This is a genomic window from Terrabacter sp. 2TAF16 (assembly GCF_052115065.1).
Lineage (GTDB): Bacteria > Actinomycetota > Actinomycetes > Actinomycetales > Dermatophilaceae > Terrabacter.
The window spans coordinates 56,929-114,599 of the sequence record NZ_JBFRFZ010000007.1; the positions used below are offsets into that span (position 1 = coordinate 56,929).

Here is a 57,671-nt window from a genome sequence, read left to right on the forward strand (position 1 = left end):
GGCTCGCTCGGCCAGCGCCACGGCACCGGCGTCGTCGGCGCACGTGACGAGCAGGCCCCCGGGGCGGATCGTGCCGACGAACGCGTCGTAGGCCGCCTGGACAACCTTGAAGTTCGAGTAGAAGTCGAGGTGGTCGGGCTGGACGTTGGTGACGATCGCGACCTCGGGACGGTAGACGACGAACGAGCCGTCGCTCTCGTCGGCCTCGACGACGAAGATGTCGTCGGAGCCGTCGTGCGCGTTGGTGCCGTGCTTCGCGAGCTCGCCGCCGACGGCGAACGACGGGTCGAGACCGCAGCCCTGCAGGGCCACGGTGAGCATCGAGGTCGTCGTCGTCTTGCCGTTGGCACCGGCCACGGCGACCGGCCGGCGTCCGTGCATGAGCGCGGCAAGTCCCTGCGCGCGGTGCAGCACGCGCACGCCACGCTGGCGCGCGGCGACGAGCTCGACGTTGTCGTCGCGGATCGAGGAGCTCATGACGATGGCGTCGGCACGCTCCTGGTGCGCCTCGTGGAAGCCGACCCACACGCCGGCGCCCTCGCTCTCGAGGGCCTTGAGGACCGGCACGTCCTTGGCGTCGCTGCCCGTGACGCGGATGCCACGCGCGAGCATGATGCGGGCGACGCCCGACATGCCGGCGCCGCCGATGGCGAGGAAGTGCACACGACCGAGCTCGTCGGCGCCGGGCACGACGGCCCGGAAGTCGAAGCGCGCCGCCGCGAACGGGTCGTCGACGGTGGGGGTGCGCGGGTTCTGGGTCACGTGCGGTTCCTGCCTTCGGCGGCCCGGTCGACCAGGTCGGCGAGCTTCTCGTCGGCGGCGGGTTCGCCCAGGGCCCGGGCGGCCGCAGCCATCCGTGAGATCCTCTCGCGGTCGGTCGCGAGCCCGAGCAGCACGGCGTCGACCCACTCGGGGGTGAGGTCGGCGTCGTCGACGAGCAGGCCACCACCGGCGGACACGACGTCGGCGGCGTTGACGCGCTGCTCGCCGTTGCCGACGGGCAGCGGGACGTAGACGGCCGGCAGGCCGACGGCCGTCAGCTCGCACACCGTGTTGGCACCCGAGCGTGCGACGACGAGGTCGGCGGCGGCATACGCCAGCTCCATCCGGTCGGCGTACGGCACGACGACGTACGGGGCCCCCTCGGCCGGCGGTTCGGGGACGAACTCCTTGCCCAGCCCGGTCACGTGCAGCACCTGCACTCCCCCGCGGCTCAGCTCGGCCACGCGCGCCCGGAAGGCGTCGTTGAGGCGCTGGGCGCCGAGCGACCCGCCGGTGACGAGGACGGTGGGCCACTGTGGCTGGAGCCCGAAGTGCTCGAGGGCCTCGGCACGCACGGCTTCGCGGTCGAGCGTGGCGACCTCACGGCGCAGCGGCATGCCGATCCGCTGGGCGTGCGGAAGGGACGTGACCGAGAAGGTCGTCGCCACGGCACTCGCCCAGCGGGCGCCGAGACGATTGGCCAGGCCCGCACGGGCGTTCTGCTCATGGACGACGATGGGGACGTGACGGCGCCGCGCGGCGAGGTAGGCCGGGGTGCTGACGTAGCCCCCGAAGCCGACGACGACCTCGGCACCGGTCTCGTCGATGGCCGCGCCGGCGGCGTCGACGGCCGCCTTGAGACGGCCCGGGAGCCGGAGCAGGTCGGCGCTCGGGCGACGCGGCAACGGCACCTTGGGCACCACCCTCAGGTCGTAGCCCCGGGCCGGCACGAGGCGCGCCTCGAGACCCTCCTGCGTGCCGAGCGCCGTCACCCGCAGGTCGGGGTGGCGCCGACGGAGGGCGTCCGCGAGGGCGAGCAGCGGCGACACGTGGCCGGCACTGCCTCCCCCGGCGAGCAGGACGGAGGTGGGCGAGGACAGGGGGATCACCGGCTTCTGCGACGTTGCGGGACGGACCGGACGCGGGACGGGAGCACCGCGAGCGACCGACGGACGAGACTCGGGCGCGCGTCGAGCAGGGCCTTGCAGCCCGGTTCGTGGCGCGCGAAGGACAGCAGGATGCCGAGGGCCAGGAGGGTCGTCACGAGTGAGGACCCTCCGGCCGAGACGAGCGGCAGCGGGACACCGATGACCGGGAAGAGCCCGATGACGGCGCCGATGTTGATGATCGCCTGGCCGAGGAGCCACGCCATGATGCCGAAGCCGGCGATGCGCACGAAGCGGTCCTGTGTGCGGCTGACGAGCCGGAAGCAGGCCCAGGCGAGGATGCCGAAGAGGAGCAGCACCATGAGGGTGCCCGGCAGCCCGAGCTCCTCGCCGATGATCGCGAAGATGAAGTCGTTGTGCGCCTCGGACAGCCACTCCCACTTCTCCTTGGAGGCCCCGAGGCCGACGCCCCACCACCCACCGTCGGCGAGGGCGTAGAGCCCGTGGACCGACTGGCCGCACCAGCCGTCGGGGTCGGCGTTGCAGGCCGGGCTCAGCCAGTTCGCGATGCGGCTCGTGCGGTTGTTGCTGCCGGTCACCATGAGGGCGACCCCGAGGACGGCGAAGCCTCCCGCGATGGCGAACACGCGCTTCGGGGCACCTGCGACCAGCAGGACCGCGGCGACGATGACGAGCACGACCATCGCCGTGCCGAGGTCGTGCCCGGCGAGGATCAGGCCGATGACGACGGTGGCGATGGGCACGAGGTAGGGCAGCACGACGTGGAGCATGCTCGCCATCCGCGACGACTTGTTGGCGAAGATGACGGCACCGACGAGCACGAGGCCCACCTTGGCGAACTCGGCGGGCTGGAACTGGATCGGCCCGACGGCGAGCCAGTTGCGGTTGCCGTTGACGCTCCGGCCGAACGGGATGACGGCTGCGAGCAGCAGCACGGACACGATGATCGTCGGGAAGGCGAGGCGCTTCCACGTGCCCACGGCGACGCGGCTCGCGACACCCGCCGCGACGGCGCCGATGACGGCGAAGAGCAGCTGGCGCAGGAACACGGTGTACGAGGCCTCGTCGGCGAGCAGCTGCTCGACGCTGGAGGCCGAGAAGACCATGATCAGGCCGAAGACGACGAGCGTCGAGGTGGCGCCGAGGATGAGGTAGTACGTCGTCAGCGGCGACTCGAGCTTGCCGATGACGGGCAGCGACCGGTGCGTGGTCGCGGTGTCAGCCGCGCCCGCGGTCCCCGCGGCCGTCTTGTCGCCGGCGGTGGTCGGGCTCACTCCAGCCCCCCGTGTGCCTCGAGGTGCCGCCGGACCGCCTCCTCGAAGGCGTCGCCGCGGGCTCCGTAGTTGGTGAACATGTCCATCGACGCGGCGGCGGGGGCGAGCAGCACGACGTCGCCCGGCTGGGCGAGTCGGGCAGCCTCCCTGACGACACGGTCCATGACTCCAGTGTCGGTGTCGGACACGTCGACGACCGGGACATCCGGCGCGTGTCGGGAAAGGGCCTGGGCGATCTGGTCGCGGTCGGCGCCGATGAGCACGACACCCCGCAGGCGCGACGCCATCTCCTCGACGAGGCTGTCGACGTCGGCTCCCTTGAGCAGGCCTCCCGCGACCCACACGACGGAGTCGAACGACCGGATGGCCGCAGCGGCCGCGTGCGGGTTGGTGGCCTTGGAGTCGTTGACGAAGCGCACGCCCTGGACCGTCGCGAGCTCGGCGATCCGGTGCCGGTCGGGCCGGAAGGCCCGGAGGCCGTCACGCACGGCGATGGGACCCACGCCGTAGGCACGGGCCAGCGCGGCGGCCGCGAGGGCGTTGGCGACGTAGTGCGGCGCCACCGACGGAGCGTCACCCCGTAGGTCGGCGATGGTGCACAGCTCGGCGGCCGAACGCTGGCGCTGCTCGACGAAGGCGCGGTCGGCGAGGACGTCCTCGACGACGCCGACCATCGAGGGCGCCGGGATGCCTGTCGTGAACCCGATCGCACGGCACCCCTCGACGACGTTGGCCTCCATGACGAGCTGCTCGGTCTGGATGTCCGCGACATTGTAGATGCACGCCAGGTGGGTGTTCTCGTAGATCTTGCCCTTGGCCCGGAGGTACTCGGCGTAGCTGCCGTGCCAGTCGATGTGGTCGGGAGCGACGTTGAGCACGGCGGACGCGACGGCCGAGACCGAGCGCTGCCAGTGCAGCTGGAAGCTCGAGAGCTCGACGGCCAGCACGTCGTAGGGCTCGGGGTGGAGCACCGCCTCCAGCAGGGGCGTCCCGACGTTGCCGGCCGACGTGGCGCGCAGGCCCGCGGCCCGCAGGATCGAGGCGAGCATGTTGACGGTCGTCGTCTTGCCGTTGGTGCCCGTGACCGTGAGCCACGGGGCGGCGCCCTCCCGGGCGCGCATGCGCCAGGCGAGCTCGACCTCTCCCCACACGGGTATGCCGGCCGTGGCCGCCGCGAGCATGAGCGGGTCGTGCGGGGGGACGCCGGGCGACGTGACGACGAGCTCGGTGCCCGGCGGCGGCTCGACGACGTGCTCGGGGCCGAGGCGGACGTCGACGTCGAGGATCTCGAGGATCGTCGCGCGCTCGCGGATCGCCTCGGTCTCGTCGCGCGAGACGGCCGTGACGCGGGCGCCGCGGTCGGCGAGCGCGTCGGCGGCGGCGAAGCCGGACACGCCGAGCCCGACGACGAGGACGTTGATCCCCGACCAGTCCGCGTCACGGTGGGTCAGTCCCTCGCGGGGCTCGTAGAGCGGGTCGAAGCTCACTGGGACCCCACCACCCACTCGGCGTAGAAGACGCCGAGGCCGAAGGCGACGAAGAGTCCGGCGATGATCCAGAAGCGGACCACGACCGTCACCTCGTTCCAGCCGACCATCTCGAAGTGGTGGTGCAGCGGCGCCATCCTCAGCACCCGTTTACCGGTGGTCTTGAACGATGCGACCTGGGCGACCACCGACAGCGTCTCGAGGACGAACATGCCGCCGAGGATGATGAGGAGCAGCTCCGTGTGGGTCGTGATGGCGAGGCCGGCGAGCGCGCCGCCGAGGGCGAGCGAGCCGGTGTCACCCATGAAGATCTTTGCGGGGGTCGCGTTCCACCAGAGGAAGCCGAAGCACGCGCCCATGCCCGCAGCAGCCACGAGGGCGAGGTCGTGCGAGTCGCGCACCTCGTAGCACTTGATGCCCGGGTTGGTCTGGCAGTTCTGGTTGAAGGTCCAGATGCTGATGAGGACGTAGGCGCCGAAGACCATCGTCGAGACGCCCGTCGCGAGACCGTCGAGACCGTCGGTGAGGTTCACGCCGTTGGACGCGCCCGCGATCATGACGTTGGCGAACACGACGAAGAGGATGACCCCGACGACGGTGCTGCCACCGAGCGCGAGGCTGATGTTCGTGTCGCGCACGAACGACACGAGCAGCGAGGCGGGATTGCGGTACTGCTCGTTGGGGAACTGGAGCGCCAGTCCGGCGAAGGTGATGCCGACGAGGGCCTGCCCGAGGAGCTTCTGCTTCGAGCGGAGGCCGAGGCTGCGCTGCTTGCTGATCTTGATGAAGTCGTCGAGGAAGCCGACGAAGCCGAGACCTGCGGCGAGGAAGAGCACGAGCAACCCACTGGCCGTCGGCGGGTTGAGGGTCAGCAGGTGCGCGAGGAAGTAGGCGCCGAGCATCGCCGCGAGGATGACCGCTCCGCCCATCGTCGGCGTGCCGCGCTTCGTGTGGTGCGACGTGGGCCCGTCGTCGCGGATGAACTGGCCGTAGCCGCGCTTGACGAGGTACTTGATGAACAGCGGGGTGCCGAACAACGAGATGAGCAGCGAGATCGATGCTGCGAGAAGGACACCCTTCACCGCGAGACCGCCTCTCCGGAGGTCGTGGGGACGGGTGTGGTGGTGCTCGCGCCACCCTCGGAGGCGAGACGGTCGCCGAGCCAACGCAGTCCGCTGTCGCGGCTGGACTTGAGCAGGACGACGTCGCCGGCGCGGACGCGCGTGGCGAGCAGGTCGTGGGCAGCGTCGGTGTCGGGCACCCACTCCGAACCGGGGACGGCCGCGGCGAGCGGACGGGCGCCCTCGCCGACGGCCAGGACGTGCTCGAAACCGCGGGACGCGGCATACGCCCCGACTGCTGCGTGCTCGGCGTCGCTGTCGGGCCCGAGCTCGAGCATGCCCCCGAGGACGGCCCAGCGCTCCCCCGTCACGTGCATGGCGGCGACGGCGTCGAGGGCGGCACGCATGGAGTCAGGGTTCGCGTTGTAGGCGTCGTTGACGACGACCACGCCGTCGGGCCGGTCGGTGATCTCCATCCGCCAGCGGCTCACGGCCTCGGCAGCGCCGAGCCCGGCCACGACCTGGTCGAGCGACAGCCCGAGCTCGAGCGCCGCCGCCGCGACGGCGAGGGAGTTGCCGACGTGGTGGGCACCGCTCTGGCGCAGGGAGACCCGGGCCGAGCCCTGCGGGCTCACGAGGTTGTATGCCGCCCTCCCCCGCTCGTCGAGGGTGACCTCCTCGGCACGCACGTCCGCCTCGGGCGCGAGCCCGACGAGCTGGACCCGGGACGCGACGCCGGAGGCCATGGCGGCCACGACGGGGTCGTCGGCGTTGAGGATCGACAGCCCCTCGGCAGGGACCGCCAGGGGCAGCTCCGCCTTGGCGCGGGCGATGTTCTCGCGCGATCCGAACTCGCCGATGTGGGCGGTGCCGACGTTGAGGACGATCGCGACCTGCGGCGGTGCGATGCGCGTGAGGTAGGCGATGTGGCCGATGCCCCGGGCGCCCATCTCGGCGACGAGGAAGCGCGTCGTCGGCGTGACACGGCACACCGTGAGCGGCACGCCGATCTCGCCGTTGAGCGAGTTGACGGGTGCGACCGTCTCGGCAACCGACGACAGCACGGACGCGAGGAGGTCCTTGACGCTGGTCTTGCCGGACGAGCCGGTGATGCCCACGACCCGCAGCTCGGGAGCGCGGTCGACGACCCCGCGGGCGATCCGGCCGAAGGCAGTCTGGACGTCGTCGTCGACGACGACGCACGGCACGCCGTCGACCGGACGCGCGGTGAGGGCTGCGGCCGCTCCCGCCGAGACGGCGGCAGCGACGAAGTCGTGCCCGTCTGCGGTCTCGCCGACCCGCGCGACGTAGAGGCTGCCCGGCCCGCACTCGCGGGAGTCGGTGGTCACCGGACCGTCGACGACGACGGCCTCAGGCGTGTCGGTGCCATGGACGGCACCTCCGGTGAGGTCGCGGATCTCGCTGAGGGACAAGGCGATCACGACGTCACCCCCGACGAGCTGACGGCTGCGAGGGCGGCGCGCACGGCGTCGCGGTCGTCGAACGGGTGCTTCACTCCGTGGATCTCCTGACCCTTCTCGTGTCCCTTGCCGAGCACCACGACGGTGTCGACAGGGCGGTCCTGCCCCGTGCCGACCACCGCGAGGGCGATGGCCTCGGCGATCGCGCTCGAGCGCGTGCCGCCGTCGATGATCTCGGACGCCCGTGCCGACCCGGCACCGACCTCCTCGCGAGCCCCGGCGATGACGGCCGAACGGATCTCGGCCGGGTCCTCGGAGCGGGGGTTGTCGTCGGTGACGACGACGACGTCGGCGCGGCGCGCAGCGGCGGCCCCCATGGCCGGTCGCTTGCCCCGGTCTCGGTCTCCCCCGGCACCGAGGACGGCGATGAGGCGACCGCCGGTCGAGGCACGGAGGGCTGCGAGGGCGGCATCGACGGCGTCGGGCGTGTGCGCGAAGTCGACGACGCAGCGCGGACCCTCGGGCCCACCGGGCGCGACGACCTCCATACGGCCCGGCACGTCCGGGGCCACGGACATGGCGGCCTCTACCTCGCTCGGCTCGAGGCCGATGCACAGGAGCGCGAGGGCGGCCAGCGCGGTGTTGGCGACGTTGAAGTGACCGGGCAGGTGCGAGACGAGGCTCAGGGCGCGGCCCGTGGACCGCTCCCGCAGGGTGAACGCGCCGTCGTCGCCCTCCTCGACGCCCCAGTCGGCGTCACGGGCGCCCTCGGTCGTCGTGGCGAGGGTCGTCGTCGGCACGGTGGCCTCGGACGCGAGGCGCCGACCCCAGGCGTCGTCGACGCAGACGACCGCGGCGCGAGAGCGCTGCGGCGTGAAGAGGGAGGCCTTGGCCCCGAAGTAGTCGTCCATCGAGGGGTGGAAGTCGAGGTGGTCCTGGGAGAGGTTCGTGAAGAGCGCGACGTCGTAGACGACGCCGTCGACCCGGTGCAGCTCGAGGGCGTGGCTCGAAACCTCCATGATGCAGGCGTCGATGCCCCGCTCCCGCATGAGCCCGAGGAGGGCGTGCAGGTCGGTCGCCTCGGGCGTCGTGCGCACCGACTCGACGCGCTCGTCACCGATGCGCGTCTCGACGGTGCCGATGAGCCCCGTCCGCTGACCGTGCGCCCGCAGCGCCGACTCGACGAGGTAGGCCGTCGTGGTCTTGCCGTTGGTGCCGGTGACCCCGAGCATCGTCAGCGAGTCGGAGGGCCGGCCGTAGACCTGCGCCGCGACCTCGCCGAGCACGCTCCGGGGGTCCTGCGTCACGACGACGGGCACCGTGAGGTCGGCCAGCTCGGCGAGGCCGGCCGTGTCGGTGAGAACCGCGACGGCTCCGTCGGCCACGGCGTCGGCGACGAAGCGCGCGCCGTGCACGTTGAAGCCCGGGAGGGCCGCGTACAGGTCGCCCGGGCGCACGGCTCGACTGTCGAGCGTGACCCCTGTCACGACGGCGTCGACGCCGGCTCCAGAGGCCACCTCGGCCCGGATCCGGGTCGTCAGGTCGCGGAGGCGCACACCCGACGTGGCGGGTCGAAGGGGGGAAGGTGACACGTCATCCCAACTTACAGGCCATCCCGCTTCGCCCGCGCATTGCTGATGACCTCGGGGTCGTCGGACGACAGGGGCTTGTCGGCCCAGACGTGGTAGTCGAGGGTCGACGTGGGGCTGGGCGGGGCACCGGTGCGCTCGAGCAGGTAGGACATGACCTGGTTGAAGACCGGTCCGGCCAGCGCGCCACCGAACATGCCGGCGCTGGGCTTCTGGATGAAGACGGCCACGACGTACTTCGGCGCCTCGGCCGGCGCGAACCCGATGAACGAGGCGGTGAAGCCGTTGTAGCGGCCCAGCTTCTCGTCGTAGCGGTCGGCCGTGCCGGTCTTGCCGGCCACGCGGTAGCCCTTGATGCGGGCCGCGCTCGCGGTGCCGTTCTCGCCGGTGACCTCCTCCATCATCCGCGACAGCTTCACCGCGGTGTCCTCGGTCACGACGCGGCTCGGCGGCGTCGGTGTCGACGGGATGAGGGTGCCGCTGTCGTTGACGGTGCCCTCGACGAGCGACGGCGGCACTCGGACACCCTTGTTGGCGATCGTCTGGAAGACGCCGGCCTGCTGGATCGCCGTGACGGCGTAGCCCTGGCCGAAGAGGATCGTGTAGCGCCGCGTCGAGACCCAGTCCTTGGCGCCGGCGAGCAGGCCCGCCGACTCCCCGGGGAAGCCGACGGGGGTCTTCGAGCCGATGCCGAACTTGCGGTAGTACGCCTCCATGATGGTCGGCGAGACGCGCTCGCCGATGAGCATGGTGCCCATGTTGGACGACTTCGCGAGCACGCCCGTGGCCGTCATGTTCTCGACGCCGTGCGGCTCGTTGTCCTTGAAGGAGGTGCCGGCCCGGGGCAGGCGCGGGGGCACGATGACCCCGGTGTCGGGCGTGATGACGCCCTGCTCGAGGGCGGCAGCCATCGTCATGAGCTTGCCGGTCGATCCGGGCTCGAACGCGTCGTTGAAGGCGTAGTTGCCGAGCGAGGACTTCGAGGCGTCGCCGAGGTCGTTGGGGTCGAACGTCGGGTAGCTCGCGGCGGCGCGCACCTTGCCCGTGGCCACCTCGAGGACGACCGCGGTGCCGGACTCGGCCCCGACGGCGGTCACCTGCTTGGCGAGGGCGTTCTGGGCGTACCACTGGAGGTCGGCGTCGATCGTCAGCTTGACGTCACGCCCGTTGGCGACGGGGGTGTCGACCCGCTGCGATCCCGGGATGATGTAGCCGTCCCGGGCCCGCTCGGCGACGCTGACACCGGGAGTACCCTTGAGCGCCGTGTCGAGCATCTGCTCGATGCCGCCCGCACCGCTCTGGTCGGAGGGGCGCACGAAGCCGACGAGCTGGCCGAGCGCCATGGAGGTCGGGTAGATCCGCTGGGCCGTGCGCTCACCCGTGATGCCGGGGATGCCCAGCGCCCGGATCTCACGGTAGATCGCGGGGTTGACCTCCTTCTTCACCACGACGTAGCGGGTGTTCGAGCGCGTGAAGAGCTTCGTCAGAGCCGACGGCGTCATGCCGAGCAGCGGCGCGAGGTCGGCAGCGGCGCGGGTGACCCCGACCTCCTGCCGCACGCCGTCGATCTTCACCGTGTAGAGGGGGATGATCTTGGGGTCCGCGGCGATGGTGAAGCGCTCGACGGAGTCCGCGAGGACCTGTCCGTTCGTGTCGAGGATCTGGCCACGCATGGCCGGCGTCGTCGTCTTGACCGACCTCTTGAACAGCGCGGCCTCCTGGGTGGCCGACGCGTCGAAGGCCTGGATGCGCAGCAGCTGCCCGGCGAAGATCGTGAAGACGAAGAGGATGGCGACGAACATGACGCGCGCCCGACGGCGCGGGTTGGCGCGCGAGATCTTGAGCGGGCGACGGGGCCCGCGCGGTCCGCGGGGGCCCCGGGGTCCCCGAAGAGCCGCCGCACGCTGAGCTGCGGGCCCACGACCCCGGCTCGAGGCCGTCTGGGTCCGGGGAGCGCTCGTCCGCGTGGTGGCTCGGGCGCTGCCGGACGGGCTGCCGCTGCGGCTGCGAGGCGGCGCCGCGCCCCGCCCCGCCGGGGCCGCGCGCACCGACGTGCTCGCGCGCGCTCCGGCGGACGAGCCCGGCTTCTGGCCCGGCTTCTGGCCCGGGGGGCTGGCTGGACCGCTCTTCCGGACGGAGCCCGGCTGGGCCGCGCGCCCCTGGCCGAACCGACCCTGGGCGGGCCGGCCCTGGCTCGCGCGCGCCTGGCCGACGCGGGCCGTGCCCGTCGCGGAGGAGGCGCGACGGGTGTCCCCTGCGGGCGCAGCACCGCGACCGGTCCGTCGTGGATCGGTCGCTCGGTTCTGCGTCACGGGATCACCTCACCGTCGTCTGCTGGGCCTGCCCTGCCTGGCCCGCCCCGGTCGCGCCCGTGGCCTGACCGGACGCTCCGGGCGTCGTGCCCAGTGTGGGTGCTGCGGGGGTCTCCAGCTTGGCACCCGGCGTCGTCGGCGTGGCGGCCTGGGACGGCGTGGCCGGCGTGGCCGAGGCCGCCTTGCTGGCCTTCGTCGCGGAGGACAGGACCTTCTTGACCTTGGCCGTCACGGCGGGCGGAGTCGGGCTCGTGACGATCGGGAAGGCGTTGTTCTTCGTCGCCGGCTCAGGCTCGCCCGACACGGTGCCCGTGGAGAGGTCGATGTAGCCGCGGGTGTTCATCCGCACCATGCCGATCTCGGCGGCGCTGCGGGCGAGCGCGCCCGTGGCAGAGGCCCGGTCGATGTCCTCCTGGAGGTTGCCGGCCGTGTCGCTGAGGCGTGCCGACTCGCGTTGCAGGTCGCCGACCGCCAGCGAGCCCTGGGCGAGTGCCGTGTTGAGGAGGAGCAGGGCGATGAGCCCGGCCGTGAGCAGCCCGATGCAGATCGTCACGAACGCGCCGTTGCCGGTGTGCGTGATGCTGCTCGGGATGACCCGGAGCGGCGTGGGGGCTGGGCCGCGCCGCGGCGCGCGGAGCGGTCGGGCCGTGGCGGTCATCTGGCTCATCGGGTGGGTCCCTTCCTGGTCCTGCTGGCTGAGGTGTGCGTGGAGGTGTCGCGCACGCGCTCGGCGACGCGAAGTCGGGCCGATGCGGCCCGCGGGTTCGTGGTGACCTCGTCATCGCCGGGCGCCTCCGCGCCTCGAGTGACGAGGGAGAGGTATGCCGCGTGCTCGGCGAGCTCGACCGGCAGACCTGCGGGGGTGCTGGACGTGGCGCCGGCGGCGAAGGCCCGCTTCGTCGCCCGGTCCTCGAGCGAGTGGTAGGACAGGACCGCGATCCGGCCGCCGACGGCGAGGACGTCGATGGCCTCGTCGATGGCGCGTCGCCAGACCTCGAGCTCGTCGTTGACCTCGATCCGCAGGGCCTGGAAGGTGCGCTTGGCCGGGTGGCCGCTCTGTCGCTGCGAGGCGGCGGGGATGACGCGACGCAGCATGTCGACGAGGCGACCGGACGAGGTGTACGGCTCGATCGCGCGGTCCTGCACCACGGCCTTGGCGATCTTGCGCGCGTAGCGCTCCTCGCCGTAGTCGCGCAGGATGCGGGTGAGGTCCTCGACGGAGTAGGTGTTGAGCACGTCGGCGGCGGTCTGCCCCGTGGACTGGTCCATCCGCATGTCGAGTGGCGCGTCGACCCGGTAGGCGAAGCCCCGGTCGGCCTCGTCGAGCTGGAGCGAGCTGACGCCGAGGTCGAAGAGGATGCCGTCGACCGCGGACACGTCGAGGTCGCCGACGACGTCCTTGATGTCGTCGTAGACGGCGTGGACCGGGCGGAAGCGGTCGCCGAACCGGGCGAGTCGCTCGCCCGCGAGAGCCAGCGCCTCACGGTCGCGGTCGATGCCGACCACGGTGCAGTCGGGGAAGCGCTCGAGGACTCCCTCGGCGTGGCCACCCATGCCGAGGGTGCCGTCGATGTGCACCGCCCCTGGCCGCTGCAGCGCGGGGGCGAGCAGCTCGAGGATCCGGTCGCGCATGACGGGGACGTGACGCTCCTGCGCCGGTCCTCGATCGCTCATGGTGCGTCCCTCTCACGCTCGTGCTGCTGGGCCCTGTGGTGCGTCTGTGATGCACGGGGCTGGTGTGACTGGTGTGACCTCACTGCGGATAGGGATCCGCCGTGGGGTGATGTGGTGGTGGTGGCCGGTCGGCCGGAGTGGCAGCGAACAGGTGGAGGGAGCTGGTCGCGTGCCGGTCGGGAGGTGGTGCTGTCGGTGCTGCTCTGCGGGTGCCCGTCGACCTGGGGGCTGGTCCCCATCCGCTGCCTCGCCCGGGACGGGGGAAGTCGTCCCGGGTGTGGAGCGGCTGGAGGCCGGCGCTCAGGTGCTGGTCGGTGGCGTGGGTGATGTCGTGGCGGTCGTCGTCGGAGGTGGTCGTCCGGACTCAGAAGAGTCCGGGGATCACCTCCTGCGCCGTGTCGGCGAAGCTCTGCTCGGTCTGCTCGAGGTAGGCGTTCCAGACCGCGCTGTCCCAGACCTCGAGGCGCGCGCCGGCACCGATGACCGTGACCTCGCGGTCGAGGCCGGCGTACTGGCGCAGGTTGGCCGGGATCGTGAACCGGCCCTGCTTGTCGGGGATCTCGTCGGACGCGCCGGAGAGGAAGACGCGCATGTAGTCGCGGGCGACCTTGCTCGTCGTGGGGGCCTGGCGCATCTGGTCGGCGACCTTGACGAACTCGTCCATCGGGTAGATGAACAGGCTGCGTTCCTGGCCGCGCGTGACGACGAGCCCGCCGGCCATCCGCTCGCGGTACTTCGCGGGCAGGAAGAGCCGACCCTTCTCGTCGAGCCGGGGCGTGTGCGTCCCGAGAAACATGGTCCGCCACCTCCCCTTTGTCGACCCGAAGGCGTCCCCATTCCTAACCTTGAAGCCCCACGATACTCCACTTTGCTCCACCGTCAACGAACTTTGACCCTTTTTGGCCCGGCGAGTCCCGCGTTTTCGCAGGTCAGACGGCGTGGAGTGAAGTGGAGCAGTTGGGGCACCACCACTCGCCCGAAGACCCCCCGGCGGTGACGGCGACGCCCGCCCGGGCAACCGGCCCATGCCCGCGCCCTGCGGATCGTGCTCAGCAGTGGGTTCGGCCCCACCAGCACCCGCACCAAACCGAACCGAACGGCCACACCGGACGTTCGAGGTGGAGGAAAGTGGAGGTGGTCCCGGGCGCGCTCCCGGGGGCGTCGACCACGTGCCCACGACCTAGGTCTCCATCCGGTCACGACCGGGGCAGCCCTACCGGTGTCGAGGGTCCATGGGAGAAGATCACCTGACGGGTTGCGCAGCCCGCCACGAGCAGCGCTGCGCCACGACATGGGGACGACGACGGAGGACAGTGTGACGACGACGGACACGGGGCTCGGGACCACGGCATCACCGGGCGCGGGCGCAGGCGCGACCGCGACCACGGGCGCGGCCGACCTCGACCTCATCCACGACGTGGCGGAGCGGCTCATGGGCGCCATGACGAGCGTCATCGAGGGCAAGCCTGACGTCGTCCGCACGACCGTGACGGTCCTCTTCGCCGGTGGTCACCTGCTCATCGAGGACGTGCCCGGCGTCGGCAAGACGATGCTCGCCAAGACGCTGGCCCGGTCGATCGACGCGACGGTGCGCCGCATCCAGTTCACCCCCGACCTGCTGCCCAGCGACGTCACGGGCGTCAGCATCTTCAACCAGGACGCCCGCCGCTTCGAGTTCCGGCCGGGCGCCATCTTCGCCAACGTCGTCGTCGGCGACGAGATCAACCGCGCGTCCCCGAAGACGCAGTCGGCCCTGCTCGAGTCGATGGAGGAGCGCCAGGTCACGGTCGACGGGACGACCTACACCCTGCAGGCCCCGTTCATCGTCATGGCGACCCAGAACCCCATCGAGATGGAGGGCACCTACCCCCTCCCCGAGGCCCAGCGCGACCGCTTCATGGCCCGGATCTCGATGGGCTACCCGGCACCCAGCGCCGAGCTCGACCTGCTCGAGACGCACGGCTCGAGCTCACCGCTCGACGCCCTGACCCCCGTGACCGACGCCGAGACGATCAACCGCGTCGTGCACGCCGTCAGCCAGGTCCACGCGAGTCCCGCCATCCGCCAGTACATCGTCGACCTCGTGACCCGGTCCCGGTCGACGACCGCGCTGCGGCTCGGAGCGTCACCGCGTGCCGCCCTGCACCTGCTGCGCGCGTCCCGCGCCTTTGCCGCGCTCGAGGGTCGCGACCACGTGATCCCCGACGACGTCCAGGTGCTCGCGGGGCCGGTCCTCGCCCACCGGCTCATGCCGTCGAGCGAGACCCAGCTCGCCCGCCGGACCACCGCCGAGGTGGTCACCGACCTGCTGCGCCAGGTGCCGGTGCCGCCCGCAGCGCGCTGAGCGGGGGCACGCGCCCATGCGCTCGCTGCGCAGCGTCCTGACGACGAGGGGCCGGGCCTTCATGGGCTCGGGCGCGGTCCTCGTCCTGGCCGGGGTCATCTTCGGCTTCCGCGACCTGACCCGCTTCGGGGTGCTCCTCGTCGCGCTCCCCCTCATCTCCGCCGTGCTCGTGCGCACCCGCAAGACGCGGATGCGCATCGAGCGGCACAGCCACCCCGAGCGCATCAGCGTCGGTCAGGACGCACACGTCACGCTGTCCTTCGAGAACGTCTCGACGAACACGACGCCGATCTTCCTCGCCGAGGAGCGGCTCGACTACGTCCTCGGCGACCGGCCGCGCTTCGTCGTCGGCCGGATCCCGCCGGGCCGCGTCCGTGCCATCGACTACGCCGTGCGCTCCCACCTGCGTGGACGCCACCACCTCGGGCCCCTTGGGGTCCAGGTGCAGGACCCGTTCGGCCTCGCCAACCGCAACGCGGTGCTCGAGGGCACCGCCGACCTCGTCGTGCTGCCGGCCGTGCACCCGCTGTCGTCGAACCGCCAGCCGAGCGCGGGCGTCGGCTCCGAGGGCGAGCAGGCCCACCTCATCGCTCTGCACGGCGAGGACGACGTCACGATCCGCGAGTACCGCGACGGCGACGACCTGCGCCGCATCCACTGGCCCGCGACCGCCCGCACCGGCGACCTCATGGTGCGACAGGAGGACCGCCCCGCGCAGCGCCGCGCCGTCGTGCTCATCGACCCGCGGCCCTCCGCGCACGGGGGCACGGGAGTGAGCAGCTCGTTCGAGTGGGCCATCACCGCGGCCGCGTCCATCGCCGTGCACCTGTGCGACTCGGGGTATGCCGTCCACCTCGTCTGCGCCGAGACGGTCGAGACCTCCCGCGCGGCCGAGACCATGATGCCCGAGGAGATCCTCGACGTGCTCGCCGTGGCGACGCCGCGCGACGACGCGGGCGAGGACGAGATCCTGCGCGCCGGGCAGGCCCTCGCCGCTGCCGGCGGCTTCCTCGTGGCCCTCGTCGGACCGCAGGGGCGCGACATCACCTCCCGGGTGGCGAGCCTGCGCCAGCCGGGCACCACCGGCCTGGCGCTCGTCCTCGACGCCCGCAGCTTCGGCACGACCGATGCCGAGGAGGCCGAGCCGCACGTCGACACGTTGCGTCTCGGCGGGTGGCGTGCCGTCTCGGTCCAGCGCGACGAGGACGTCGCGCACGTCTGGGCCGTCCTGACGGCCGCCACCGTGGGAGGCAGCCGATGACCCGCCGTCGCTGGAGGATCACCATCCTGGCCGCCCTCGCCACCCTGGCCGCGGTCTACCCCATCACGAGCCTCTTCGTCGAGACCACGTGGCTGCCGCAGGCGGCCTTCGTCATCGCCCTCGTCGCCGGCCTCGGCCTCGTCGCCCGTGGCCTCACCCGCTCGCGCGGACTCGTCGTCCTCCTCCAGGTGGTCGTGACGGCCTACGTCATCCTCGCCCGCTACACGGGTGAGTCCTTCGCCCTGTTCGTGCCGACACCCGCCACCCTCGAGGCGGCCAACTCCCTGGGGCTGCAGGCCCTCGAGACGATCAACCGCTACTCGGCCCCCGCGCCGCTCAACGACGGGCTGACGTTCTGCCTCGTCGTCGCCGTCGCGCTCGTCGCCATCGCGGTCGACGCCATGGCCGCCACGTGGCGCAGCCCGGCCGCCGCCGGACTGCCACTGCTGACGGCATACCTCATCACGGCGGCCAACGGCGACGCCGCCCTCGCGCTGCGCTTCTTCGTCGTGCCCGTCGTGCTCTGGCTCGTCATGCTGCACACGACCGCCCGGGCCCAGTTCGGGCGCTGGGGCACGGCCAGCGCGGCCGACGAGAGCGAGATCGACGAGGCAGCCCACGACCGCGACGCCCTGCGCTCGTTCACGGCGGGGGCGCTCAAGCTCGGCGCCGTCGGGGTCGTCGTCGCCCTCCTCGTGCCGGCCGTCATCCCGCACTTCCCACCGCGCTACCTCACCGAGGGGCTCGGCCGGTCGGGCGGCGGCGCCGGTGAGGGCTCCGTCGGGTTCAACGACACGCTCGACCTCTCGCGCAGCCTCAACAACCAGGACCAGTCGCCCGTCCTGACCTACACGACGACGGCCTTCACGCGGTCTCCCCTGCGGGTGCTCGCGACCTCGTACTACTCCCGCGGGCAGTGGAGCGTCGCCGGCACCACCGGCGATCGTCCCGACAACCCGTCTCCCCTGCCGCCACCGGACAAACGACGCGACTACGTCATCACCGTGACGGACAACACCCTCGCCGCGCCCCGCATCGCAGCGCCCTACCCCGTCGTCGCGGTCGCGATGGAGGGCACGCCGTGGAGGTTCGACCCCATCACGCGCGACGTCCGCGTCGACCGTGCGGTGAGCAGCTACCGGGTGACGTATGCCGACCTCGCGCCCTCACCGCCGGAGCTGCGCCAGTCGGGAGCCCCGGACTCGCCGGACATCACCGACGACGACCTCACCATCCCGGACCGCTCGCGTGACCTGATCCAGCAGTGGTCCGACCAGGTCACCCGCGGCGCGGACAACCCGCTCGACAAGGCGATCGCGATCCAGGACCACCTGCGCGACCCGAGCCGCTACACCTACTCCCTCGACCTCGGCGAGCAGCTCCGCGACAGCCAGGGGCGCCTGCTCGAACCGATCCAGAACTTCTACCAGACCCGACGCGGCTACTGCGTGCAGTTCGCGACGGCCATGATCATGCTCGCCCGGGCCCAGGGGATCCCGGCCCGCATGGCGATCGGCTTCCTCCCGGGCCAGCTCTCGGGCGAGCGCTACATCGTTCGCGCGAGCGACGCCCACGCGTGGCCCGAGCTCTACTTCCAGGGCTACGGCTGGCTGCGTTTCGAGCCGACCCCGGGTGCCCGTGCCGGCTCGCCGCCACCGTACGCCGTCCTCGGCGCAGGCTCCGGCCCGACGGGTGGTGGGCGCGAGGTCAGCGAGACGAACACCGCGAGCGGCACGGCCTCGGCCACCAGCTCGACCACCCCGGCAACGGCGGCCCCCGTGCAGAAGGAGGAGACGTTCCTCGACTCCGTCGGGCACGTCTTCACCGTGCGCAACGTCGTGCTCGCCCTCGCGCTGGTGCTCGGCCTGCTCGCGGCGTTCGCGATGCCGATCACGGCCTGGCTGCTCCGGCTGCGTCGCCGACGAGCCGCCGTGACCCAGCAGGACCTCATCGAGGCCGAGTGGGACGACCTCACCTCGCACTTCGGCGACCTGGGGCTCAGTGCGCCCGAGGGCGTCACCCTGCGCCAGCTGCGCGAACGCTACGTCACCGACGGGCACCTCGACGAGGAGAACGCCACCGCCATGCGACGGGTCACGGCGACCCTCGAGAAGTCCCGCTACGACCGGCCCGAGCGCACGACACCGCAGGAGGCCTTCCGGCTGCACCACGACATCCGGTCGATCCGGCGTCAGGTCGGCCGCACCCGGGCCTGGCAGACCCGGGCACGGTCCTTCTTCTGGCCCGAGGCTGGTGTGTCGTTCTGGCGCTCCCTCCCGGACCGCCTGCTCCCCCGGCGCCGCTGAGCCCAGACCCGGCACACGCAGACAACGAGACACCGCAGACGCGAAGGAGCCCACGACGACGTGTCGTGGGCTCCTTCGGTGTCCGGGCGGCCCGGCGCGGCGCGTCATCAGTCGAGGTAGTCGCGCAGCACCTGGCTGCGGCTCGGGTGACGCAGCTTGCTCATCGTCTTGGACTCGATCTGGCGGATGCGCTCGCGCGTGACGCCGTAGACCTTGCCGATCTCGTCGAGCGTCTTCGGCTGGCCGTCGGTCAGGCCGAAGCGCATCGAGACGACGCCGGCTTCCCGCTCGGACAGCGTGTCGAGCACCGAGTGCAGCTGCTCCTGCAGGAGCGTGAAGCTGACCGCATCGGCCGGGACGACGGCCTCGGAGTCCTCGATGAGGTCACCGAACTCGCTGTCGCCGTCCTCACCCAGGGGCGTGTGCAGGGAGATGGGCTCGCGGCCGTACTTCTGGACCTCGACGACCTTCTCGGGCGTCATGTCGAGCTCCTTGGCGAGCTCCTCCGGGGTGGGCTCGCGGCCCAGGTCCTGGAGCATCTGACGCTGCACGCGGGCGAGCTTGTTGATGACCTCGACCATGTGCACCGGGATGCGGATGGTGCGCGCCTGGTCGGCCATGGCGCGGGTGATCGCCTGGCGGATCCACCACGTCGCGTAGGTCGAGAACTTGTAGCCCTTGGTGTAGTCGAACTTCTCGACCGCACGGATGAGGCCGAGGTTGCCCTCCTGGATGAGGTCGAGGAAGAGCATGCCGCGGCCGGTGTAGCGCTTGGCGAGCGAGACGACGAGTCGCAGGTTGGCCTCGAGCAGGTGGTTCTTGGCCTTCTTCCCGTCCTGGGCGATCCACCACAGCTCACGCTTGAGCTTCATGTCGATCTTGTCGCCGGAGTTGAGCTTCTCCTCGGCGAACAGTCCGGCCTCGATGCGCTTCGCGAGCTCGACCTCCTGCTCGGCGTTGAGGAGGGCGACCTTGCCGATCTGCTTGAGGTAGTCCTTGACCGGGTCGGCCGTGGCGCCGGCGGTGACGACCTGCTGGGCCGGTGCGTCGTCCTCGTCGTCATCACGGATGACGAAGCCGGACTCCTCGGTCTCCTCGGTCTTCGCGGCGGCTGCGGGGGTGGCTTCGTCACCGTCATCGGCGTCGTCGTCCACGTCGACGGGCTCGACGACGACCTCCTCCAGCTCGCCGACCGGCGCATCCTCGGGCTCGGCGTCGTCACCGGCGACGACGGTGCCGTCGGCCGACGTCGTGGCCTTCTTCGCGGCGGTCTTGCGGGTGGCGGTCTTCTTGGCAGCGGGCTTCGCGGCCGCCTTGGCGACACCGGCGTTCGTGGCAGCCTTCTTGGCCGTGCGGGCCGCGGCCGCCTTGGGGGCGGTGGCCGCCTCGTCGTCGGTGGTTGCGGCGGCACGGGTCGGCGCCGCCTTGGCCGTCGCCTTCTTGGCGGCGGTCTTCGTCGTCGCGGTCGTCGTCCGCGTCGCGGACTTCGTCGCCGCGGCGGTGGTGCTGCGTGCGGTGGCCACAGTGCCTCCCTTGGTCCCTGTACGGGTCTTCTTCGTCGTGCTGGAGTGCGGCGCGTCGACGACGATCTCGATGTCGTGGGCCTCGAGGGTCGTGAGGACCGGCTTCATCTGCTTGAGGTCGAGTCCTGCATCGACCTGGGCGCGCGCGATCTCCGTCCCGGTGATGGTGCCGCTGCTGCTGCCCTTGACCAGGAGCTGCATGATCGCCTCGTGCTGGAACACCTTCGGCAGGGTTTTGGGAGCTCCAGCGGTTGTTGCCTTAGGCACGGATGCAGTCGCCTTTCGTCGCAGGTCTCGTCGGATGGTCGACCCGAATCCGGGCATGCACCATCACAACGAACGAGAATGGGGGTTGGTGCCGGAAGAGCTTGGCCTGTCGGAGTCGATCCCTGTTTCGAGCTCTCGGTGCGCCTCGTGCGATCCGGTACTCGGACATTATAAAACGGCGTACGCCCTCCGAGCGAACGCGCGTCCAACCCGCGTGCCGCGAACGGGCGTCCGGCCCGCACGAACCGGGCCGGACGACGTGCCGGAGAGGGCTCAGTCGCCCTTGACCGCGAGCACCGGGCAGCTCGCGTCGAGCAGGATGCGCTGCGCGTTGGACCCGAGGATCAGCTTGCCGACCGGGCTGCGGCGACGCAGGCCGATGACGATGAAGTCGGCCTTCTCCTCCTCGGCGACGGAGATGAGGTCCTCGGCGGGGTCGTTGCCCCGGACGAGCTGGCGCACCTCGTGCTCCAGGCCCTTCTCCTCGAGGAGCGTCTGCACCCGGGCGAGCTCGCTCTCGAACTGGCTGGCCTCGTTCGCGTCGAAGTCCTTGCCGCCCCGGTGGGAGCTGATGACGACGAGCTTCGCTCCACGCAGGACGCACTCCTCGGCGGCTCGCTTGAGCGCCGCGCGACCTTCCTTGGTGGCGACATAACCAACGACGATGGCCACTTTCCCGGACCTCCTTGGGACGGAAACAACCAGTGCTCGCACCGTACCCGATTACGAGGCGTCCGGCGCGTCCCGGGCGAAGTCTCACCGCGGCGTCGGCGACGCGGACGACGAGCGTGCCACAGCGCCGGCTGTCGGCGAACCGGCCCGGCGCGCAGATGGGTTCAGTCGCGCGGCCGTTCGAGCGCGTCTCGGACGATGCGACCCACTTGGTCCTCCTCGATGAGGAAGCCGTCGTGCCCGAACTCCGAGGTGATGTGTGCGCGACGGGACCCCGGCAGGGCGGCGTGCAGCTCGTCGGAGAGCCGGGGCGGGTAGAGGCGGTCGGTGTCGACCGAGACGATGGTGCACTCGGCGCGGACGCGCTCGAGGGCGGCCTCGAGCCCCCCGCGGTCGCGCCCGACGTCGTGCGAGTTCATCGCCTCGGTCAGCACGACGTAGGAGTTGGCGTCGAAGCGCCGGGCCAGCTTGCCCGCGTGGTGGTCGAGGTAGGACTCGACGGCGAAGCGACCGCGGTCGCCGGCGCGCAACGGGTCCTCGCCGAGCTGGGGCTCGCGCCCGAAGCGGGTGCCGAGCTCGGTCTCGGTGCGGTACGTGATGTGGGCGATGCGGCGGGCCAGGCCCAGGCCGGTGTCGGGACGCGTGTGGCCCTCGTAGTAGTCGCCGCCCGCGAAGTCGGGGTCGTTGCGGATCGCCAACAGCTGCGGCTGGCACCAGGCGATCTGGTCGGCGGTCGCGTACGCCGTCGACGCGAGCACGATGCAGCGGTCGACGTCGTCGGGGTGCGTCGCGGCCCACTCCACCGCACGCATCCCGCCCATCGAGCCGCCGACGACGGCCGCCAGGCGGCGGATGCCGAGCCCGTCGAGGAGGCGTCGCTCGACGGCGACCTGGTCGCGGACCGTGACGTAGGGGAAACGGCTGCCCCAGGGACGACCGTCGGGCGCAGGGCTCGCGGGGCCGGTGCTGCCCTGGCACCCGCCGAGGACGTTGGACGCGATGACGAACCACCGCTCGGGGTCAACGGGTCCGTCGGGCCCGATGAGGGCGTTCCACCAGCCGGGCGAGGCGTGTCCGTCGCCGGCCTCACCGATGACGTGGCTGTCGCCGGTCAGTGCGTGCTCGACGAGGATGACGTTGTCGCCAGCCTCGTTGAGCCGGCCCCACGTCTCGTAGGCGATGCGAACGTCGGGCAGCACTCCCCCGCGCTCGAGCTCGATGTCACCGACGTGGGCGAACTGCCGCCGGCCGACCGGGTCGCCGTCACGCCAGGCGCCGTCGGGCCGGCGGGGCTCCGGTGCCGTCGGGTCGACGTGGCTCGTCGCCGCACGGTCCCTCGTCGCCGAGTCGCCGGTCTGGCCGGTGCCAGCGGTCCCGGGCCGCGCCCGGCGGCGGGTGCTCTGCGTCCGGTGGGTGACGGTCATCGGGGTACTCCTCGGTCCTCGCGCTTGCACGCACCCGGGGACGGGGCGGCCAGGTCTTCACCCGGGGCACCCCACCGCGAAGGAGGGTTGCCGACCAGCGAGCCGGGGCTTGTCGCTGGTACTCATGACCTGCTCCAACCATACGCGAGGCCTCACGGAGAGGCCGCGCGCCGTTCCACGACATGGACGGACGGCGCCGCCGCCGGAGACGCTCAGGCGCACTCCCGGGGCCGGAGTCCGACGTCGAGGGCGTGTCGCAACAGCCGCCCCAGCCCGTCATCGGGCTCCAGCTCGAGCGCACGGTCGACCGCGACCCCGGCCCGCGCACCGTCGCCGCACCACCACGCCATCGAGGCGAAGAGCGACAGGACGGGAACCGCATGATCCGCCGGCGTCAGTCGGCAGACCTGCTCGAGGCGGGACAGGACGAGTCGTGGCGTCGCAGCCTCGTCCCACTCCTCCCAGCCGCTCGGGTCGTTGCCGTCTCCGAGCCACGACTCGGGAGGCGCGTCGGGCGCTGCGGCGAGGCCGGCCCGAAGGTCGCGCGAGCGCGGTGCGTCCCGGTCAACCGACGCCTCGAGCGCCGCCAGGGTCCCCACGGCGTCCAGCTCGTCCAGCACCCGTCGTGCCTCGAAGACGTCGCGCGGCGGCTCGCCATCGTCCTCGTAGTCGTCCTCGTGGTCGTCCTCGTGGTCGTCTTCGACGTCGGTGTGCTCCTCGTCCGTGTCGTCGTCGTGCCGGTCCGACGACGGCGGCCCCGCAGCCAGCAGCTGCAACAGCGCTCGGAGCGCATCGGAGTCGCCCTCCTCGAGGCGCTCCTGCACGGCCGTCCCCGACCCCTCCGAAGTGTCGGGGTCGCCCGGGTCCGCGCGCGATCCCGGGGAGCGACCGGGCTCGGCGCCGTCGGGTGTCGGGACGGCGGCCGTCTCGTGATCGCCCGCGGCCGGGGCGAGCCGGAGGTCAGGACCGAGCAGCACCCCGAGGAGGGCTGCGAGGTCGTCGGACAGGAAGTCGGCCGAGGCCATCCCGGGGCAGAGCCAGGCCAGCAGGGCGTCATGGAAGCGCGGGTCACGCAGCGGACCGACGAGGGACGGGAGCCAGTGCTCGACGCCGTACCCCTCGATCTCGCCGTGCAGCACCCCTCCCCAGGCCACGAGGGAGTCGTGGACGAGGAACTGGCGGGCCGTCGGGTCGCCGCCGTCGAGGACCCCGAGCGCCGCGCCGGGTCGGCGCCCCCGTCCCGCCGGTCGACGGCGCCGACCCCGGTCGGGCTTCCGGTCCGTCCGGCTCGCCCGGGCCGGCGTCCTGCTGAGGGAGCCACCGGCTGCGACATAGCGGCGCTGCCAGTCGTCGATCGCGGCGGCAGCGAGGTCGTGCCGGGGCTCCGTGGGGGCGAGCGGCTCGACGAGCCTCGCCAGCCCCTCTCGGTCCGCCAGGACGGAGTGCCCGAGCGCCACGTAGCTCGCCACGGCCGGCACGTCCGCCTGCTCCGGGAGGAGCCAGCCCTCCGAGGGGCAGCAGTCGCACCCGACCGAGCGCCAGCGCCCCTCGAGGACCGCGAGTCGCTCCCGGACGACGACCCTGTGGTCCTCGACGCCCGTGGCGAGCGCCTCGAGCAGGGCCAGCGATTCGTCGCGCACCTGCTCGAAACCCACGAGGGCCACCGACGACGGGGAACCCTGGAGCAGGGTCGGCACCGTCTGGGCGGCGGCCTCGGCGGCCAGGGTCTCGTCGACGAGATCGAGCCGCGCGACGAGCCCGAGCCGCTTGCCGTGGAAGCACACCACGACGACGCTGCGCTCCGGCTGGAAGCCCAGGTGGAAGGGGATGATGGTCAGCAGCTCGGCCGGCCCGGACAGTGAGATCTTCGGCATGTCCCGAGCCTCGCGGCACGCACCGTTGACCGGCAGACCCCGATCGGCTCCTGTGGACCGAGGGCCTTTCGTGTCAGGGGGTGTGGATCGCGGACCCAGCGGCAGGGTTCACGTCACGCAGCACGCCGCAGCAGTACGCCGTGTCGCCGAGTGGGCTGGGCTCAGCGCTCGAGGCGCTTGCGCACCGACTCGAGGACGTAGTCGGTCGCGGCCTGGCGTGTCCCTTCCGGAAGTCGCGCCCGGTCGTCCCGACCCCGCCCGGGGTCACCGCTGGCGGACCTGCCCCTGACACGCGTGACGCGGCTGACGATGCGGCGGGGTGCAGCAGCCCCGGTGCTGTCACGGTCGCGGCGCAGTCCGTCCTCGGCACCTCCGGCCCACGCCTCGGTCGCCGGATCGCCCGGCACCGCGATCGGCTCACCCTGCACCGTCGTGCGCGACGCCTCGGTCGCCCGCTCGCCACCCGGCTCCCAGCTCGCAGAGCCACGCCGGGGCCGCTGCCGGTGCAGACCCTGACCGACCTCCCACGCGATGAAGCGCTCGGTCTCCTCGAAGAAGGCCTTGACCGCCCAGGAGATGACGACGGCGTCGTCGGCCGCGCCGATGACCGGTAGGACCGCCTCGGGCAGCAGGTCCACGGGCGAGGCGACGTAGGCGACCGCCCCTGCGACGAGCCCGAGCCGCTTGAGGGTCGTGCCGGCATACGTCCCGTCCACGGTGGCGCGTACGAGGCGCGGCACGGCCTGCAGCCGCTCCGGCAGGCTGGGCGCGCCGGGTCGCGTCGAGGCGCGCACGACCGACGCGACGGTCGCGGCCATCTTGAGCCGGGATGCGGGCTTCATGCCCGGCCCAACGAACGGGTGACGCGTGCGATTCCCCGGCCCGGACGGCGATGCGCAACGGTGATCTGCGTGTCCCTCACGGTGAGGCCTGCCCAGCCGGTCGCTCAGCGACCGAAGGTCTCGACGGGAGGGAACTCCTTGGCCGCCTGCTTGCCGATGCGGCCCAGCATGTAGACGTCGATCGCGGCGCCGATGAGGCCTCCGACGACGGGCACGAGGCGCCCGAGCCGGGCGAAGGTCCCCTGCCCGATGCGCCCGAGCAGGCGGAAACCGACCGCCTTGTTGAGGACCATGAGCGCCGGGGCGGGCAGCCGGTCGAACGCGACGGACGACAGCTTCCCACCGCCGGCCTGCAGACCGGCCTTCTTGAGGAGGTCGTCGCTGTCGGCGCCCGCGAGGGTCAGCAGGATCGCGGAGCGGATCTCGGGCTGGTCGATGTCGTAGCCGCGCACCTTGGCCGTCGCCGCCGTCATGCGGGTGGCCAGCAGGTAGAACTCGAGCACGTTGGCCGGCAGCGAGAGCGGCATCGTGAAGAAGCCGCCCAGACCGGTGGCGAAGCCGCCGATCGCGCCGAGCTGCCGGTGGTCGCGCACGATGATCCGCAGGGCCTGGTCGCGGTCTCCCCGGGCGTGCTTGAGCGCGTTGGCGGCGACCTCGTGGGCCGGGTCGAACGGTCCCTTGCCGTCGATCCCGACGTCGAGGAGACGCTCGACGAGTCGGGTCGCGGCTCCCGAGAGACCTCCCTCGGCCGGCAGGGCAGCCCGCTCCAGCGCGCCGGCGTCCTTCGCCGTGCGCAGCTTCACCGCGGTCGCGTCCGATGCCTCGACGGTCTCGTCCCTGCCGTAACCCAAGATGCCCACCGGCTCCACCCCTTCGTCCGTCGTCCCTGTGTGGCGGCTGTCGATTCGCCGCCGACGCCACCGTATGCCGCCCGGGTCGCTCGTGGCACCCTCGTACCCAGTCGAGCCGACCGGGGACCGCGGGAGACGACGACGCCCCGCTCTCGTAGGGTCGCTCCCATGGGTGAGAGGCACGCAGACGGCGCGACGATCCTCGGCGTCCCGCTGGCCGACCTCCGGCGCGACCGCACGTCGGTCAAGTGGGGACGCTACGGGCCCGACGTCATCCCGATGTGGATCGCCGAGATGGACTGCGCGCCGTGCCCCGCGGTCGTGGACGCCGTGAGCGCCGCCGTGGCCCGGGGCGACACGGGCTACGCCCTGACGCAGGAGTATGCCGCCGAGATCGCCGCGTTCGCCGCCGACGAGTGGGGCTGGGGCTTCGACCACGACAGCACGACACGCGTCGCCGACGTGCTGACCGGCGTGACCCACCTGCTCGGGCTCCTCACCGACCCCGGTGGCCCGGTGGTCGTCAGCCCGCCCGTCTACAACGCCTTCTACGAGGTCATCGAGGCGTGCGGGCGACGGGTCGTCGAGGCCCCGCTCGGTCCGGACCACCGGCTCGACCTCGACCGCCTCGCCGACGTCTTCGCCGAGGTGACCGCTCACGGCGACCGCGCGGCATACCTGCTCTCCAACCCGCACAACCCGACCGGCTCGGTGCACACCCCCGACGAGCTGGCGGCCCTCGCCCGGGTCGCCGACGAGCGCGGCGTCCGGGTCGTCTCCGACGAGATCCACGGTCCGCTCGTGCTGCCGACGAGCACCTTCACGCCCTACCTCGCCGTCGCGGGTGCCGAGCGCGGCATCACCGTGACGTCGGCCTCCAAGGCGTGGAACCTCGCAGGGCTCAAGGCCGCGATCATCGTCCCCGGGGCCGACGCCGCCGACGACGTGCGCCGGCTCCACCCCTGGGTCACGTTCGGCGCGAGCCACCTGGGTGTCATCGCGCAGACCGCTGCCTTCCGCGAGGGGCGCGAGTGGGTGCACCGCCTCGTCCGCGAGCTCGACTCCAACCGGCGGCTGCTCGCCGAGCTCGTCGCAGCGCAGCTGCCCGGCGCCCGTCTCGTCGTGCCGGAGGCGACCTATCTCGCATGGCTCGACCTCTCCGGGCTGGGCCTCGGCGACGACCCGACCGGGGAGGTGCTGCGCCGCGCCCGCGTCGCGCTCTCCCCCGGTCCGATCTTCGGCTCCGGCGGCGCGGGGCACGCGAGGCTCAACTACGCGACCTCCCCCGACATCCTCCGCGAGGCCATCGAGCGGATCGCGGGTTGCCTTGACTGACAAGGCTTCCGGTCCACCGCTCGTCGCGCTCGTGGTCGGCCCCCGAGGGGCGTATGCCGTCGGGCCGGATGTCGACGAGGCGTGGCCGCTCGGCGACGTGGTGCGCCGGTTCGTCGACACGACGACGCGGCTCGGTCCGCGCTGGGTCGTGTGGTCGGCCGCCTCGACCCTGCGGCCCGTCGTCGGCGCCGGTGTCGACGTCTCCCGCACGTGGGACCTCGCCGAGGCCCACCGCATCGTCCACGGCGGCTGGTGGGCGACGCCCGGTCATGTCGTGGCCGGGTGCCGCGGGCTCGACGAGGCCGACGTGCCCGCGCCACGCGCGCCGCGGCTGAGCGGCTTCGACGGCGACCTCTTCGACGTCGCTGCCGGCGAGGACGTGTCCCTGCTGACCGCCGCCGGCCACCTCCGCGCCGATGCTCTGGCGTGGGCGACCGACGACGCCCGCCTGCGCGAGCTGGCCGTCCTGGCGCTCGACTGCTGCACCGCGCAGCGCGAGGCCCTCGCCCGCCTCGGCGGCGACCACGTCGGCCGGCTCGAACGCACCGTGTGGTCCGAGTCCGCCGCGGCCGTGCTCTGCCTCGAGCTCGAGCGCGACGGGCTCCCCGTCGACCGGCCCGCCGCCGAGGACCTCATCGCGGCGTCCGCCGGGGCGCGACCCGACGACGACGCCGACGCGGCACGCATCAGGGCAGAGCGCGACGCGGTCGTGCTCCGTCACGCGCCCGGCCGGGAGCGCACCGACCTGCGCAACCCGGGCCAGGTGCGCGACCTGCTCCTCTCGGTCGGTGTCGACGTGCCCAACACGCGCGCCTGGGTGCTCGAGCCGTACCGGCACACCCATCCCCTCGTCGACGCGCTGCTCCGATGGCGCAAGGACGAGCGGATCGCGACGACCTACGGCTACCGCTGGCTCGACGACCACGTCGGCGCCGACGACCGGCTCCGCGGCGGCTGGACCGCCTGCGACGGGGCGGCCGGGCGCATGACCGCGCAGAATGGTCTGCACAACCTCCCCGCACCCCTGCGTCCAGCGATCTGCGCGGCACCGGGCCACGTCTTCGTCCGCGCCGACCTCGGCCAGATCGAGCCGCGCGTCCTCGCCGTCGTCAGCGCCGACCGGGCGTTCGCCGAGGCCACCCGCGCCGACGACCTCTACGCACCTGTCGCCGCCAAGCTCGGCGCCGACCGGCCCCGGGCCAAGGTGGCCGTGCTCGCAGCGATGTACGGACAGCGCTCGGGTGCGGCGGGCGTGGCCCTCAAGGACCTCGAGCGCGCCTACCCCGTGGCCATGAGCCTGCTCGACCGGGCCTACGCCGACGGGGTCGCCCGCCGTCCGGTGCGCACGTGGGGTGGACGGCTCATCCGCTTCGGCGGGGTGCCGGTGCCCGCGCTCGAGCCGGGCGCGCCCGAGCCGTCCGGCAGCGCCGAGTTCTCGGCGACGGGCGCGGACGGGGCGCGGGGCCGCTACGCGCGCAACGCGATCATCCAGGGCTCGGCGGCCGAGCTCTTCAAGGCGTGGGCGGCGACGGTGCGCCGCGCGGTGCGCCCGCTCGGCGGGCAGATCGTGCTGTGCCTGCACGACGAGCTGCTCGTCCACGTGCCCGAGCAGCACGCCGCGGCCGCGGCGGCCTCCGTCGAAGGCACGCTGACGAGCGCGGCGCGCACGTGGGCCGGCACCGACGAGGTCCGGTTCGTCGCCGACACCTCGATCGTCCGCCGCTGGAGCGAAGCCAAGGCCTGACCCGAGGCAGCCGAGCCGAACACGAGCGAGCGGGGCGCGGGGGGAGCGGCATCGGCGGCGGCCGACGGCATACGGGAGCAGGGGACACGAAGGCGGGTCCGACCAGGTGGTCGGACCCGCCTTTCGTCAGAAGGCCTCAGGTGCGGTCGTCGCCCTGGTCCTCGTCGGTGACGTCCTTGAGGAACGCCTCGAACTCGGCGCCGATCTCGTCGGCCGTCGGGAGGTCCGAGAGGTCGGTGGCTAGCAGGTTGCGCTGCTGGCGACCCTCGAGGAACGTGTCGTACTGCTGCTCGAGCGCGTGCACCACAGCGGAGATCTCGTCGGACTCCTCCATCTGCCGGGTGATCTCGGCCCGGTTGAGCCCGGCGGTCGCGGCGAGCTCGCGCAGGTCGAGGTCGAGCCCCGTCGCAGCGCGCACCCGCTCGAGGCCGAGCACGGCCGCGTCGGCGAACTCGCTCTGACCGAGGTAGTGCGGCACGTGGACGGCGAAACCGATGGCGTCGAGCCCTGCCTCGCCGAGCCGCAGCTCGAGCAGCGACGAGAAGCTCGCCGGCACCTGGACCGTGCCGAACGCCGGGTCGTTGCCGGTCACGAGGCGCGGGTTGGTGCCGTGCGCGGTCACGCCGAGCGGTCGGGTGTGCGGGACGGCCATGGGGATGCCGTGGACGCTCACGGTGAGGTCGACGCCGAACGCCTTGACGAGCATCGTGGTCGCCTCGACCATGCGGTTCCACTGGTAGTCGGGCTCGGGGCCGACGAGGAGCAGGAAGGGCACACCCTCCTTGTCGACGACGCGGTGCAGCAGCAGGCTCGGGTCGTCATAGCTGCTCCAGTGGTCGCGGTCGAAGACCATGACGGGCCGACGGCCGCGGTAGTCCAGCAGCTGGTCGACGTCGAAGGAGGCGATGACGCGCGACTCGTGCGTCTCGAGGATGTGGTCGGCCATGAGTCGCTGGGTGTGGCCGGCGTCGATGAATCCGCCGAGGGCGACCACGAGCACCGACGCCTGCAGCTGCTGGAGCTGGCTCGGTGAGGTGTCGCTCTCGAACTGGAAGAGCTCGGTCGGGTCCTGCACGGGTCTGGCCTTTCGTCGTACGGGGTCTTTCGTGCAACGCTCCCCTGCATCCCATGATTCCCCATGTCCGGGCGCGGCAGCGGTCAGGCGTCCACCTTGGCGATCGCCTTGAGGATGCGCTGCGGCGAGACGCTGTATGCCGTCCCGACCGTCTGCGCGAAGAGCGAGACCCGCAGCTCCTCGATCATCCAGCCGATGTCGACGACGTCGGCGGCGCCGCGCTGGGCGGGCCGCAGGGTGTCGAGCAGGTCGGCGTACCGGCCCTCGACGAGGTCGACCTGCTCGAGCGCCTGGGCGTCGCGGGCCAGGTTGGCCGGCGCCTTGTCGAGGCGGTGCGTGATCCCCCGAAGGTAGCGATCGAGGTCGGGCAGACGGCGCAGCCCGGTGTCGGCGACGAAGCCGGGGCGCACCAGCTCTCCCAGCTGGGCCCGGACGTCGGCGAGCATCGGTCGGATGGCCGGGCTGCTCGACCGGTCGAGCTCGGCGAGCCGGTTCGTCAGGGCGAGGTGCTTGGCGAGGATCGGCTCGACGAGCCCGACGACCTGCACGACCTTGGCGGTCGTGTGGGTGCGCACGGCCGACAGGGCCCATTCGAAGTCCTCGCGGGTGCGCACCGTGTGGTCCGACCTGTCGGTGACGGCGTCGTCGCGGATCGCGTCGATGGCCGCGGCGAGGCAGTCGTCGAGCAGGGCCGGGACACTGCCGTGCGGGTTGTGGCCGAGCGCGAGCTTCTGGGTGTTCGTCAGGCGGGCGAGGATCTGCTTCCACGGCGGCGAGATGCCGAGCAGGAGGAGTCGCCGGACCCCGAGGCGGTGCTCGGCGTCGGCCTCAGCACGCGTCGGGAGCACCCGGAGGTCGACGGCCGAGCCGGTGTCGACGAGGGCCGGGTAGCCGTGGACGCCCTGCGCGCTCTCGAACGACTCGGCCACGCCTGCGTCGGGGAACGACGTGAGGTCCGCGCGCTCGAGTCCGGAGCCGGCGCGGCTGACCTGCCGGCGCAGCTGCGGCGCAGCGATGTCACGGACCGCCTCGAGGTCCTTGCCGGTGGCGACGGGTCGGCCGTCGGCGCCGTCGACGCTGAAGGTGACCTGCAGATGCGGCGGGATGCGCTCGACGTCGAAGTCCGCGGGGGTGACGGCGACGCCCGCCCGGCGCCGAAGCACGGTCGCGAGCGTGACGAGGAGCGGTCCCGACATCGGGTCGAGCTCGGGCAGGACGGCGCGGGCGTGGTCGGGCGCCGGAACGAGGTTGCGGCGGATCCCCTTGGGAAGGCTGCGGATCAGCGCGGTGACGAGCTCCTCGCGGAAGCCCGGGACCTGCCAGTCGAAGCCGTCGGGTGTCACCTGGTTGAGGCGCTCGACCGGGATGTGCACGGTCACGCCGTCCTGTGCCGATCCCGGCTCGAACTGGTAGGTCACCGACAGGACGTTCTCGCCCTGGGTCCAGGTCGTCGGGTGGTCCTCGTCGGCGATGCTGCCCGCACTCTCGCGCAGGAGCAGCTCCTCGGTGAAGGTCAGCAGGTCCGGCGTCTGACGCCGTGCCTTCTTCCACCACGTGTCGAAGTGACGTCCCGAGACGACGTCGGCGGGAATCCGCTTGTCGTAGAACGCGATCAACGTGCTGTCGTCGACGACGATGTCGCGGCGCCGGGTGCGGGCCTCGAGCTCGCCGAGGCGTTCGACGAGGGCGGCGTTCTCGCGCAGGAAGGCGTGCTCGGTGTGCCAGTCGCCCTCGACGAGGGCGTGCCGGATGAAGAGGTCGCGCGCGAGCTCGGGGTCGATGCGGCCGAGGCCGGCGACGCGGCCGACGACGAGCGGCACGCCGTAGAGCGTGACGCGCTCGGTCGCGACGGCGGAGCCACGCTTGCCCGACCACCGTGGCTCGGAGTACTGCCGCTTCACGAGGTGCTCGCCGAGCTGCTCGGCCCACACGGGGTCGATGCGGGCATTGACGCGCGCCCACAGGCGGCTCGTCTCGACGAGCTCCTCGGCCATGACGAACTGGGGTTGCTTGCGGAAGAGCGCCGAACCGGGACTGATGCCGAAGCGCGTGCCGCGCGCCCCGGCATACTCCCGCTTCTGCTCGTCCCGGACACCGACGTGCGAGAGGAGTCCGGCGAGCAGCGACTGGTGGATCGCGTCGACGTCGAGCTCGCCCTGGGCCACGTGGGTGCTCCCGCGGCCCAGGTCGAGACCGGCCTGCTTGGCGGCCTGCTTGACCTGGCTGTGGAGGTCCTGCCACTCGCGGATGCGCAGGTAGTGGAGGAACTCTGCCTTGCACATCCGCCGGAAGGCGCTGCTGCTCAGCTCGTGCTGCTGCTCCTTGAGGTAGGCCCAGAGGTTGAGCCACGTGACGAAGTCGCTCGTCTCGTCGGCGAAGCGCTTGTGCGACGCGTTGGCGAGCTCCTGCTTGTCCTGCGGTCGCTCGCGCGGGTCCTGGATCGACAGGGCCGCGACGATGACGAGCACCTCGCGCAGGACACCGCGCTTGTCGGCCTCGATGACCATGCGCGCGTGACGCGGGTCGATCGGCAGCGTGGCGATGGTGCGGCCGTATGCCGTCAGGCGTCGTCCCGGACGTCGCCTCCCCCGCGCCGGGGCGGGCTCGTCGTCCTCGGGGGCGAAGGCCTGGAGCTCCTCGAGGAGCCGGACGCCGTCGGTGATCTGGCGGCTGTCCGGCGGGTCGACGAAGGGGAAGCGTGCGATGTCGCCGAGCCCGAGGCTCGTCATCTGGAGGATGACCGAGGCGAGGTTGGTGCGCAGGATCTCGGGGTCGGTGAACTCGGGGCGGCTGTCGTAGTCGTCCTCGGAGTAGAGGCGGATCGCGATGCCGTCGGAGACGCGTCCGCAGCGACCCGACCGCTGGTTGGCCGACGCCTGGCTGACCGGTTCGATGGGCAGGCGCTGGACCTTGGTGCGCTGGCTGTAGCGGCTGATGCGCGCCGTGCCGGTGTCGATGACGTAGCGGATGCCCGGGACGGTGAGCGAGGTCTCGGCGACGTTGGTGGCCAGCACGATCCGGCGGCCGGTGTGCGGCGCGAAGACGCGGTGCTGCTCGGCGGCCGAGAGCCGTCCGTAGAGCGGGACGATCTCGGTGACGGGCAGCTTCATGCCGTTGAGCGCGTCGGCGGCGTCGCGGATCTCTCGCTCGCCGGAGAAGAAGACGAGGATGTCGCTGCTCGTGCCTGCGTGCCGCTCGGTCCACAGCTCCTCGACCGCCTCGCAGACGCCGGTCACCATGTCGCGCTCCTCCGCCTCGGGGCGGTCGGGGTCGACGAGCGGGCGGTAGCGGATCTCGACGGGGAAGGTGCGGCCCGAGACCTCGATGATCGGGGCAGGCTCGCCCGTGGCCGGATCGGCGAAGTGCTCGGCGAAGCGCTGGGGGTCGATGGTCGCCGAGGTGATGATCACCTTGAGGTCGGGGCGCCGGGGCAGCAGCTGCCGGAGGTAGCCGAGGATGAAGTCGATGTTGAGGCTGCGCTCGTGGGCCTCGTCGATGATGATCGTGTCGTAGCGGCGCAGCTCGCGGTCCCGCTGCATCTCGGCGAGCAGGATGCCGTCGGTCATGACCTTGACGAGGGTGTCTCGGCTGCTCTGGTCGGTGAAGCGCACCTGGTAGCCGATGGCGGTGCCGAGGTCGACGGCGAGCTCCTCGGAGAGCCGCTCGGCGACGGCGCGCGCCGCGATACGACGCGGTTGGGTGTGCCCGATGACGCCGTCGAGGCCGCGACCGAGCTCGAGGCAGATCTTCGGGATCTGGGTCGTCTTGCCCGACCCCGTCTCACCGGCGATGACGACGACCTGGTGGTCCCGGATCGCCGCCGCGATGTCGTCGCGACGCTCGACGACGGGCAGGTGCTCGGGATAGGTGATGGGCGGAACCGTCGCCGCCCGGGCGGCGCGGCGGGCCTCCCGCTGCTCGGGCGTCAGGGTGCGACCGCCCTGACGTCGCGCAGTCGCGGTGCGGCCGTGGTCGCGCCGGTCACGCTCCGTGGCCCCGGCGCGCTGGGCCGGCCGGTCCGAGCGGCCCCGGGCGGCCGCGGGCGTCGAGGGAGCCGAGGAGGCCGGTGGCTCGGTGGAGGCCGGGGAGGCCGAGGAAGCCGAGGAGGCGGGGGCCGAGGGTGTCTGGGCCGGAGGCTGCTGGGCGCCCGCCGGACGTCGACGCCCGCGTCGACGGGGTGGCCGCGAGCGCGCGGGTGCGTTCGCAGGCTCGTCGGACATGCTCGACAGGATAGGCGGGCGGCGGCGGTGGCTCCGAACGGATATCGCTCCCGCGCTGTGTGCTGGGGGTGAAGACCTCGTCGAGGACTCGTCGGGCTCCGGTCGACGGCGCCGTGAACTCGCCTAGCGTGGAGCCATGAGGGTGACGGGCGTGCACGGGGAGGCAGGCAGGACGTCGGCCGGATCCGTCGTGTCCGCCGCAGCGCTCGCCTTGACCTCCCTTCTCGTCGCCGCTTGCGCCAGCCCGCCACCCGACACCTCCCTCGACGCGTCCAGCCCGCCGGCCACCACGGCCCAGACCGAGCAGACGCCGACGGCCCTGCCCACCGAGCCTCCGCTCGTGCTGCCGCCCAGCCGGAGCGCCGGTGCGTCGACGGGTCCGGTCGACCCGGCGGCGCCGCTCTTCCCTGACGGACCGTGCCAGCCGAGCCAGCTCGACGTCTCGGCGAGCCCGGTCGACCCCGCACTGGGCTATCGGCAGATGCGCGTGCGGGTCACCAACTCCAGCCGGGTGCCGTGCGTGCTCACCGGGTATGCCGTGGTGTCCGCTCGAGGCCCCTCCGGGACCGTGTTCGCCAACCCTCGCGGTCGCCTTCACGACGCGGAGACCTCGAGTGCACAGACGGTGCCCCTCGACCCCGGTGACGTCGCCCACCTCGACCTCGGATGGCGGGGCGACCTCGCCGCCGCCGGCGTCGAGCAGACCGCGTCGATGACGATCGTCGTGAGCGACGGGTCGTCACCGGTGGCCGTGCCGCTGGACCCCAGCTCACCCGTCGACATCGTCGACGGCACCGAGATCCGGGTCGGTGGCTGGAGGCCCGGCGCCGACTGACCGCCACCGAGCTGGGGTGACCCCGTCCGTCGACTGCGCGGTGACCGACCGGACGCGGAGCCGCGTCCGCTGAGCCCTCGCCGGCAGCCTCCCGGCTCGGGACCCGACAGCCGCACGGAACGCGCCGAGGCCGGGGACGGTCAGAGGTGCGACGACTGCGGCACCCGAGGACCTACCGTGGTCCCACCCGTCTGAAGCGAGGCATCGTTGTCCGACCCCGAGCCCGACCACCCCCGCCCGGCCCTCCCGGACCCCCAGCGGGACCGGCACGTCTCCTTCCCGGACGACGTGTCGAGCGCCGACCCCGCCACGTCGGGCCAGTCCCTTCCCCCGGAGGCGTGGGCGCCTCGGTCGTCCGCCCCCGCTCCGGGGTCAGCGACCCCGTCCTCGTGGCAGGCCCCGGTGCCGCCGGTACTCACCACCCCGCCGGTCCGGCAACCGCCCCGGCGACGCCTGCCGGGATGGGCCGCCTTCCTCCTCATCCCGCTCCTGCTCCTCGGTCTCTCGAACCACGACGACGCGACCGAGAGCTACGAGTGCTGGACCTCCGACATCGGAGCGGAACCCGGCATCCCCGACTGCGACAGCACGATGGACGGGACGCTCGACGGCACGACCGACGGGAGCCGTGACGCCCCGGGATCCGTGATCGGCGTCCGTGCCCGTGACGTCACGGCCTCGACGGCCTTTGCGCCGTTGCTCGGCGGGACCCCGGACGTGTCCCCGGTGCCGGCGGACGCCACCTCGCTGACCGTCGAGGTGGTGTCGACGCCGAGCTCGCCCAGCGCGGGGCTCGTCGCCGGCGTCGACATCACCTCGGGCGGCGTCGTCCTGGACGGGCACCAGGGGCTCGGCCCGTACGCCGCCAAGATCACGCTCGACAGCCGGCCGTCCGAGCTGCAGGTCACGGCGACGGTCCTGACCGGGCCGGGCACGATCCAGTGCCGTGTCTACGCCGGCCGACAACTCGTGGCCGTCGACACGTCGGACCACCAAGTCGTCTGCAGCCCCTCCCTGTGACCGAGGTCAGGGATGGTCGGCCGCACTAGATTGGGCAGCCGCACGCACGAGACGAGGGGACCCCGTGTCTGAGAATTCGCCGTTCGAGCCCGACCCGACCCGCGACACGACGGGAGATGTCGGCCCCGACCCGACCGACCCGCGTGACGGGTCGACGAGTGCCCGCGGTCTCGACCCGGCCGGTTCGGCTGACCCGGCCGATCTGCCCACGGCGACCGGGACGCCTGAGGACGTGACGGCATACGACACGACCTTCGGCCTCGAGCGGCCGCCGGCGACGGGCTGGGTGCCGCAGAAGTTCGGGGCGGACCCCGCACCGATGCCACCGCCTCCTCCCGCACCCGCCTCCCCGCCGATGACCGAGCGGCTGCGCACCGTCACCCTTCCCGGCGCCGCGGGACGCTCGCTCGGCGGGCGTCTCCAGGCCTGGCACGTCGTGGCGATCCTCGTCGGGCTGCTCGTCCCGCTCGGCTTCTGGGCGGCCATGAGCTCCGTCGACGATTTCGACCCGGTCGCCCGACCCGCCGTCAGCGTCACCCGCAACCGTCCCGTCGTGACCCGGACGTTCCCGGTTCCGACGATCACGCCCCTGGTTCCCGGCGCCAGCCCGAGCCGGTCGGCCCCCGGCGCGACCGCGAAGGCGACCACCCCGACCCGAGGCGTCATGACCTCTCCCCCCACCCTCATCCCCGTGCCGGCCGTTCCCGTGACGCCCGTTCCCGCGGACGCGAGGACGATCCGCTTCGAGGCGTATGCCGAGACGGGCGCCCGCATCGAGGTGTCCCTCTCGGACGCGACGCACCAGCGCTACGACTACCCCGCGCAGACCGCGCCCCTCGCCCTCGAGGTGCCGGTCAGACCGGGCGCGACGAGCAACGACTACTTCAGCCTCCGGGTGCGCACGAGCGACCCGACGGGGTCAGGCGTCCGCGGCGCCGTGTCGTGCCGGGCGCTCGTGGACGGGATCGTCGTCACGGCGCAGCAGGGGCAGGGCTATGCCACCTGCTACATCAGCCCGTACTTCGACATCCAGCGACGCTGACCCGAGGTGGGCGCGCCACCCACCGCGTCGATCGGTCAGATGTCGGCGGCGTCGGCCGAGGCGCGGGCCGCCTTGCGGCGCTTGTTGATCGCGATCCGGGCAGCCATGGCCTTCTCGAAGGCGAGGTGCCAGAACCTGCTGATGACGAGCTCGCGCTCTCCCACCATCTCGACGACGTCGGCGCCGGCGCCGAGCTTGAAGAGGAGCAGGCCGGTGAGGGGGCTCGTGGCACCGAGGGAGGTGTTGAACCCCCTGAAGTCGTAGGACTCGCACCCGGCCGCGGCGGCGTCACGCATCGCCTGCCACTGCAGGGCGTTGGAGGCTCGTGCGTCGCGGTTGCGCTCGGTCGACCCGCCGTAGAGGTAGGAGAACGTGCGACCGAAGCGGATCATCAATGCCGAGGCGAGCACGTCGCCGTCGACGTGGGCCTCGTAGAAGCGCGCCGACACGGGACCGTCACCGTCCGTGCCGTCCGACGCGAACGAGCGCGCCATGACGTCGAAGTACGCCTTGGGCCGGGGCAGGAAGTTGTCCCGGTCGGCCGACTCGACGTAGAGGGCGTGGAAGGTGTCGAGCCCCTCGGGCCCGACCGCGCGCACCTGGACGCCGGCCTTCTCGGCCTTCTTGACGTTGCGGCGCCACTGCTGGTTCATGCCCTTGAGCAGCTCGGCGTCGGGGCGGCCACGCAGGTCGACGATGCAGAGCAGGCGGGGCTGACCCACCGCGACACCGTCGGCGCCGAGCGGGAGCCAGTGGTTGCGGTCGAGCCAGGCCTCGAGGGTGCGGGCCGTCGGGTTGTCGACCGCCGCGGGCAGGCTGGTGAAGCTGAGCAGGCCGTTGTCGACGACCTGCTTCTTGACCGGCTCGCGGTCCCAGACGCGGGAGACGACGGGGTAGCCGAGCCGGAGTGCGAACGCCTTGTTGGCCTTGGCCCAGGCGACGAGCGGGTCGAGCCACGCCGCCGGGTCGGTCGCCACGACGTCCCACGGCAACCCCGGACCCTCGGGCAGGTAGGCGTAGGACCGGGAGAGGCGCGGGATGGTGCGCGAGAGGACGAGGCCAGCCCCGACGCGGGCCCCCGAGGCGTCGAACCAGCCCAGGTGCGTGCGCCGCCAGCCTGCCTTCGCCCGTCCCCAGGCAGGCGTCTGGAGGAAGCTGCCCCCGACCTCGAGGAGCGTCTCGACGGCCTCGTCGGCGCTGATCTCGCGCACCGTCAGCGGGCCGGCGACAAGGGTCGCCTGCGTCGTCGGCGCAGGGGCAGGGGTCTGCTCGGTCATGGCCGCAACCCTATCGGCGGCGCGTCAGTCCGCCGACCGCGCCACCTCGGCATCGGAGGCGGCGGTCGCCCGGGCCGTGCGACGGATCCACCAGAGGCCGACGAGCGGCAGCACGAGAGGGACGTAGCCGTAGCCTGCGCCGAAGTGTGACCAGACGGTCTTCTCGGGGAAGGCCTCGGGCCGCGCGACGCTCCAGGTCCCGACCACGAGCACGCCCACGAGCTCGACCGTGAGGGCGATGGTCGCGAGGCGCACTGACGCACGGTCGCCGCGGGCCAGACCGATGGTCGCGACGAGGTAGATGAGCGCCGCGAGCGCCGACAGCAGGAACGGGACGGGTGCCCGGTCGAAGTACTCGGTGATCTGCAGGATCGAGCGCCCGGTCGCTGCGAGAGCGAGCAGGCCGTAGACGGCGACGAGCACGCGGCCGAAGCCGTGCCCGGTGTGCGGCCGCTCCGTGACCGGCTGCTCCGACGAGGCCTCGGGGGTGGGCGCCGGCTCAGACATTGAGGCTCCAGACCTGTTGCAGGCGGGCGACGAGGATCGCCACGACGAGAGCGCCACCGAGGACGACGGCCATGGCCCACTGCGTCTTCTCCTTGACGGCGATGACGATCGTGGCCGGGATGACGAGCAGGACGGTGAAGAGGTAGGCGATGAAGGTGGCCCGCTCGGCGCCGTCGCCGATCGCGGACGCCTTCGTGAGCCCCACGACGAGCTGCACGACGAGCGCGAGCTCGATGGCGGCGCCGACGATGATGAGCGGGTCGTCGACGAGACGGCCCCGGAGCAGGTGGTGGGCGGCCAGCAGGCCGAGCAGGCCGCTCGCGACGAGCAGCACGACGGTCAGGGGTTGGAGCACGCGAGAAGCCTACGGCGTCGGTCCGTGCTCCCCGACGCGGCATCGACGGTTGGACCGGACCGTCGGCCGGGCCGGCGCGGACGGTAGTTTCGTCCCGAAGCACCACCCACGTCCCCGGGCGCCCGAGCGTCCACACCGTCCAGGAGGAGCCGTCGTGTCGATCCGCCCCATCGCCGTCGACCGCGCGGCGGGGGTGCTGCTCGGCGAGGCCTGCGGCGACGCCCTCGGCGTGCCGTACGAGATGGCGGCCCCCCCGGTCGGCGAGGCGGTCATGAAGGGTGGTGGCCTCGGGCCGTACGAGCCCGGCGAATGGAGCGATGACACCCAGATGACGCTCTGCGTGGCGCGCATCGCCGCGCAGGGCATCGAGCTCACCTCGCCCGAGGGCCTCGACGGCGTGGCCGATGCGTTCACGGCCTGGCTCGACGGCGGCGGGACGGACGTCGGCATCCAGACGCGCTCGGTGCTGACCGAGGCGAAGGAGCTGACCGGACGCTCGCACGAACGCCTGACCCGGGCGAGCGAGGCGCTGCACGCCCGCACCGGGCTGACCGCCGGCAACGGCGCGCTGATGCGGACCCCCATCGTCGGCCTGTCGGCCCTCGACGACCGCGACGCGACGGCCCGCGCCGCCCGCGCCATCGCCCTGCTCACCCACGCCGACCCGCTCGCCGGTGACTCGGCGGTGCTGTGGTCGGAGGCGATCCGGGTCGCCGTCACCGAGGGGCGACTCGACCTCGCGGCCGGTCTCGACCTCGTGAGCGCGGCGCACGTCGGGCGCTGGGGCGACTGGATCGAGGCGGCGACCGGCGCGGAGCCGGGGCAGTTCGGCAACAACGGCTTCACGGTGACGGCGCTGCAGGACGCCTGGGCCGCGATCACGACGACCGACCGCGGCGACGGCTCGGCGATGCACCTCCAGCGGGGGCTGCAGGCCGCCGTCCGGGCCGGCCACGACACCGACACCGTCGCCGCCATCGCGGGCTCGCTGCTCGGCGCCCGCTACGGCGCGTCGGCGGTGCCGACCCAGTGGCGGCGCATGGTGCACGGGTGGCCGGGGCTGCGCGCCCACGACCTCGTCGAGCTCGCCGTGTCGACCTCGGAAGGCGGACGTCGTGTCGGCGAGTGGCCGTCGGTCGCCTCGATGGGCGATGCGCGGATCCCGACGCTGGGCATCCCGCACCCCATCGACCCCGACATCGTGCTGGGCACCATCACTGACCTCGGACGCGTGCCCGAGCTCGACGTGCAGGCGATCGTCTCCCTCTGCGCGCTCGGCCTGGACGACATCCCCGCCGCCGGCATGACGGCCCGCGACCACATCGAGTTCTGGATCAACGACGAGGAGCAGGAGGAGAGCAACCCCCACCTCGACTTCGTCCTCGACGACGCCTCGTCGGCACTGCGACAGTTCCGCGCCGAGGGCAAGCGGGTGCTCGTGCACTGCCGTCAGGGCGTCCAGCGCACCCCGGCGGTAGCGCTGCGGTATGCCGTCGACCTCGGTGTCGCTCCCGAGCTCGCCGAGCGGTCGATCCGGGAGGCCCTGCCGGGCATCCGCGGGGAGGGACGGCTCTGGGACGTCGCCGCCCACGGCGCCTGAGCCCGAACCGGGCTGCGGTCTACAGTGCCGCCATGAGCGAGATCGACCACCGCCGCCTCGCGGTGGACCTCTACAACGCGACGTGGGAGCTGCTCGAGCAGACGGACCGGTCGCCGGAGGACGACGACGAGATGCTGGCCCGCGCCAATGCCTCGATGTACCACTGGGGCAGGTTCGAGGGGGTGCGGCCGGAGAACAGAGGTCGGGGTCACTGGCTCGTCTCCCGCGTGCATGCCGTGCTCGGGCAGCCTGATGCCGCTGCGTACCACGCGGGCCGGTACGTCACCATCGCGCGCCGTGGGGCCGGCGAGCGTTGGGACCTCGCGGCCGCCCTCGAGGCGTCCGCGAGGGCGGCGGCGGTCGGCGGGGACTTCGATGCCGCCGAGCGCTTCGAGGCCGAGGCCCGCGAGGTGCTCGCCACGATGGACGACCGGGAGGACCGCGAGGTCGTCGAGAAGGACCTCGCCTCGCTCCCCCGCCGCGCCTGACGCGCCGACCGACGCGGGCCGCTGCGATCGACGCAGCCCCACACCGAGCGGCGCGGCGCCGCCGGGTCCCGGCTCAGACGGTCTTGGCCTCGTCGACGTAGCGGCACAGCGCGTTGACGGCGCGCAGCTCCTCCGGTGTGTGGACCTCGGCGTCGGTGAGCAGGGGGCTGCCCACGATGACCGCCATCGCCTTGGCGCGGGAGATCGCGACGTTGAGCCGGTGCAGGTCGTAGAGGAACGAGACGCCGCGGGGCGCGAGGGCCGCCGTGGTGCTCGCCATGGAGTAGATGACGAGGGCGCCCTGCTGGCCCTGGAACTTGTCGACCGTGCCGACCCGGGCGCCCTCGGGCAGCTCGGCCGCAAGGGTGGCGACGTGCGCGTTGTAGGGCGCGACGACGAGGACGTCGGCAAGACCGATCGGACGCGAGTCGCCGTCTGCCGTGGTCCAGCGGCCGCGGAGCAGCTCGTCGACGAGGGCACGGACGACCCGGGCCTCCTGGCGGCTCGACTGTTCGCACAGCGTGTCGTGCTCGACGGGGACCCAGCGCAGCCCGTCGCCCGACAGGGCGCCGGGCGCCTCGACGCGGAGCTGCTCGCGCCCCGGCGCCGACTCGAGCCGGCCCTCGTAGGCGAGCTGCGACACGAACGCCGTCAGACTCGGGTGCATCCGGTGCGTGCGGTCGAGGAAGACACCGCGCTCGGCAGGAATGACGTCGTGGACGAGCCCGTCGTCACCGGCGCGGAGGTGGTCGAGCGCAGAGACACCGGAGCCGTAGGGGTGGACCGCCTTGGTCGGCTGGGTCAGCTGTTGCGGGTCTCCGAGCAGGACGAGCGAGCACGCGGCCGGGGCCACGGCCACGGCGTTGGCGAGCGAGAACTGGCCGGCCTCGTCGATGACGAGCACGTCGACGGCATCGACCATGTCGTCGCGCGACCACAGCCAGGCGGTGCCCCCGACGAGGGTCCCCTCTCCGCTCGCGAGCGCAGCCGCGATGGCGGCATTGTCGGACGTGTGGCGGATGAGGGTGTTCGGGTCGTCCGGCTCGTCGCCTTCCTCGACGTTGGTGCCGTCCTTGTGCCAGGCAGGACGGGCAACCTCGTCGAGGAGGTTGAGCACGACCGCATGGGACTGCGCGGTGACGCCGACGCGCAGGCCGGCGTCGAGCAGCTCGCGGATCAGCGCCGACCCGGCATACGTCTTGCCGGTGCCGGGGGGCCCCTGGACGGCCAGGATCTCGCCGCGCAAGCCGCGACCGACGCGGACGACGACGTCCTTGGGCGACTCTCCGGCACGGGCCGCGAGCAGGTCGGCGGCCGGCACGACCCGCTCGACGAGCCGCGTCGCGAGGTTGGACCCCCCGGCCAGCGCGAGCTCGCCGGTGCGGGCGATGCTCGCCCGGAGCGCCTGGTCCATGACCGGTCCGGGTCCCCCGAGGCCGCGCGGACGTGGCGGCTCCAGCGACTTCTTCATCGACAGCTCGACCCAGCCCTCGACCGGGTCGAGGTCGACGACCTTGCCGACCGGTGCGTGGGTGTCGACGTCGGGGACGTACTTGCCGACCGACACCTTGCAGTCCTGAGGCGGGAAGGGGTAGCGCCAGACCTTGGAGAGCTTGACGATCCGCATCTCCTCGGGCTCACCGAGGTCGCCGATGGCGGTGCCGTCCTCGACGAGCTCGGCCGTCTCGAGCTCCTTGTAGCGGAAGAAGTCCCACCACTCCGGGCGCTTCTCGCGCCGGTGCCACCCGACGAGGCCCGCGAGCAGCAGGTGGCCGCCGGCGACCAGGCGCTCGGAGAGCGCGATCTCGGCACGCTCCTCGTCGCTGATCTCGCGCAGCTCCTCGGGCACCGGCCGGCTCAGCGTGTGCCCCGCGCGGGCAAGCTCGGCGCGTCGCTCCTCGAGCCACTCGTGCAGCGCCAGCGTCGAGCGGACGTCCTCCTCGTTGTAGCGCCGGATGTCGTCGAGGATCGCCTGGTCGGCCGACCCGTCGTCGCGACCGGCGAGCCAGCGTTCGTACTCGACGACGGACGAGAGACCGTCGGCGACACCCGCGCCGTCGGCGGATCGCGTGTGGCCCCAGTAGAACTCCTCGAGCTTCTTGATGGAGTAGGAGCCCTTGCTGATGCGCACGCCCTGGCGCACGACGGCATAGAGGTCGACGAAGACCTCGTGGCGCAACAGCTGGTCGAGCTCGGCCTCGCGCGTCGCGTGCTGGCCGACGAGCCTCTTGAGAGCCGTCGTCTCGTAGGGCGCGTAGTGGTAGACGTGGAGATCGGGGAAGCGCTGCCACCGCTCCGTCAGCCAGTCGACGAGGTCGGTCGCCAGGCGTCCCTCCTCGACGAAGTCGTGCGCCCAGAACTCGACGAACTCCCCCTGCCGCGTCCAGATGCCCGCGAGGTACTCGCGCCCCGCACCGCCCTCGGCCCACGGGTCGCCCTCGAAGTCGAGGTAGACGTCGCCCTCGTCGGGCTCGGGCAGCATCTGCAGCCCCCGGGCCGGCTCGGGGTCGAGCAGCTCGTACTGCGCCTGGCCTGTCTCGCGCTCGGCGAGCTGGAGCCTGGCCTGCTGGAGCAACCGACGCCGGCTCGCGATGGACAGGGCCGGGGCCAGCCGCTCCTCGCTGGACTCGGCCAACGAACGAAGCGTCGGGATGCCGAGGTCGATGAGCGCGGCGCGGTGGTCGGCGCGCATGCCCGCGACCTGGATGAGGTCGTCGCGGTCGAGCCACTCCTGCGCACACCGCTCCTTCCACCGGCACTGACCGCAGTGCTGGACGCGCGCGGACTCCGTCTCGCGCGGGTTGGCGATGGCGTCGAGCAGCTCGGCGCGGCGACGGCGGGCGTAGGGGGCCACGTCGACGAGCCGCCACGGGTGCGACTCGGTGTCGCCGGTGACGACGGTCAGCCACTGCGGCGGGACGCCCTGGAGCAGCTCGAGCCGGGCGGCATACGTCGCCATCTGGAGCAGCGCTGGGACCTTGAGCCGCCGCGCCAGCTTGGTGTCGGCGATGTCGTAGCGCCACGGGCCGAGGTCGCTCGGCTCGTCGACGCGCAGGAGGAAGTCGGCCAGCCCCACCCAGTTCCCGTCGAAGAACGTCGCCTGGTAGATGACGTCGACACCCCTGCGCATGGCGTCGAGCGTCGCCGCCTCGGCCTCGACACCCCGCACCCCCAGGGCCGCGATGTCCTCGACGACGCGCCCCTCGGCGACGAGACGCTCGAGGTAGGCGCGCTCGTGCTCGAGCCCCTTGGCGAAGACGAGGTTGAGCGAGTCGTCGGCGCCGCTCGCCCTGCTGCTCGTCCCGGCACTCGTCCCAAGACCGGCGTCGAGGGCCTCGAGGTCGAGCGTCGTGATGTGCGCACAGGCCACGTGCTTCGTCAGGTCCGTGGGACTCAGGACGAGGTGACCGTCGATGCGCTGCATGGCGCCGAGTATGCCGTCCGGCACCGACACCCTCGACAACCCGCGAATCAGTTTGCCCGGAACGCGCACCAGCGGCTCGAACGGGGATAGGTTGCATCCGGCGTGGCAGGCAAGTTCGGGGGCGAGCGTCCCTGCGCCCGCGGTGCGCAGGTGCATCGCGGGCGAATGGAGCCACGCAAGGAGGATCTGTTGTCCGACAACACTCGGGGACCATGGCGCTCGCGCCGTGGCGTGATGAGCTCGGTGAGCGCAGGAGCCATCGCGGCCCTGGCCGCCACCACCCTCGGGGCCACGCCGGTGTCGGCGAGCCCTGACCCGTCCGTCAAGCACCGCAGCAACGCCTCGGTTCCCGACGGCCTCACGAGCGCCGGCTCCCTCGGCCTCGGCACCCAGCGCGTGGCCGCTGGCGACAAGGTGGACGCCGGCCTGCGCAAGGCCACCGGCCCCGTCGACGTCATGATCGAGCTCGACGCCGCACCCGCGACGACGGCGTTCGGTCAGGCCCGCGGGCGCGGGCTCGCCGCCGCCAAGAGCGCGGCGCGCACCCAGACCTCGGCGGTCAAGGCAGCCCAGAAGGGCGTCGAGTCCCGTTTCGCCGCCACGGCGACGAAGGCACGGACGCTCTACAAGGTGCACGCCGCATACGCCGGCATCGCGGTCCGCACGGACGCCGCGAAGCTCACCGCCCTCGCGGGCATCCCCGGCGTCAAGGCGATCCACCGATTGACGCCCAAGGCACCGACCAACTCCTCCTCCGTGCCGCTCATCGGCGCGCCGAAGGTGTGGAAGGCGCTGTCGCAGACGGGCAAGGGCGTCCGCGTCGGCATCATCGACACCGGCATCGACTACACCCACGCCGACTTCGGCGGCCCGGGCACGGTCGACGCGTTCACCGCGGCGGGCGCCTCCAACACCTTCACGCCGACCGCCAAGGTCGTCGGCGGCTACGACTTCGCGGGCGACGCCTACAACGCCGACCCGACCTCGGACACCTACGACCCGAACCCGCAGCCCGACCCCAACCCGCTCGACTGCAACGGCCACGGCTCGCACGTCGCGGGCACGACCGCCGGTTTCGGCGTCGCGTCCGACGGCACGACGTGGTCCGGTGGCTACAGCTCGGACATCGACCCGGCCAGCCTCGACATCGGCCCCGGCGTCGCCCCCGAGGCGAGCCTCTACGCCCTCAAGGTCTTCGGCTGCGACGGCTCGACGAACGTCGTCGGGGAGGCGCTCGACTGGGCGGCTGACCCCAACGGCGACGGCGACCTGTCCGACCGTCTCGACGTCGTCAACATGTCGCTCGGCAGCTCCTACGGCTCGCCCGAGGACCCCGACGCCGTCGCCGCGAACAACCTCGCCGCGCTCGGCACCGTCGTCGTCGCCTCCATGGGCAACTCCGGCGACGTCTACGAGGTCGGCGGCTCCCCGGGCAACGCGCCGCGCGTGCTCGCGGTCGCCGCGTCCGACGACGGCAACGACGTCGTCGACGGCCTCAAGGTCGACTCCCCCGCCGGCATCGAGCCGGCCGACACCGTCGACGGCGTCCAGGACAACGTCTTCGCCGCTCTCAAGTCGGTCGCCTACGACTGGGCCGCCGAGCCCGGCGTCACGAACGTCCCGGTCGTCACCGTCGGTGACTGGTCGCAGGACCCCAACGCCGGCAACAACACCGACGGCTGCTCGCCCTACTCCTTGGCAGACCAGGCCAAGGTGACCGGCAAGGTCGTCCTGCAGATGTGGCTCGACGGCACCGGTCGTCGCTGCGGCTCGGCCGCGCGCGCCCAGCTCGCGCAGGACGCGGGCGCCGTCGGCGTCATCTACGGCAGCGACGTCAACGCCTTCTCGGCCGGTGTCACCGGCGACGCCGACATCCCCGCGATGCTCACCGTCAACCAGGCGACCGTGGCCATCAAGGCGCAGCTCGACGCGTCCAACGAGGTCCGCGTCACGATGACGAACGACCTCCGCAACGGCGTCTCCATCCGCAACCCCAAGGCGATCGACCAGCTCGCCGGCTTCTCGTCGCGTGGCGTCGGGGTGGCCGGTGGCGTCAAGCCCGACGTCGCGGCTCCCGGTGTCACGACCTTCTCCGCGGCCGTCGGCACGGGCAATGAGGGCATCGCCGAGAGCGGCACCTCGATGGCGTCGCCGCACGTGGCCGGTGAGGCCGCGCTCGTGCGCGGCTCGCACCCGACGTGGACGGTCGAGGAGGTCAAGGCCTCGATCATGAACACCGCGACCCAGGACGTCTTCGTCGGTCCCGACCACACGGGCGACGTCTACGGTCCCGAGCGCGTGGGCGCCGGTCGCGTCGTCGCCGACGCGGCCGTCGGCACGAGCACGCTCGCGTACGTCACCGACGACAAGGGCGCCGTGAGCGTCTCGTTCGGTCCCGTCGCGGTGACCGCCCCGACGCAGACCCTGACGAAGACCGTGCGCATCGTCAACAAGCGCCCGGTCACGTCGGCGGCCTACGCCCTGTCCTACGACGCCGCCCACCCGACGCCGGGCGTGACGTACTCCTTCAGCCCGTCGCAGGTCCGCGTCCCGGGCAACGGCTCGGTCGACGTCTTGGTCACGGCGACCTTCACGCGTTCGGCGCTGCGGGCCGTCGCCGACCCGACGACCGTGGCCGACCCGCTCGAGATCGGCATCCAGCGCAGCTACCGCGCCGACGCGAGCGGCCGCATGCTGCTCGAGCCGGTCCAGGGCACGTCCGGTGGCACGCTGCGTGTGCCGGTCTGGTCCGCTCCGCGGGCGGCGTCGACGATGTCGTCGCCCTCGAGCACGACGGTGACCAAGCAGTCCGGCCTCCCGGCCGGCATCGCCACCTCGATGCTGCCGCTCACGGGCACCGGTATCGACCAGGGCACCGACAGCACGTCGTACGTCTCGACGGTCTCGACGTTCCAGCTGCAGGGCACGAGCCCGCGCCGTGCGGACTGCTCGTCGACCCGCGTCGTCGACTGCAACGCAACCGCCGACGACCGCGGGGCCGACCTGCGCTACGTCGGTGCGGCCACCGACGCACCCGTGTTCGGTCTCGCCAAGTCGATGCTGACCTTCGGCATCAACACCCACGGCCCGTGGCGCACGCCGGCCACGTCCACGGAGTTCGACGTCTTCCTCGACACGAACGCCGACGGCACGGCCGACGCCGCGGTCTACAACACGCGGCTGTCGACGACCGACGACTACGACTACTTCGTGGCCGAGCTCGTCGACCTGCGGCCGGGTGCCGGCTTCGGTGACGTGCTCGACCAGGAGCTCGTCAACGGGGTCGACGGGTCGTTCGACACGAACGTCTTCAACAGCGACTCGCTCGTCATGCCCGTCTCCGTCGAGGTCCTCCAGAAGGCCGGCCTCGTGACGGGTGCCGCGCCGAAGGTCCGCTACTGGGTCAGCTCGCTCGCCCAGGGCTCCGCCGTCGACGCCGTCGGCTCGGCCGCCAAGCCGATGACGATCAGCCTCGCGTCCCCCGGTCTGTCGGCCTACGGGGACTTCGGCACCCTCCTCAACAGCGACCTCCCCGGCGAGAAGCTCGAGGTCCGACGTGACGAGGCCTCCGCCGCTGTCGACAAGCCGCAGGGTCTGCTCCTGCTGCACCACCTCAACACCGACGGCTCCCGGGCCAAGGTCGTCACGGTGCGCACGACGTCGACCACGAAGCTGACGGCCAGCCCGTCCAGCTACACGTATGGCGGGCACTCGACGCTCACGGCGACCGTGTCCCCGTCCACCGCGACGGGCACCGTCACGTTCATCCTGAGCGGCAAGGTCGTGCGCACGGTGTCGCTCAGCGGCGGCAAGGCGGTCCTGCCCCTCAGCAGCAGCCTCGGCCGCGGCGCCCACGCGTTCACCGCGCGTTACAACGGTGACGCGAAGCTCGCCGGCAGCACGTCGGCGTCCGCCGTCGTCACCGTCAAGGGGCTGTCGAGCCGCACGAGCCTCTCGTCGAGCAGCAGCGCCTACCGCTACGGCGGGCGGCCGGTGCTCACTGCGACCCTGTCGCCGAGCTCGGCCACGGGCACCGTCACCTTCCGTGACGGCTCGCGCGTGCTCGGCACCTCGACGGTGAGCAAGGGCAAGGCCACGCTGTGGGCGCCCGTCCTCTCGCGCGGGACGCACTCCGTCAAGGCGACGTACAACGGCTCTGGCGCCTACGTCCCCTCGACGTCCACGGCGGTCACCCTGCGCGTGAGCTGAGCGGTCACCGCGCACCATCCCGACGACGTATGCCGTCCGGCCGCCTCGGCCGGGCGGCATACGTCTGTCCCCGCGACCGTGGGTCGGTCCGCCCGGGTGTGCCGCACGCAGCAGGAAGGCGGCCCTCCGAGGAGGACCGCCTTGCTGCTCGGGCCCGAGGGCCCGTGCTGGTGGCCGGGTCAGGGACGCGGCCACCGATCCGACTCACCGCAGGAGGCCGTTACCGACGTGGCGGCCCCACCACTTGCCAAGGCCCCAGGTGTCCCCGGCGAGCGTCGTGGCGAGAACCGCGACGCCCAGTGCCTCGATCCAGTGGCTGTCGATGAGCGGGTTCGTGTAGACGCCGGTGGTGCCGAGGGGGAACTCGGCGAGGTACATCAGCGCCAGGAGGAGTGCAGCGGTCCAGGCGGCGATCTTGAGGCCGGCGCCGGCGAGGAGAGCGATGCCGATGCCGAGGAGGCCGGCCATGAACAGCCAGTCGGCCCACGGGCCGGCGATGTTCTTGAAGAAGGAGGCGAACGGGCCCTCGGCGTGCTTCATGAAGCCCTGGGCGGGCGTGCCGCCGTGGATCCAGGCCTTGGCCGACGGGGTCATGTAGCCGAGCCCGAACAGCTTGTCCATGAAGGGCCAGAGGAAGGTGAAGCCGAGCACGATGCGCAGACCAGCGAGGAACTTGCGGGCAACGGCCGAGCGGACCACCTCCTCCTGGAAGGTGACGACGCCCTTGGTGGGGTCGTGCGTGGTGACCGGCGCACTACCTTCGGTGTGCGTGTCGCGCGGGATGGTGCCCATGGAACTCAACTCCAGAACTCGGTGTGTGTTCCGGCAGCTTCTCTGTCGGTACTACATAGCGTAGTAGTGACTGGTCCACAACGCTCCCACATCGGGGTGTGATCTGCCGGACACCGGGGCGCCCCGGCTCCGGAGAGCGCGGCGATCCGCTCCGACAGGCGACGCTCCGCCGCGTCAGCGGCGCGAGCGGATGAGGGTGGGGACCTCGAGCTCCCCTGGGGCGTCAGCGAGCTCGCGCACCAGCTCAGCGAGCGCATCGAGCGAACGGCACACGGCGGCATACGACCCGTCGAGACGGATCGGACGGCAGAGGATCCGGGTGCCCGCGTTGCGGATGACGATCTCCGACTCCGGCGCACGGTCGCTGTTGCAGTGGATGAGCAGGCCCGTCGGCAGGCCCATGGCCGTCGTGTAGGCGACGAGCTCGAGGTAGTCGCGCGAGGCCATGTAGCCGTCGGCGCCCATCGAGTACTTGGCGTCGCCGACGAGGACGACCTCGCTGCCGCGGCGCACGACGAGGTCGGGGGCCATCGTGACGGCACGGCCCTCGTCGAGCCAGACGTCCTCGTCGCGCTCGATGCGCATCTGCGGGGCGAGGCGCAGGTCCAGCTCCTGGGCGATCCACCGCTGGAAGAGGTCGTCCATGTCGACCATGAGGCTGTTGGCCTGCTGGTCACCGGCTTCGTGGCTCAGCGACATCGCTTGCAGGACAAGGCGACTGAGCCGCATCGCGTCCTCGTAGTGCTCGTTGAGCCGCGTGATGGGCTGCGGTGCCGCGTGCCTCGTCGCCGGGGTGTCGGCGACGCCGTCGAAGCGGCCGAGGACGCGCAGGGCCTCTCGGCGGACGTGCGGCGCGAGCTGGGGCCACGACAGCATCGCCTGCAGCGTGCAGCGGAAGAGCTGGTTCTCGACGATGTCGGCCGTGAAGTCGTCGAAGCGGCACTGCGGCTCGGCGGCGCTCCACGGCCGGCGCGCGAACTCCTCGACGAGCAGCCGCCCCCGGATGGTCCGCATCCGCTCCTCGCGCGGGACGTAGCCGTGCACGAGACCGCGCATCGTCGACGAGTCGATGAGCCGGATCGCGAAGTACGCGACGCCGTCGATGAGCTCGTCGGTGTCGCTCCACGTCACGTGCTCGTGGTCGAACGCGTCGGGCGAGACGCCGGCGCCGAGCATCGCGAAGAAGTTCGTGACCGACACCTTCGGCGTGACGCGCACGACGAGGCCGGGCACGGCGAGTGCGCCGACCCAGCTCGTCGCACCGATCGTGACGACGTCGGGGTCGGCGGTCGCGTGGATGACGAGCCGCTCCCCCGCTGCCGCGACGAGAGCCGCTCGGGTCTCCCGGGACAGCCGGACCGGACCCGAGCGTCCGTGCTCGGGGATCGGGGCCAGCTCGATGGTCATCGGAGGATCGACTCCACAGTCACGGCCTCGTCAGGTCGAACTGGCCGTAGCGGGCTCGGACGTTCTCCCAGCGGAACTGGGCCAGCTCGTGCTCGCGGCCGTAGAGCTGGTCCTCGATGAACGGGTAGACGTTGTAGTCCCAGATGCGGCGCAGGGTGGCCTCGTCGCCGTCGAGACCGGGGCGCATGAAGTAGCTGTGGCCGATCTGCAGGTGCGGGCCGCGCAGCGCCCGACGCAGGTCCTCGTTGACGCGGTCGACGAGCTCGGCCACCCACACGGGCCCGTCGTGGACCTCGAGCCAACGGCGCAGCAGGCCTTCCATCGGCCCGTCGTGCGGCATGAACGGCACGAAGTCGAAGCGCCGGCGCAGGGCCGCGTCGACGAGCGCGATGGAGCGGTCGGCAGTGTTCATCGTGCCGATGAAGTAGAGGTTGGGCGGCAGCTCGAAGCCCTCGTCGGGCCGGTAGCTCGTCTTGACCGAGTGCGAGCGGTACTCGAGCAGGAAGAGGAGCTCACCGAAGACGCGCGGGAGGTTCGCGCGGTTGATCTCGTCGATGATCATGATGTGCGGTGTCAGCGGATCCGCCTCGGCCGCCTCCGCGAGGAGGGCGAGCGGGCCCTTGCGCAGCTCGTAGACCATCTGGCCCTGGTGGTCGATCTGCGGCCGGAAGCCCTCGAAGAAGTCCTCGTAGCTGCTGCTCGGGTGGAACTGGACGATGTCGCGCTTGGCCGGGTCGGGCTGCAGGGCCTGCGCGAACCGCTGGGCGAGGTAGGTCTTGCCGGTGCCGGGAGGGCCGTAGAAGATGACCTGCTTCTTCTCCTCGAGCAGGCCCTGGATCTCGCGGAGGAAGTCCTCCTCGATGAGCAGCTCCGCGGCGGCCTCGCCGAGGGCGTCGTGGTCGGGCATGAGCGCCTTGTCGGAACGGCGCATGAGCCAGTACGCGAGCTGCGCCTGGCCCCACGGGTCGTCCGGCAGCAGCGGGTCGAGCGTCTGCTTGAGCAGGGCGTTGGTCTCGACGTGCGTGCGGCCGCGGGACTTGCCCTCGGTCCAGCGCGCCGGCCCGCCGAGGCGGCCGAGCATCGCGATCTTGCCGGAGTCCCCGCCCAGGGCGAAGAGCGGCAGCCAGTGCTCGGGGTGCGCGATGGCGAAGAGCTTGAGCACGACGCTCTCGCCGAAGCCCTGGACCGGGACGTCGTCGGAGCCGAGCACGCGGTTGATCCGCTCCTCGTCGCGCCCCTCGCCCCACAGCAGGTCGCGCACCATGACGCGCAGCTCGTCGATGCCGGCGGCGTCGAGGGCGTTGATGCTGCTGATGAGGACGGACTGCGCGCCGATGTCGCCGTAGCCGCGCGTCGACACGATCCGCTTGAAGGTCGGCAGGTCGAAGGCCTCGAGCCCCTCCCGCGACAGGCAGGCGGCGAAGACGCGGCGCTGCTCCTGGTGCCAGGCGTCGCGCTCGCTCGGGTAGGGCCGCTCGGCCTTGAAGATCTCGACCTCGCTGTCGAGGTCGACCATGGCGGCGAGCTCGAGGCTGGGGTCGTCGAGGGGCCCGCGCTGGCTGGAGGTCATGAAGCGCAGCAGCGGCGTCAGGGCCCGGGCGGTCGCGATGACGTCGTCGGCGAAGTCGGCGCGTCCGACGGCCTCGTCGCCCTTCCACCAGCGGCCGACGAAGGCCTCGCCGCCGGGGTACTCGCGCCCGACGGGCTCGAGCCGGTCGGTGCGACCGTCCTCGTGGACGCGCAGGAAGCTGAGGCCGCGCGGGAGGTGCTCCTGGACGATGGTGCCGACCTCGCGGTGCTGCTGGTCGCTCTCGCCCTCCCAGCCGCCGTGCAGTCCGAAGGCCACGCCCGACGGGGTGACCCACAGGCGGAAGCCGGGGGCGCCGGCGCCGCCGACGAGGATCCACGCGGCATACAGGTCGGAGCGGTAGGCGGCGTCCTCCCCCGTGTGCTGCTGAAGGGCGAGCGTCGGGGCCTCGAGGTAGAGGCCCGTCTCGGTGGAGAGGCGGTCGATGAGGCTGTCGCTGATGTGGTCGGCCTCGCCGCGCAGCTGGCGTGCGAGATCGGCCGCGCGGTCCTCTCGCCGGCTGTCGCCGTAGCCGGTCGACGGGCGGAAGTCCGCCGCGATCTCGGCCGCCTCGACGCAGACGTCGAGCACCTTGGGCGCGATCCCGACGAACGCCTCGGTCTCCTTGAGGTACCAGAGGATGCGAGCGGCATACTTCGGGTCCTCGGGGCGCAGGGCCGCGCAGAGGTCGGCGAAGGCGACGTAGCGCTCCGCGTGGCTCAGGCCGCGCTCGAGCCAGCCGAGCCGCTGGAGCATGTGCGGGGCGTTCTCCCACATGAGCGGCCACTCGCCGCCGTCGTCGGTGGACCAGAAGAGCGAGAGCACGTATGCCGTGTGGCCGGGTCCGGGGGCGCGCTGGCCGCGCGAGCCACCGCGGGCGAGGAAGGCCTCCATGGCCTGGAGCTTGTCGCCGGCGTCCTGCGGGGAGGCCGGGGTCTGGAGGGTGAGCTTGAGCAGGCCGACGACCTCGGCGTACTCCTCCTCGGAGCGGCGCATGAGCGAGGCGAGCCACGGGCCGCCGATGGGGCCGAAGCCGACGTAGGGACCGTCCTTGCGGGTCCACTGGTTCATCGCCTCCTTGAAGGCGACGAGGTCGCTGGAGGCCACGAGGTCGGCGAGGATCTCGCGCAGCTCGCCGTTGCGGGCGGCCCGCTCGGAGTCGAGCTCGGCGAAGAGGGCCTGGGCGTCCTTGTCCGCCTCGGCGGCCCGCTCGATGAGGGCGTACTTGGCGCGCCAACGCTTGACGTCGACGGTGTCAGTGCGAGACATGGGGCTCCCTTGCACGCCCACTTCTAGGGCGCATAGCTACTGCGCGCGTGGAGGTGCGCACAGGACCGCGAAAAGGTTACCTGCCGGTCGCCCATGCTCCGAACTCGTGGGTGTGTCGCCGGTGAGACCCCAGTAATCGCAGCGTCGAACGGCCCCTGACGGCAGCGAATCGCCACCATTGTCACCCGAGCATCCCGGCCCGGTGCACCCGGGGTGCCTGTGGATGACGGACGGGGCTCGGCGTGCGGGTGCGGCACGATCGTCGTAGGTTGCCGTCGTGGAACAAAGGGTGCACAACGCACCTCAGACGATGCAACCGCACGATGATCGACGATCGACAGGGGACGCCGATGACCGCCGCCGCACGCCCGCACCGACACCGCACACTCCTTGCGTATGCCGTCGCCCCCGTCGCGCTCGCGGCGCTGGGTGCGTGCACGGGCAGCGACCCCGGTCCTGCGGTGACGACTCCCCCGTCGACCTCGGCCGTCACGAGCTCCTCTGCTCCCACGACCACCACAACCTCGGCCATCCCGAGCCCCACCGCAACGGTCGACCCCGTCATCGCCAAGATCCCCGCCGCCGCCCGACCCCATACACAGGATGGCGCCGAGGCATTCGCGCGCTTCTACATGGAGCAGGTCAACCGGGCGTTTACGAGCGCAGATCCGACGGCGCTGGTAGCTCTGGCAGGACCCGATTGCAAGACCTGTTCGGCATTTGTTGCTGGAGCCAAAGATCTCAAGGCCAAAGGCCACCGCCACCAGGGCGTCTCGATCAGTGTGGACGGGTCGCCATCCAACAGCTACACGCCGAACAGCGCCATCGTCCAAGTCTTCGTGACTCAACACTCTGTGCCTGTGATCGATCGGAACGGCAAGAAGGTAGAGCAGACCAAAGAAGGTCAAGGGATCTTCCTCGCAACACTCACGTTTGACAAGCATTGGATGGTTCAGCGACTCCAGGTCGCAAAATGAGGACCGCTCGATGCGTCCCCTTATGCACGATGACCTTCTTGGTCGGCTCCCTGTTCGCGGCCCTTCCTGCTGTAGCAGACGGCCAGCCGTGCACGATCGACATCTTCAACGAGTGTGGGACCGACCCTGGCGCAGTCACGGTTGGGCTGATGTCTCGAGATCAGGTCCTGGCCCTTGAGAAGTTCCCCGGAGACAAGGGTGGCTCCATTGTTGACAGGCCCAATAACGCCCCTATCTACGAGTACGTCTCTCTCAATGACTGCCCGCAGGCAAAGCCGGACTCTCTAACCGAGCAAGTTTCGTGCGCTCACGCGCTGCGCGACTGCCCTGAAGGCGAGCTCGGTCCCCTCCTTCGGATCTGGCGCCGCACCATGACGGCCGGCGAGTTGACCGAGCCCTGGCGCGCGCGTGGCCTCACCTGTGCGTCCGACGTTGCACCCGGGGCGCGGCCGACGTTGACGATGGCTGACCTCAAGGCGGCGTTCATGAGAACGCCTTGGTCGAAGCCGCAGATCTCCAGCCAGCCGGCCGGCAACACGACACTCGTCAACCTCCGCACCTTCTACAAGGTCAACTGGACGTCGCAGGGATTCCAGCCCGGGGAGGTCGACCGGTCGGTCCTGCGGGGCATCCCGGTCCAGATCCGTCCGAAGCTGGTCGGGTTCACCTACGTGTTCGGCGACGGCTCGAGCACGGGCCCCACCACCTCGACCGGAGGCGTCTACCCGGACGGCGACGTCACACACGTCTACCGCGCCAAGGGCGAGTACCCCGTTCGCGTCGACACCGCCTTCGGGGCCGACTTCAGCCTCGACGGGTCGACGTGGGACGAGATCCCCTCGACGGTGACCGTGCCCGGACCCTCCACCACGGTGACGGTGCGTGAGGCGAAGGGCGTGCTCGTCAACCACTGACGTCACGCCGAGCCCTCATGACCTGATGGTGTGTGCAGCGAGCGTTGCCGGGGCACCGTTCAATGCACACAGGGCCGTGTGACGAGGGCCTGTGACGAGAGTGATCCGGGTCAGGGCTTCTCCTCCGGGGGGACGGAGTCATTCGGCTCGTCGAAGGTGAGCTCACCCTGTGTCGGCCGCGCTCCCGGTCCAGCGACCCCGGCCACGTCGCCGCTCGGGGTGGCGTCGGCGACGGGGACGATGTTGATCGCCGGCGGCACCGACACGTCCGCGTCGAGGTCGTCCTCCTGGCTCGGCTCGACATCAGGCACCTCGTCCGCCCACGAACCCGCATCGTCCTCCTCGACTGCCTCGTCGAGGGCCGCCACAGCCTCGGCCTCACCCACGCCGGCCAGGTCACCGTTCGGGGTCGCGTCGACGACCAGTGCGATGTCAGAGGCCGCGCCATCGGTCGCGTCGGCCACGGGTGCGATGTCAGAGGCCACGTCATCGTTCGGGGTCGCGTCTGCGACGGGCGCGACGTCGGCGGACTCGGCCGAGGACCTCGACAGCAGCGCGTCCTCGTCCTCGGCGTCGCGATCCCACGACTCCGCCGCGCCCGGAGACTCCGAGAGCGGCGTGTGAGGCCCTCCGAATCCACCCGCGTCACCATCGACCTCGTCGTGCGACCTCTGCGACGTCTCGGCGGGCTCGGTGGCCAGGACTCCGGCGCCGGCCGCGGCGGCGAGGTCGGCCCCTCCGGCGATGCCCACGGCTCCTGCCACGGGCTCGCCCGGGGAGACCACCGGAGTGAGCTCGGGCGCCGCCGGGTCGGCGGCGGCGCCTACACCCTCCTGCACCGTGCGGCTCGCGTGCTTGACGGTGAGGAACCACGTGATCGCGGCACCGAGGACGAACGCCAGCACCAGGAGCAGCCACTTCATCGCGTGCCCTCCCAACCGCCCGAGCCGCCAAGATCGGCGAACGCCTCGTCCGCGGACCGAGCCGGCACGAGCCGCCCGGACACCGCGATGGCGACGAGCGAGCCCACGACGAACCCGACGATGCTCCACAAGAAGCCGCTCCAGAAGCCGCCGTCGCTGCGACCGAGGAAGCCGAGCAGCACGGTCACGACGACGAGGGCCGTCCACCACGCGCCGCCGACCCCGGTCCGGTACGAACGGGTCACGGTCTTCCCACTGCTGTGGGCCTGCTGGGACATCGGTCCTCCAGGGGTTGCGTCGCGCGGTCGCGACGACGCTACCCCGCCCGCCCCCGAGGACGCAGGAAACGCCACGGCGTGCGTCGCCACTCCACGGTCCCCCGACGGTCCGTCTCAGGCCGCGGCGCAGCCACCCTCCGTCGTCAGCACCGCAACGGCGTCCGGGGCCGCGATCGCAACAGCGTGCAGGGTGAACCCAGTCGTGCGGCAGGCGTCTTCGAACGCCGCCCGCAGGTCACGATCACGAGGGGTGGGCGCCGCCCGGCCGGGCCGTGCGATGACCATGACGACGTCGTGCACGTCATGCCGCGCCATCTCGGACAGGAGCAGCCCGACGCCCTC

42 protein-coding genes and 1 riboswitch (2 of these 43 only partly in view) are annotated in these 57,671 nt (G+C 72.0%); of the genes, 13 read left to right on the forward strand and 29 right to left on the reverse strand.

Going from position 1 to position 57,671, the window contains the following annotated elements; all coding sequences use genetic code 11:
• The 11 genes from murC to mraZ all read right to left on the reverse strand — a co-directional run.
• Positions 1-762 carry the 5' portion of a UDP-N-acetylmuramate--L-alanine ligase gene (gene murC / locus AB4Z14_RS12330; RefSeq protein WP_442275433.1) on the reverse strand. 714 nt of this gene lie to the left of the window's left edge, so 762 of the gene's 1,476 nt are visible here — the first part of the coding sequence; its start codon is at positions 760-762; its stop codon lies off the left edge, out of view.
• On the reverse strand, positions 759-1,871 hold the full coding sequence (gene murG / locus AB4Z14_RS12335) for an undecaprenyldiphospho-muramoylpentapeptide beta-N-acetylglucosaminyltransferase (protein ID WP_442275434.1): 1,113 nt from the start codon (positions 1,869-1,871) through the stop codon (positions 759-761). Before murG ends, murC begins: the two co-directional genes overlap by 4 nt.
• On the reverse strand, positions 1,868-3,163 hold the full coding sequence (gene ftsW / locus AB4Z14_RS12340) for a putative lipid II flippase FtsW (RefSeq protein ID WP_442275435.1): 1,296 nt from the start codon (positions 3,161-3,163) through the stop codon (positions 1,868-1,870). The genes murG and ftsW overlap by 4 nt, the downstream gene beginning before the upstream one ends.
• Positions 3,160-4,650, reverse strand: a complete 1,491-nt coding sequence (gene murD / locus AB4Z14_RS12345) for a UDP-N-acetylmuramoyl-L-alanine--D-glutamate ligase (protein WP_442275436.1) — start codon at positions 4,648-4,650, stop codon at positions 3,160-3,162. Before murD ends, ftsW begins: the two co-directional genes overlap by 4 nt.
• Positions 4,647-5,732, reverse strand: coding sequence for a phospho-N-acetylmuramoyl-pentapeptide-transferase (gene mraY / locus AB4Z14_RS12350; protein WP_056776242.1), 1,086 nt, complete (start codon positions 5,730-5,732; stop codon positions 4,647-4,649). The genes murD and mraY overlap by 4 nt, the downstream gene beginning before the upstream one ends.
• On the reverse strand, positions 5,729-7,153 hold the full coding sequence (locus AB4Z14_RS12355) for a UDP-N-acetylmuramoyl-tripeptide--D-alanyl-D-alanine ligase (protein ID WP_442275437.1): 1,425 nt from the start codon (positions 7,151-7,153) through the stop codon (positions 5,729-5,731). Before AB4Z14_RS12355 ends, mraY begins: the two co-directional genes overlap by 4 nt.
• Positions 7,150-8,724, reverse strand: a complete 1,575-nt coding sequence (locus AB4Z14_RS12360) for a UDP-N-acetylmuramoyl-L-alanyl-D-glutamate--2,6-diaminopimelate ligase (protein WP_442275438.1) — start codon at positions 8,722-8,724, stop codon at positions 7,150-7,152. The genes AB4Z14_RS12355 and AB4Z14_RS12360 overlap by 4 nt, the downstream gene beginning before the upstream one ends.
• A gap of 11 nt (positions 8,725-8,735) precedes the next feature.
• A complete protein-coding gene (locus AB4Z14_RS12365; protein WP_442275439.1) occupies positions 8,736-10,523 on the reverse strand; it encodes a peptidoglycan D,D-transpeptidase FtsI family protein in 1,788 nt (595 codons plus the stop codon).
• A gap of 514 nt (positions 10,524-11,037) precedes the next feature.
• Positions 11,038-11,700 (reverse strand): hypothetical protein, encoded by a 663-nt coding sequence (locus tag AB4Z14_RS12370; protein WP_442275440.1) that lies wholly within the window; start codon positions 11,698-11,700, stop codon positions 11,038-11,040.
• Entirely contained in the window at positions 11,697-12,707 is a 1,011-nt protein-coding gene (gene rsmH / locus AB4Z14_RS12375) for a 16S rRNA (cytosine(1402)-N(4))-methyltransferase RsmH (protein ID WP_442275441.1), read from the reverse strand. The genes AB4Z14_RS12370 and rsmH overlap by 4 nt, the downstream gene beginning before the upstream one ends.
• A 364-nt stretch (positions 12,708-13,071) precedes the next feature.
• Positions 13,072-13,503: a division/cell wall cluster transcriptional repressor MraZ gene (mraZ, locus tag AB4Z14_RS12380; protein WP_442275442.1), complete on the reverse strand. Its 432-nt coding sequence runs from the start codon at positions 13,501-13,503 to the stop codon at positions 13,072-13,074.
• 495 nt (positions 13,504-13,998) lie between these two features.
• On the opposite strand from mraZ, the gene AB4Z14_RS12385 reads away from it, so the two are divergent.
• Genes AB4Z14_RS12385 through AB4Z14_RS12395 form a run of 3 tightly spaced genes read left to right on the forward strand, consistent with a single transcriptional unit; the run spans position 13,999 to position 18,618 of the window.
• Positions 13,999-15,051 carry an AAA family ATPase gene (locus AB4Z14_RS12385; protein ID WP_442275443.1) on the forward strand — a complete coding sequence of 351 codons (1,053 nt, stop codon included), beginning with the start codon at positions 13,999-14,001 and terminating at the stop codon, positions 15,049-15,051.
• Between the two features lie 16 nt (positions 15,052-15,067).
• Positions 15,068-16,312: a DUF58 domain-containing protein gene (locus AB4Z14_RS12390; protein WP_442275444.1), complete on the forward strand. Its 1,245-nt coding sequence runs from the start codon at positions 15,068-15,070 to the stop codon at positions 16,310-16,312.
• Complete coding sequence (locus AB4Z14_RS12395) at positions 16,309-18,618, forward strand: transglutaminase family protein (protein WP_442275445.1); 2,310 nt, start codon at positions 16,309-16,311, stop codon at positions 18,616-18,618. Before AB4Z14_RS12390 ends, AB4Z14_RS12395 begins: the two co-directional genes overlap by 4 nt.
• 107 nt (positions 18,619-18,725) lie before the next feature.
• Here the strand turns inward: AB4Z14_RS12395 and AB4Z14_RS12400 are convergent, their stop codons facing one another.
• The 6 genes from AB4Z14_RS12400 to AB4Z14_RS12425 form a co-directional block, all read right to left on the reverse strand.
• Complete coding sequence (locus tag AB4Z14_RS12400) at positions 18,726-20,363, reverse strand: RNA polymerase sigma factor (RefSeq protein ID WP_442275446.1); 1,638 nt, start codon at positions 20,361-20,363, stop codon at positions 18,726-18,728.
• Between the two features lie 318 nt (positions 20,364-20,681).
• Positions 20,682-21,080, reverse strand: a complete 399-nt coding sequence (locus tag AB4Z14_RS12405) for a universal stress protein (RefSeq protein WP_020144644.1) — start codon at positions 21,078-21,080, stop codon at positions 20,682-20,684.
• A gap of 164 nt (positions 21,081-21,244) precedes the next feature.
• Positions 21,245-22,504, reverse strand: a complete 1,260-nt coding sequence (gene metX, locus AB4Z14_RS12410; protein ID WP_442275447.1) for a homoserine O-acetyltransferase MetX — start codon at positions 22,502-22,504, stop codon at positions 21,245-21,247.
• Between the two features lie 15 nt (positions 22,505-22,519).
• Positions 22,520-22,634: riboswitch (SAM riboswitch) on the reverse strand.
• An 82-nt stretch (positions 22,635-22,716) separates the two neighbouring features.
• A complete protein-coding gene (locus tag AB4Z14_RS12415) occupies positions 22,717-24,378 on the reverse strand; it encodes a DUF4192 family protein (RefSeq protein WP_442275448.1) in 1,662 nt (553 codons plus the stop codon).
• Positions 24,379-24,539: 161 nt separating this feature from the next.
• Complete coding sequence (locus AB4Z14_RS12420; protein ID WP_442275449.1) at positions 24,540-25,220, reverse strand: YkvA family protein; 681 nt, start codon at positions 25,218-25,220, stop codon at positions 24,540-24,542.
• A 104-nt stretch (positions 25,221-25,324) separates the two neighbouring features.
• A complete protein-coding gene (locus AB4Z14_RS12425; RefSeq protein WP_442275450.1) occupies positions 25,325-26,080 on the reverse strand; it encodes an EcsC family protein in 756 nt (251 codons plus the stop codon).
• A gap of 159 nt (positions 26,081-26,239) precedes the next feature.
• Between AB4Z14_RS12425 and AB4Z14_RS12430 the strand changes: the two genes are divergently transcribed.
• Positions 26,240-27,406, forward strand: coding sequence for a MalY/PatB family protein (locus AB4Z14_RS12430; protein ID WP_442275451.1), 1,167 nt, complete (start codon positions 26,240-26,242; stop codon positions 27,404-27,406).
• The gene (locus AB4Z14_RS12435; protein WP_442275452.1) at positions 27,399-29,150 is read left to right on the forward strand and encodes a DNA polymerase; all 1,752 of its coding nucleotides are present in this window, start codon (positions 27,399-27,401) and stop codon (positions 29,148-29,150) included. The genes AB4Z14_RS12430 and AB4Z14_RS12435 overlap by 8 nt, the downstream gene beginning before the upstream one ends.
• Positions 29,151-29,286: 136 nt before the next feature.
• Here the strand turns inward: AB4Z14_RS12435 and AB4Z14_RS12440 are convergent, their stop codons facing one another.
• Together AB4Z14_RS12440 and hrpA are read right to left on the reverse strand one after the other, a co-directional pair.
• On the reverse strand, positions 29,287-30,225 hold the full coding sequence (locus AB4Z14_RS12440) for a proteasome assembly chaperone family protein (RefSeq protein ID WP_056776172.1): 939 nt from the start codon (positions 30,223-30,225) through the stop codon (positions 29,287-29,289).
• A gap of 83 nt (positions 30,226-30,308) precedes the next feature.
• A complete protein-coding gene (gene hrpA / locus AB4Z14_RS12445; RefSeq protein WP_442275453.1) occupies positions 30,309-34,445 on the reverse strand; it encodes an ATP-dependent RNA helicase HrpA in 4,137 nt (1,378 codons plus the stop codon).
• A 136-nt stretch (positions 34,446-34,581) separates the two neighbouring features.
• Between hrpA and AB4Z14_RS12450 the strand changes: the two genes are divergently transcribed.
• From AB4Z14_RS12450 to AB4Z14_RS12460, 3 genes are all read left to right on the forward strand, one after another.
• On the forward strand, positions 34,582-35,280 hold the full coding sequence (locus AB4Z14_RS12450) for a DUF4232 domain-containing protein (RefSeq protein WP_442275454.1): 699 nt from the start codon (positions 34,582-34,584) through the stop codon (positions 35,278-35,280).
• A 207-nt stretch (positions 35,281-35,487) separates the two neighbouring features.
• Entirely contained in the window at positions 35,488-36,300 is an 813-nt protein-coding gene (locus AB4Z14_RS12455; protein ID WP_442275455.1) for a hypothetical protein, read from the forward strand.
• A gap of 64 nt (positions 36,301-36,364) precedes the next feature.
• Positions 36,365-37,342: a hypothetical protein gene (locus tag AB4Z14_RS12460; protein WP_442275456.1), complete on the forward strand. Its 978-nt coding sequence runs from the start codon at positions 36,365-36,367 to the stop codon at positions 37,340-37,342.
• A 35-nt stretch (positions 37,343-37,377) separates the two neighbouring features.
• Here the strand turns inward: AB4Z14_RS12460 and AB4Z14_RS12465 are convergent, their stop codons facing one another.
• The 3 genes from AB4Z14_RS12465 to AB4Z14_RS12475 are packed head-to-tail and all read right to left on the reverse strand — an operon-like array spanning position 37,378 to position 39,481.
• Positions 37,378-38,619: a lipid II:glycine glycyltransferase FemX gene (locus tag AB4Z14_RS12465; RefSeq protein WP_442275457.1), complete on the reverse strand. Its 1,242-nt coding sequence runs from the start codon at positions 38,617-38,619 to the stop codon at positions 37,378-37,380.
• Positions 38,620-38,643: 24 nt separating this feature from the next.
• On the reverse strand, positions 38,644-39,126 hold the full coding sequence (locus tag AB4Z14_RS12470; RefSeq protein WP_442275458.1) for a hypothetical protein: 483 nt from the start codon (positions 39,124-39,126) through the stop codon (positions 38,644-38,646).
• On the reverse strand, positions 39,119-39,481 hold the full coding sequence (locus AB4Z14_RS12475) for a hypothetical protein (RefSeq protein WP_020144632.1): 363 nt from the start codon (positions 39,479-39,481) through the stop codon (positions 39,119-39,121). Before AB4Z14_RS12475 ends, AB4Z14_RS12470 begins: the two co-directional genes overlap by 8 nt.
• 154 nt (positions 39,482-39,635) lie before the next feature.
• On the opposite strand from AB4Z14_RS12475, the gene AB4Z14_RS12480 reads away from it, so the two are divergent.
• Together AB4Z14_RS12480 and AB4Z14_RS12485 are read left to right on the forward strand one after the other, a co-directional pair.
• A complete protein-coding gene (locus AB4Z14_RS12480) occupies positions 39,636-41,081 on the forward strand; it encodes an ADP-ribosylglycohydrolase family protein (protein WP_442275459.1) in 1,446 nt (481 codons plus the stop codon).
• A gap of 32 nt (positions 41,082-41,113) precedes the next feature.
• On the forward strand, positions 41,114-41,569 hold the full coding sequence (locus tag AB4Z14_RS12485) for a hypothetical protein (RefSeq protein ID WP_442275460.1): 456 nt from the start codon (positions 41,114-41,116) through the stop codon (positions 41,567-41,569).
• A 73-nt stretch (positions 41,570-41,642) separates the two neighbouring features.
• On the opposite strand, the gene AB4Z14_RS12490 is transcribed toward AB4Z14_RS12485, so the two are convergent.
• On the reverse strand, positions 41,643-44,993 hold the full coding sequence (locus AB4Z14_RS12490; protein WP_442275461.1) for a TM0106 family RecB-like putative nuclease: 3,351 nt from the start codon (positions 44,991-44,993) through the stop codon (positions 41,643-41,645).
• 243 nt (positions 44,994-45,236) lie between these two features.
• Between AB4Z14_RS12490 and AB4Z14_RS12495 the strand changes: the two genes are divergently transcribed.
• Positions 45,237-49,202, forward strand: coding sequence for a S8 family serine peptidase (locus AB4Z14_RS12495; protein ID WP_442275462.1), 3,966 nt, complete (start codon positions 45,237-45,239; stop codon positions 49,200-49,202).
• 204 nt (positions 49,203-49,406) lie between these two features.
• On the opposite strand, the gene AB4Z14_RS12500 is transcribed toward AB4Z14_RS12495, so the two are convergent.
• The 3 genes from AB4Z14_RS12500 to AB4Z14_RS12510 form a co-directional block, all read right to left on the reverse strand.
• Entirely contained in the window at positions 49,407-49,994 is a 588-nt protein-coding gene (locus AB4Z14_RS12500) for a DoxX family protein (protein WP_082619794.1), read from the reverse strand.
• Between the two features lie 174 nt (positions 49,995-50,168).
• Positions 50,169-51,401, reverse strand: a complete 1,233-nt coding sequence (locus AB4Z14_RS12505) for an McrC family protein (protein ID WP_442275463.1) — start codon at positions 51,399-51,401, stop codon at positions 50,169-50,171.
• A gap of 19 nt (positions 51,402-51,420) precedes the next feature.
• Positions 51,421-54,237, reverse strand: a complete 2,817-nt coding sequence (locus AB4Z14_RS12510) for an McrB family protein (RefSeq protein WP_442275464.1) — start codon at positions 54,235-54,237, stop codon at positions 51,421-51,423.
• A 350-nt stretch (positions 54,238-54,587) separates the two neighbouring features.
• Here AB4Z14_RS12510 and AB4Z14_RS12515 point away from each other — a divergent pair, with 350 nt between their 5' ends.
• Entirely contained in the window at positions 54,588-55,214 is a 627-nt protein-coding gene (locus tag AB4Z14_RS12515; protein WP_442275465.1) for a DUF6318 family protein, read from the forward strand.
• Between the two features lie 485 nt (positions 55,215-55,699).
• A complete protein-coding gene (locus AB4Z14_RS12520; protein WP_442275466.1) occupies positions 55,700-56,128 on the forward strand; it encodes a PKD domain-containing protein in 429 nt (142 codons plus the stop codon).
• Positions 56,129-56,238: 110 nt separating this feature from the next.
• Here the strand turns inward: AB4Z14_RS12520 and arfC are convergent, their stop codons facing one another.
• From arfC to AB4Z14_RS12535, 3 genes are all read right to left on the reverse strand, one after another.
• A complete protein-coding gene (gene arfC / locus AB4Z14_RS12525) occupies positions 56,239-57,051 on the reverse strand; it encodes a channel accessory protein ArfC (protein ID WP_442275467.1) in 813 nt (270 codons plus the stop codon).
• Positions 57,048-57,329 (reverse strand): hypothetical protein, encoded by a 282-nt coding sequence (locus tag AB4Z14_RS12530; protein ID WP_442275468.1) that lies wholly within the window; start codon positions 57,327-57,329, stop codon positions 57,048-57,050. Before AB4Z14_RS12530 ends, arfC begins: the two co-directional genes overlap by 4 nt.
• A 114-nt stretch (positions 57,330-57,443) precedes the next feature.
• Positions 57,444-57,671 carry the 3' portion of a hypothetical protein gene (locus AB4Z14_RS12535; RefSeq protein WP_442275469.1) on the reverse strand. Its footprint extends 207 nt past the window's final position, so the window shows 228 of its 435 coding nt (coding positions 208-435); its start codon lies beyond the right edge, outside the window; the stop codon is at positions 57,444-57,446.

What these genes read in the sequence shown, in the direction of transcription:
- AB4Z14_RS12365 (WP_442275439.1), bottom strand. Translation starts at nt 10,523, where the DNA reads ATGTTCGTCGCCATCCTCTTCGTCTTCACGATCTTCGCCGGGCAGCTG.
- AB4Z14_RS12370 (WP_442275440.1), bottom strand. Translation starts at nt 11,700, where the DNA reads ATGAGCCAGATGACCGCCACGGCCCGACCGCTCCGCGCGCCGCGGCGC.
- rsmH (WP_442275441.1), bottom strand. Translation starts at nt 12,707, where the DNA reads ATGAGCGATCGAGGACCGGCGCAGGAGCGTCACGTCCCCGTCATGCGC.
- mraZ (WP_442275442.1), bottom strand. Translation starts at nt 13,503, where the DNA reads ATGTTTCTCGGGACGCACACGCCCCGGCTCGACGAGAAGGGTCGGCTC.
- AB4Z14_RS12385 (WP_442275443.1), top strand. Translation starts at nt 13,999, where the DNA reads ATGGGGACGACGACGGAGGACAGTGTGACGACGACGGACACGGGGCTC.
- AB4Z14_RS12390 (WP_442275444.1), top strand. Translation starts at nt 15,068, where the DNA reads ATGCGCTCGCTGCGCAGCGTCCTGACGACGAGGGGCCGGGCCTTCATG.
- AB4Z14_RS12395 (WP_442275445.1), top strand. Translation starts at nt 16,309, where the DNA reads ATGACCCGCCGTCGCTGGAGGATCACCATCCTGGCCGCCCTCGCCACC.
- metX (WP_442275447.1), bottom strand. Translation starts at nt 22,504, where the DNA reads ATGACCGTCACCCACCGGACGCAGAGCACCCGCCGCCGGGCGCGGCCC.
- AB4Z14_RS12415 (WP_442275448.1), bottom strand. Translation starts at nt 24,378, where the DNA reads ATGCCGAAGATCTCACTGTCCGGGCCGGCCGAGCTGCTGACCATCATC.
- AB4Z14_RS12420 (WP_442275449.1), bottom strand. Translation starts at nt 25,220, where the DNA reads ATGAAGCCCGCATCCCGGCTCAAGATGGCCGCGACCGTCGCGTCGGTC.
- AB4Z14_RS12430 (WP_442275451.1), top strand. Translation starts at nt 26,240, where the DNA reads ATGGGTGAGAGGCACGCAGACGGCGCGACGATCCTCGGCGTCCCGCTG.
- hrpA (WP_442275453.1), bottom strand. Translation starts at nt 34,445, where the DNA reads ATGTCCGACGAGCCTGCGAACGCACCCGCGCGCTCGCGGCCACCCCGT.
- AB4Z14_RS12450 (WP_442275454.1), top strand. Translation starts at nt 34,582, where the DNA reads ATGAGGGTGACGGGCGTGCACGGGGAGGCAGGCAGGACGTCGGCCGGA.
- AB4Z14_RS12465 (WP_442275457.1), bottom strand. Translation starts at nt 38,619, where the DNA reads ATGACCGAGCAGACCCCTGCCCCTGCGCCGACGACGCAGGCGACCCTT.
- AB4Z14_RS12470 (WP_442275458.1), bottom strand. Translation starts at nt 39,126, where the DNA reads ATGTCTGAGCCGGCGCCCACCCCCGAGGCCTCGTCGGAGCAGCCGGTC.
- AB4Z14_RS12485 (WP_442275460.1), top strand. Translation starts at nt 41,114, where the DNA reads ATGAGCGAGATCGACCACCGCCGCCTCGCGGTGGACCTCTACAACGCG.
- AB4Z14_RS12490 (WP_442275461.1), bottom strand. Translation starts at nt 44,993, where the DNA reads ATGCAGCGCATCGACGGTCACCTCGTCCTGAGTCCCACGGACCTGACG.
- AB4Z14_RS12500 (WP_082619794.1), bottom strand. Translation starts at nt 49,994, where the DNA reads ATGGGCACCATCCCGCGCGACACGCACACCGAAGGTAGTGCGCCGGTC.
- AB4Z14_RS12505 (WP_442275463.1), bottom strand. Translation starts at nt 51,401, where the DNA reads ATGACCATCGAGCTGGCCCCGATCCCCGAGCACGGACGCTCGGGTCCG.
- AB4Z14_RS12510 (WP_442275464.1), bottom strand. Translation starts at nt 54,237, where the DNA reads ATGTCTCGCACTGACACCGTCGACGTCAAGCGTTGGCGCGCCAAGTAC.
- AB4Z14_RS12515 (WP_442275465.1), top strand. Translation starts at nt 54,588, where the DNA reads ATGACCGCCGCCGCACGCCCGCACCGACACCGCACACTCCTTGCGTAT.
- AB4Z14_RS12520 (WP_442275466.1), top strand. Translation starts at nt 55,700, where the DNA reads ATGAGAACGCCTTGGTCGAAGCCGCAGATCTCCAGCCAGCCGGCCGGC.
- arfC (WP_442275467.1), bottom strand. Translation starts at nt 57,051, where the DNA reads ATGAAGTGGCTGCTCCTGGTGCTGGCGTTCGTCCTCGGTGCCGCGATC.
- AB4Z14_RS12530 (WP_442275468.1), bottom strand. Translation starts at nt 57,329, where the DNA reads ATGTCCCAGCAGGCCCACAGCAGTGGGAAGACCGTGACCCGTTCGTAC.